General features: G+C 68.5%; 48 protein-coding genes and 3 pseudogenes (1 of these 51 cut by a window edge). 30 read left to right on the forward strand and 21 right to left on the reverse strand.

What is annotated here, in order from left to right:
• Window positions 1–662 carry the 5' portion of a right-handed parallel beta-helix repeat-containing protein gene (locus GA0115254_RS27170; protein ID WP_256102800.1) on the reverse strand. It extends 409 nt beyond the left edge of the window, so the window shows 662 of its 1,071 coding nt (coding positions 1–662); the start codon lies at window positions 660–662; its stop codon lies beyond the left edge, outside the window.
• Window positions 663–897: 235 nt separating this feature from the next.
• Window positions 898–2,526, reverse strand: coding sequence for an acyl-CoA synthetase (locus GA0115254_RS27175; RefSeq protein ID WP_093897919.1), 1,629 nt, complete (start codon window positions 2,524–2,526; stop codon window positions 898–900).
• A 167-nt stretch (window positions 2,527–2,693) separates the two neighbouring features.
• On the opposite strand from GA0115254_RS27175, the gene GA0115254_RS27180 reads away from it, so the two are divergent.
• The 10 genes from GA0115254_RS27180 (at window position 2,694) to GA0115254_RS47795 (ending at window position 9,811) form a co-directional block, all read left to right on the forward strand.
• Window positions 2,694–3,494 carry a crotonase/enoyl-CoA hydratase family protein gene (locus GA0115254_RS27180; RefSeq protein WP_093897920.1) on the forward strand — a complete coding sequence of 267 codons (801 nt, stop codon included), beginning with the start codon at window positions 2,694–2,696 and terminating at the stop codon, window positions 3,492–3,494.
• Window positions 3,495–3,509: 15 nt separating this feature from the next.
• On the forward strand, window positions 3,510–4,454 hold the full coding sequence (locus GA0115254_RS27185) for a Zn-ribbon domain-containing OB-fold protein (protein ID WP_093897921.1): 945 nt from the start codon (window positions 3,510–3,512) through the stop codon (window positions 4,452–4,454).
• Window positions 4,455–5,507, forward strand: a complete 1,053-nt coding sequence (locus tag GA0115254_RS27190) for a thiolase domain-containing protein (RefSeq protein ID WP_093897922.1) — start codon at window positions 4,455–4,457, stop codon at window positions 5,505–5,507.
• A complete protein-coding gene (locus tag GA0115254_RS27195) occupies window positions 5,500–6,666 on the forward strand; it encodes a thiolase domain-containing protein (protein ID WP_093897923.1) in 1,167 nt (388 codons plus the stop codon). The genes GA0115254_RS27190 and GA0115254_RS27195 overlap by 8 nt, the downstream gene beginning before the upstream one ends.
• A gap of 102 nt (window positions 6,667–6,768) precedes the next feature.
• Window positions 6,769–7,011, forward strand: a complete 243-nt coding sequence (locus GA0115254_RS27200; protein ID WP_093897924.1) for a DUF397 domain-containing protein — start codon at window positions 6,769–6,771, stop codon at window positions 7,009–7,011.
• 121 nt (window positions 7,012–7,132) lie between these two features.
• A complete protein-coding gene (locus GA0115254_RS47790) occupies window positions 7,133–7,921 on the forward strand; it encodes a CGNR zinc finger domain-containing protein (protein ID WP_370740947.1) in 789 nt (262 codons plus the stop codon).
• A gap of 10 nt (window positions 7,922–7,931) precedes the next feature.
• A complete protein-coding gene (locus GA0115254_RS27215; protein WP_093897972.1) occupies window positions 7,932–8,333 on the forward strand; it encodes an ACT domain-containing protein in 402 nt (133 codons plus the stop codon).
• Between the two features lie 151 nt (window positions 8,334–8,484).
• Window positions 8,485–8,985, forward strand: coding sequence for a hypothetical protein (locus tag GA0115254_RS27220; protein ID WP_018550733.1), 501 nt, complete (start codon window positions 8,485–8,487; stop codon window positions 8,983–8,985).
• A 276-nt stretch (window positions 8,986–9,261) separates the two neighbouring features.
• A complete protein-coding gene (locus GA0115254_RS27225; protein WP_370740948.1) occupies window positions 9,262–9,714 on the forward strand; it encodes a glycoside hydrolase N-terminal domain-containing protein in 453 nt (150 codons plus the stop codon).
• The gene (locus tag GA0115254_RS47795) at window positions 9,623–9,811 is read left to right on the forward strand and encodes a glycoside hydrolase family 95-like protein (protein WP_370740949.1); all 189 of its coding nucleotides are present in this window, start codon (window positions 9,623–9,625) and stop codon (window positions 9,809–9,811) included. Before GA0115254_RS27225 ends, GA0115254_RS47795 begins: the two co-directional genes overlap by 92 nt.
• On the opposite strand, the gene GA0115254_RS27230 is transcribed toward GA0115254_RS47795, so the two are convergent.
• Window positions 9,787–12,000: a terpene synthase family protein gene (locus GA0115254_RS27230; RefSeq protein WP_093897926.1), complete on the reverse strand. Its 2,214-nt coding sequence runs from the start codon at window positions 11,998–12,000 to the stop codon at window positions 9,787–9,789. The genes GA0115254_RS47795 and GA0115254_RS27230 overlap by 25 nt on opposite strands.
• Before the next feature lie 385 nt (window positions 12,001–12,385).
• On the opposite strand from GA0115254_RS27230, the gene GA0115254_RS27235 reads away from it, so the two are divergent.
• The gene (locus GA0115254_RS27235; protein ID WP_093897927.1) at window positions 12,386–13,717 is read left to right on the forward strand and encodes an N-acetylmuramoyl-L-alanine amidase; all 1,332 of its coding nucleotides are present in this window, start codon (window positions 12,386–12,388) and stop codon (window positions 13,715–13,717) included.
• A 335-nt stretch (window positions 13,718–14,052) separates the two neighbouring features.
• Here GA0115254_RS27235 and GA0115254_RS27240 read toward each other — a convergent pair whose 3' ends face one another.
• Entirely contained in the window at window positions 14,053–15,240 is a 1,188-nt protein-coding gene (locus GA0115254_RS27240) for an ROK family transcriptional regulator (protein ID WP_093897928.1), read from the reverse strand.
• A 165-nt stretch (window positions 15,241–15,405) separates the two neighbouring features.
• Here GA0115254_RS27240 and GA0115254_RS27245 point away from each other — a divergent pair, with 165 nt between their 5' ends.
• The 6 genes from GA0115254_RS27245 to GA0115254_RS27270 all read left to right on the forward strand — a co-directional run bounded on the left by GA0115254_RS27245 (window position 15,406) and on the right by GA0115254_RS27270 (window position 24,158).
• The gene (locus tag GA0115254_RS27245; protein WP_093897929.1) at window positions 15,406–16,893 is read left to right on the forward strand and encodes a sugar ABC transporter ATP-binding protein; all 1,488 of its coding nucleotides are present in this window, start codon (window positions 15,406–15,408) and stop codon (window positions 16,891–16,893) included.
• Entirely contained in the window at window positions 16,890–17,906 is a 1,017-nt protein-coding gene (locus GA0115254_RS27250; protein WP_093897930.1) for an ABC transporter permease, read from the forward strand. Before GA0115254_RS27245 ends, GA0115254_RS27250 begins: the two co-directional genes overlap by 4 nt.
• Window positions 17,903–18,907, forward strand: coding sequence for an ABC transporter permease (locus tag GA0115254_RS27255; protein WP_093897931.1), 1,005 nt, complete (start codon window positions 17,903–17,905; stop codon window positions 18,905–18,907). Before GA0115254_RS27250 ends, GA0115254_RS27255 begins: the two co-directional genes overlap by 4 nt.
• 2 nt (window positions 18,908–18,909) lie before the next feature.
• The gene (locus GA0115254_RS27260; RefSeq protein ID WP_093897932.1) at window positions 18,910–20,118 is read left to right on the forward strand and encodes an ABC transporter substrate-binding protein; all 1,209 of its coding nucleotides are present in this window, start codon (window positions 18,910–18,912) and stop codon (window positions 20,116–20,118) included.
• Complete coding sequence (locus GA0115254_RS27265; RefSeq protein WP_093897933.1) at window positions 20,115–20,990, forward strand: sugar phosphate isomerase/epimerase family protein; 876 nt, start codon at window positions 20,115–20,117, stop codon at window positions 20,988–20,990. Before GA0115254_RS27260 ends, GA0115254_RS27265 begins: the two co-directional genes overlap by 4 nt.
• Window positions 20,991–21,086: 96 nt before the next feature.
• Window positions 21,087–24,158, forward strand: coding sequence for a ThuA domain-containing protein (locus GA0115254_RS27270; RefSeq protein ID WP_256102801.1), 3,072 nt, complete (start codon window positions 21,087–21,089; stop codon window positions 24,156–24,158).
• 93 nt (window positions 24,159–24,251) lie between these two features.
• On the opposite strand, the gene GA0115254_RS27275 is transcribed toward GA0115254_RS27270, so the two are convergent.
• Window positions 24,252–25,388 carry an aminoglycoside phosphotransferase family protein gene (locus GA0115254_RS27275; protein ID WP_093897935.1) on the reverse strand — a complete coding sequence of 379 codons (1,137 nt, stop codon included), beginning with the start codon at window positions 25,386–25,388 and terminating at the stop codon, window positions 24,252–24,254.
• Between the two features lie 231 nt (window positions 25,389–25,619).
• On the opposite strand from GA0115254_RS27275, the gene GA0115254_RS27280 reads away from it, so the two are divergent.
• Window positions 25,620–27,119 (forward strand): DNA-binding protein NsdB, encoded by a 1,500-nt coding sequence (locus tag GA0115254_RS27280; RefSeq protein WP_093897936.1) that lies wholly within the window; start codon window positions 25,620–25,622, stop codon window positions 27,117–27,119.
• A 163-nt stretch (window positions 27,120–27,282) separates the two neighbouring features.
• Here GA0115254_RS27280 and GA0115254_RS27285 read toward each other — a convergent pair whose 3' ends face one another.
• Window positions 27,283–28,728, reverse strand: a complete 1,446-nt coding sequence (locus tag GA0115254_RS27285) for a PP2C family protein-serine/threonine phosphatase (protein WP_093897937.1) — start codon at window positions 28,726–28,728, stop codon at window positions 27,283–27,285.
• A 413-nt stretch (window positions 28,729–29,141) separates the two neighbouring features.
• Between GA0115254_RS27285 and rpmG the strand changes: the two genes are divergently transcribed.
• Together rpmG and GA0115254_RS27295 are read left to right on the forward strand one after the other, a co-directional pair.
• The gene (gene rpmG / locus GA0115254_RS27290; protein WP_093897938.1) at window positions 29,142–29,306 is read left to right on the forward strand and encodes a 50S ribosomal protein L33; all 165 of its coding nucleotides are present in this window, start codon (window positions 29,142–29,144) and stop codon (window positions 29,304–29,306) included.
• A gap of 61 nt (window positions 29,307–29,367) precedes the next feature.
• Window positions 29,368–29,628, forward strand: a complete 261-nt coding sequence (locus tag GA0115254_RS27295) for a type B 50S ribosomal protein L31 (protein WP_093897939.1) — start codon at window positions 29,368–29,370, stop codon at window positions 29,626–29,628.
• Window positions 29,629–29,815: 187 nt separating this feature from the next.
• Here GA0115254_RS27295 and GA0115254_RS27300 read toward each other — a convergent pair whose 3' ends face one another.
• Complete coding sequence (locus GA0115254_RS27300; protein ID WP_256102802.1) at window positions 29,816–30,472, reverse strand: YoaK family protein; 657 nt, start codon at window positions 30,470–30,472, stop codon at window positions 29,816–29,818.
• Window positions 30,473–30,600: 128 nt separating this feature from the next.
• Here GA0115254_RS27300 and GA0115254_RS27305 point away from each other — a divergent pair, with 128 nt between their 5' ends.
• A complete protein-coding gene (locus GA0115254_RS27305; RefSeq protein WP_093897940.1) occupies window positions 30,601–31,380 on the forward strand; it encodes a tyrosine-protein phosphatase in 780 nt (259 codons plus the stop codon).
• A gap of 385 nt (window positions 31,381–31,765) precedes the next feature.
• The gene (locus GA0115254_RS27310; protein WP_093897941.1) at window positions 31,766–32,281 is read left to right on the forward strand and encodes a DinB family protein; all 516 of its coding nucleotides are present in this window, start codon (window positions 31,766–31,768) and stop codon (window positions 32,279–32,281) included.
• Between the two features lie 297 nt (window positions 32,282–32,578).
• On the opposite strand, the gene GA0115254_RS27315 is transcribed toward GA0115254_RS27310, so the two are convergent.
• A complete protein-coding gene (locus tag GA0115254_RS27315; RefSeq protein WP_093897942.1) occupies window positions 32,579–33,157 on the reverse strand; it encodes a PadR family transcriptional regulator in 579 nt (192 codons plus the stop codon).
• Window positions 33,158–33,240: 83 nt separating this feature from the next.
• On the opposite strand from GA0115254_RS27315, the gene GA0115254_RS27320 reads away from it, so the two are divergent.
• Window positions 33,241–33,681 (forward strand): nuclear transport factor 2 family protein, encoded by a 441-nt coding sequence (locus tag GA0115254_RS27320; protein ID WP_093897943.1) that lies wholly within the window; start codon window positions 33,241–33,243, stop codon window positions 33,679–33,681.
• 128 nt (window positions 33,682–33,809) lie between these two features.
• Here the strand turns inward: GA0115254_RS27320 and GA0115254_RS27325 are convergent, their stop codons facing one another.
• The gene (locus GA0115254_RS27325; protein ID WP_093897944.1) at window positions 33,810–34,277 is read right to left on the reverse strand and encodes a nuclear transport factor 2 family protein; all 468 of its coding nucleotides are present in this window, start codon (window positions 34,275–34,277) and stop codon (window positions 33,810–33,812) included.
• A gap of 316 nt (window positions 34,278–34,593) precedes the next feature.
• Between GA0115254_RS27325 and GA0115254_RS27330 the strand changes: the two are divergent.
• A pseudogene (locus GA0115254_RS27330) lies at window positions 34,594–34,949 on the forward strand (lytic polysaccharide monooxygenase); the annotation flags it as partial.
• 14 nt (window positions 34,950–34,963) lie between these two features.
• Window positions 34,964–35,500, forward strand: a pseudogene (locus tag GA0115254_RS47800) (dienelactone hydrolase family protein).
• A 117-nt stretch (window positions 35,501–35,617) separates the two neighbouring features.
• On the opposite strand, the gene GA0115254_RS27345 reads toward GA0115254_RS47800, so the two are convergent.
• A complete protein-coding gene (locus tag GA0115254_RS27345; RefSeq protein WP_093897947.1) occupies window positions 35,618–37,153 on the reverse strand; it encodes an MFS transporter in 1,536 nt (511 codons plus the stop codon).
• A 438-nt stretch (window positions 37,154–37,591) separates the two neighbouring features.
• Here GA0115254_RS27345 and GA0115254_RS46540 point away from each other — a divergent pair.
• From GA0115254_RS46540 to GA0115254_RS27360, 3 genes and pseudogenes are all read left to right on the forward strand, one after another.
• Window positions 37,592–37,792: pseudogene (locus GA0115254_RS46540) on the forward strand (SAM-dependent methyltransferase); the annotation flags it as partial.
• Window positions 37,793–38,376: 584 nt separating this feature from the next.
• Window positions 38,377–38,595, forward strand: coding sequence for a hypothetical protein (locus GA0115254_RS27355; protein WP_141720915.1), 219 nt, complete (start codon window positions 38,377–38,379; stop codon window positions 38,593–38,595).
• A 551-nt stretch (window positions 38,596–39,146) separates the two neighbouring features.
• Window positions 39,147–39,740: a hypothetical protein gene (locus GA0115254_RS27360; protein ID WP_093897949.1), complete on the forward strand. Its 594-nt coding sequence runs from the start codon at window positions 39,147–39,149 to the stop codon at window positions 39,738–39,740.
• 523 nt (window positions 39,741–40,263) lie between these two features.
• Here the strand turns inward: GA0115254_RS27360 and GA0115254_RS27365 are convergent.
• Window positions 40,264–40,872 carry a GOLPH3/VPS74 family protein gene (locus tag GA0115254_RS27365; protein ID WP_093897950.1) on the reverse strand — a complete coding sequence of 203 codons (609 nt, stop codon included), beginning with the start codon at window positions 40,870–40,872 and terminating at the stop codon, window positions 40,264–40,266.
• A gap of 428 nt (window positions 40,873–41,300) precedes the next feature.
• Here GA0115254_RS27365 and GA0115254_RS27370 point away from each other — a divergent pair, with 428 nt between their 5' ends.
• Window positions 41,301–42,239, forward strand: a complete 939-nt coding sequence (locus tag GA0115254_RS27370; RefSeq protein WP_093897951.1) for a phosphotransferase family protein — start codon at window positions 41,301–41,303, stop codon at window positions 42,237–42,239.
• Window positions 42,240–42,319: 80 nt separating this feature from the next.
• Here the strand turns inward: GA0115254_RS27370 and GA0115254_RS27375 are convergent, their stop codons facing one another.
• Genes GA0115254_RS27375 through GA0115254_RS27400 form a run of 6 tightly spaced genes read right to left on the reverse strand, consistent with a single transcriptional unit; the run spans window position 42,320 to window position 48,788 of the window.
• Window positions 42,320–43,147 (reverse strand): ABC transporter ATP-binding protein, encoded by an 828-nt coding sequence (locus GA0115254_RS27375; RefSeq protein ID WP_093897952.1) that lies wholly within the window; start codon window positions 43,145–43,147, stop codon window positions 42,320–42,322.
• Window positions 43,144–44,127: an ABC transporter ATP-binding protein gene (locus GA0115254_RS27380; RefSeq protein WP_093897953.1), complete on the reverse strand. Its 984-nt coding sequence runs from the start codon at window positions 44,125–44,127 to the stop codon at window positions 43,144–43,146. The genes GA0115254_RS27375 and GA0115254_RS27380 overlap by 4 nt, the downstream gene beginning before the upstream one ends.
• Before the next feature lie 5 nt (window positions 44,128–44,132).
• Window positions 44,133–44,984, reverse strand: coding sequence for an ABC transporter permease (locus GA0115254_RS27385; RefSeq protein WP_093897954.1), 852 nt, complete (start codon window positions 44,982–44,984; stop codon window positions 44,133–44,135).
• On the reverse strand, window positions 44,981–45,928 hold the full coding sequence (locus tag GA0115254_RS27390) for an ABC transporter permease (RefSeq protein ID WP_093897955.1): 948 nt from the start codon (window positions 45,926–45,928) through the stop codon (window positions 44,981–44,983). Before GA0115254_RS27390 ends, GA0115254_RS27385 begins: the two co-directional genes overlap by 4 nt.
• A 6-nt stretch (window positions 45,929–45,934) precedes the next feature.
• Entirely contained in the window at window positions 45,935–47,590 is a 1,656-nt protein-coding gene (locus tag GA0115254_RS27395; protein WP_093897956.1) for an ABC transporter substrate-binding protein, read from the reverse strand.
• 13 nt (window positions 47,591–47,603) lie between these two features.
• Window positions 47,604–48,788, reverse strand: a complete 1,185-nt coding sequence (locus GA0115254_RS27400; RefSeq protein ID WP_093897957.1) for a C45 family autoproteolytic acyltransferase/hydolase — start codon at window positions 48,786–48,788, stop codon at window positions 47,604–47,606.
• A gap of 140 nt (window positions 48,789–48,928) precedes the next feature.
• Between GA0115254_RS27400 and GA0115254_RS27405 the strand changes: the two genes are divergently transcribed.
• Window positions 48,929–49,819 (forward strand): MurR/RpiR family transcriptional regulator, encoded by an 891-nt coding sequence (locus tag GA0115254_RS27405; RefSeq protein ID WP_093897958.1) that lies wholly within the window; start codon window positions 48,929–48,931, stop codon window positions 49,817–49,819.
• Between the two features lie 591 nt (window positions 49,820–50,410).
• Here the strand turns inward: GA0115254_RS27405 and GA0115254_RS27410 are convergent.
• From GA0115254_RS27410 to GA0115254_RS45300, 4 genes are all read right to left on the reverse strand, one after another.
• The gene (locus GA0115254_RS27410; protein ID WP_093897959.1) at window positions 50,411–51,328 is read right to left on the reverse strand and encodes an NmrA family NAD(P)-binding protein; all 918 of its coding nucleotides are present in this window, start codon (window positions 51,326–51,328) and stop codon (window positions 50,411–50,413) included.
• A 614-nt stretch (window positions 51,329–51,942) separates the two neighbouring features.
• The gene (locus GA0115254_RS27420; RefSeq protein WP_370740950.1) at window positions 51,943–52,530 is read right to left on the reverse strand and encodes a peptidoglycan recognition protein family protein; all 588 of its coding nucleotides are present in this window, start codon (window positions 52,528–52,530) and stop codon (window positions 51,943–51,945) included.
• A gap of 1,099 nt (window positions 52,531–53,629) precedes the next feature.
• On the reverse strand, window positions 53,630–53,836 hold the full coding sequence (locus GA0115254_RS27425) for a DUF5988 family protein (RefSeq protein ID WP_093897961.1): 207 nt from the start codon (window positions 53,834–53,836) through the stop codon (window positions 53,630–53,632).
• A 250-nt stretch (window positions 53,837–54,086) separates the two neighbouring features.
• Window positions 54,087–54,342: hypothetical protein (locus GA0115254_RS45300; RefSeq protein ID WP_218105586.1), on the reverse strand; the 256-nt coding region annotated here is incomplete at its 5' end.

The raw sequence follows: 54,342 nt of genomic DNA on the forward strand, positions 1-54,342 counted from the left end.
TGGACCGACAGGTTTCTCACGCGCCTGGCGGTGAAACCGATCCGGTTGTCCGCCAGCGTGTTGTCCTGGATCTCGGTGCCGCGGGTGTCGGTGGCGCCGCCCTCCTCGTCCACAGTGTTCGCGACGAAGAGACCCGCGTCGCCGTTGGCGTGGGCGGTGTTGCCCGTGAACCGGCCGCGGGTGGAGCGCTCCTGGGCGATGCCCCAGACGCCGTTGTGCTCGGAGGTCACGCGCCGGACGGTCAGCTGGTCCGTCCAGGAGGCCCAGACGCCGTTCTTCTTGAATCCGGAGACAGTGAGCGAATCGATGCTCACGCCGTCGACGGTACGCCCCTTCTTGCCCAGGACGCAGATGCCGCTGCCGGCCTTCGCGCAGGCGTCGGTGGACTGCGTCTTTCCCGTGGGGGGCTTGATGACGGTTCGGCCGCCGAGGCCGCGCAGGGTCAGGCCCTTCTTGTCGATCAGGACGGTCTCGTGGTACGTGCCGGGCATGACGACGACCGTGTCGCCCGGTTTGGCGGCGTTCACGGCCTTCTGGATCGACCCGCCGGGGTGCACCACACGCGGGCTCGCGACGGTGCTGGACGGAACCGCCGCCCCGAATACCGCGGCCGAGACGACGAGTCCCGCGGCCGAGACGACCGAGACAGAGACAAGGCTCATGATGTGTCGTTTCCTCATGAGCCGACGCTATGGGCGATTTCCCCCCATTGCCACATAGGGTGAGCGGTCGGGTACACAGCGTCCCCGAATGGCTCAGTCCGTGGCCGCCGCCCGGTGTGCGGAGCCGACGCGCGACGGCGCACTCGGGTGATCCTGGCCGGAGCCCGTCCGGGTGGTCCTCGGGTGCACCGGGCCGGGCGCCATCCGGGTGACTTTCGACCCCCGCTTCCCGGTCTCAGTCCTCGGGTCCGCGCCGGGGGGCCACGACCGAGCGGGCCCACCGGTAGTCGGCCTTGCCGCTCGGTGAGCGCTGGATCCGCGGGGTGATCACCAGTCGGCGGGGGATCTTGTAGCCGGCCAGGCGGGTCCTGCAGTGCGCCTGGACGTCGTCGAGCGAGGGCTCGACCGCCCCTTCGCGCAGTTGCACCACCGCCGCGACATGATTTCCCCACCGTTCGTCGGGCACCCCGGCGACCAGCGCGTCGTACACATCCGGATGGGCCTTCAGTGCCTGCTCGACCTCTTCGGGATACACCTTCTCGCCCCCGGTGTTGATGCACTGCGAACCCCGGCCGAGGACCGTGACGATGCCGTCCGCGTCGACGGTCGCCATGTCACCGAGCAGGACCCAGCGCTCGTCACCCCTGCGGAAGAACGTCTCCGCGGTCTTCTGCGGGTCGTTGTAGTACCCGAGCGGCACATGGCCGCGCTGGGCGATCCGCCCCGGCTCGCCCGGAACAACCGGCTCGTACGTCGCCGGATCGACCACCGCCGTACGGGAGTTGACCTGGAGCCGGAACCCCTTCTCCGGGCCGGAGTCGGCCGTCGCCGTACCGTTGAACCCGGACTCCGACGAGCCGAAGTTGTTCAGCAGCATCACCGTCGGCACCAGTGCCTGGAACTCCGCACGCACCGAGTCCGACATGATCGCGCCCGAGCTGGAGATGGAGAACATCGACGAACAGTCGGTGCCCTTCAGCGGGCCCTTCAGTGCGTCGATCAACGGCCGCAGCATCGCATCGCCCACCAGGGACACGCTGGTGACCTTCTCCTTCTCGATCGTACGGAGCACCTCCTGGGGCACGAACTTGCGGTGGATCACGACCCGCTGCCCGAAGTTGAAACCGATGAACGCGGTGAGCGTCGAGGTGCCGTGCATCAGCGGGGGGGTGGGGAAGAAGGTGATCCCGTCACCGCCCGCGGCCACCCGCTCGGCGAGCTCCTGCGGGGTCTTCACCGGCTCACCGGTCGGTGCACCGCCGCCGAGGCCGGAGAAGAAGAGGTCCTCCTGGCGCCACATCACACCCTTGGGCATTCCGGTCGTGCCCCCGGTGTAGATGATGAACTGGTCGTCGGCCGACCGCGGTGCGAAGCCGCGTTCCGGGTTCCCGGCCGCCTCGGCGTCCGTGAACGCCACGGCGTCCGGCCCGCGGACGCCTGAAACCGGTGCTCCCACCCGGATCAGGTGACGGAGGTCCGGGGCCTTCGGTGCCGCGGCCGAGACCCGTTCGTCGAACTCGGCGTCGAAGACCAGCGCCGCCAGATCCGCATCACGGTAGAGGTAGACCAACTCCTCTTCTACATAACGGTAGTTGACATTGACGGGGACGATACGGGCCTTGAGGCAGGCCAGTACCGTCTGGAGGTATTCGACTCCGTTGTAGAGGTGCAGCCCCAGATGCTCGCCGGGAGTGATGCCCGCCTCGATCAGATGGTGGGCGATGCGGTTGGCGGCCGCGTCCAGTTCCGCGTACGTCAGGCGGCGCTCCGCACCCGTACCGGGGTGATCGAGGTAGACGAGCGCCTCGCGTTCCGGGACCGCGTCGACGACCGACTCGAACAGGTCGGCAAGGTTGTACTCCACCGTTCCTCCTGACCCCGGATGCTGAATGGCTCGGCGGTCATTAGAGCGCTGGGAGGCACAAGTGTGAAGGGGTGCCGTCGAAGAAATCTGACTGACTGTCAGAAAAGTATTGAACTGGATGCCCACCTACTGCAACCTGTTCTAGGTCTTGAGACGGGAGGCAGGCAATGGGTGGTACGGAACACCTCACCGTGCAACGCGAGGGCGCCACACTGGTGCTCACCTTGAACAGGCCGGAGGCGAAGAACGCACTCTCGCTGCCGATGCTGGTCGGGCTGTACGACGGCTGGCTGGCGGCGGACGAGGACGACACCGTTCGCTCGGTGGTCCTCACCGGCGCGGGCGGCTGCTTCTGCGCCGGCATGGACCTCAAAGCCCTGGCGGGCAAGGGGATGGACGGCGAGCAGTACCGCGACCGGATGACCGCCGACCCCGATCTGCACTGGAAGGCGATGCTGCGCCATCATCGCCCCCGCAAGCCGGTCATCGCCGCCGTCGAGGGCCACTGCGTGGCGGGCGGAACCGAGATCCTGCAGGGCACCGATATCCGTATCGCCGGTGCGAGCGCCACCTTCGGACTCTTCGAGGTCAAGCGCGGACTGTTCCCCATCGGCGGCTCGACGGTACGGCTGCCCCGCCAGATCGCCCGCACCCACGCTCTCGAAATGCTTCTCACCGGACGCCCGTACAGCGCCGACGAAGCGGCCCGCATCGGGTTGATCGGCCGAGTCGTCCCCGACGGCACCGCACTGGAACAGGCCCTCGACGTCGCCGAGCGGATCAACGCCTGCGGCCCGCTCGCCGTCGAGGCCGTCAAGGCCTCCGTGTACGAGACCGCCGAAATGACCGAGACCGATGGGCTCGCCGCCGAACTGAAGCGCGGCTGGCCGGTCTTCGCGACCGCCGACGCCAAGGAAGGCGCCCGCGCCTTCGCCGAGAAGCGCCCGCCCGTCTACCGGCGCGCCTGAGCCAAGGAGACAACCGTGCCCGACGTCCTCAGCGCACCACTGGTGGTCGAGTTCCCCTTCACCCGCTCTCTCGGCCCGGTCCAGAGCGCCTTCCTGACCGGGCTGCGCGAACGGACCGTGCTCGGCGTGCGGACCGGTGACGGAAAGGTCCTGGTCCCGCCCGTCGAGTACGACCCCGTCACCGCCGAGGAACTGCGCGAACTGACCGAGGTCGCCACCACCGGCACCGTCACCACCTGGGCGTGGAACCCGGCCCCGCGCCGCGACCAGCCCCTGGCCGCCCCGTTCGCCTGGGTGCTGGTCAAGCTGGACGGGGCCGACACAGCCCTGCTGCATGTCCTCGACGCGCCGGGACCCGAAGCCGTGAACACCGGTATGCGGGTCCGGATCCGCTGGGCTCCGCAGCGCACCGGTGCCATCACGGACATCGCCTGCTTCGAACCGTACGAGGGCGAGGCGACGGCCGAAAGCATGCCGCACAGCGGCGAGTTCGCCGACCCTGTCACCGGCATCGTCACCCCGGCCCGCCTCGACTACACATACGCTCCCGGCCGCGCCCAGAGCGCGTACCTCAACGCCCTCTCCGAGCAGCGCACCGTCGGCGAGCGCTGCCCGTCCTGCCGCAAGGTGTACGTCCCGCCCCGCGGCGCCTGCCCCACCTGCGGGGTCGCCACCGCCGAACAGGTCGAGGTCGGCCCGCGCGGCACCGTCACCACGTACTGCATCGTCAACATCAAGGCGAAGAACCTCGACATCGAGGTCCCGTACGTCTACGCCCACATCGCCCTCGACGGCGCCGACCTCGCCCTGCACGGACGGATCGGCGGCATCCCGTACGACCAGGTGCGGATGGGCCTGCGGGTCGAGCCCGTCTGGACCGAGGACGGCCGCCACCCCGACCACTACCGGCCCACCGGAGAGCCGGACGCCGACTACGACGCGTACAAGGAGCTGCTGTAGATGCGAGACGTAGCGATCGTCGCCTTCGCGCAGACGGATCATCTGCGGCGAACCGACGAACTCTCCGAGGTCGAAATGCTCATGCCGGTCCTGCACGAGGTCCTCGACGCGACCGGCCTCAGGGCGCGTGACATCGGCTTCACCTGCTCGGGATCCAGCGACTACCTCGCCGGCCGCGCCTTCTCCTTCACCATGGCCCTCGACGGTGTCGGCGCCCACCCGCCGATCTCCGAGTCCCATGTGGAGATGGACGGCGCCTGGGCACTGTACGAGGCATGGGTGAAGATCCAGACGGGGGAGGCCGACACCGCGCTCGTCTACTCCTACGGGAAGTCCTCGCCCGGCGAGGTGCGCGACGTCCTCACCCGCCAGCTCGACCCGTACTACGTCGGCCCGCTCTGGCCCGACTCCGTCGCACTCGCCGCACTCCAGGCCCAGGCGCTGATCGACTCGGGCGAAACCGATGGGGCCGCCCTCGCCGCGATCGCCGCCCGTAACCGCACCGCCGCCGCGGACAACCCGCACGCCCGGATCGCCGGCCCGGTCCCGGCCGGCGAGTATGTCGTACAGCCGCTGCGGACCGGTGACTGCCCGCCGGTAGGAGACGGTGCGGCTGCTGTGATCCTCGCCGCCGACGACACGGCGCGGGCCCTGTGCCCCCGCCCCGCCTGGATCCGCGGTATCGACCACCGTATCGAGCCCCACAGTCTCGGGGTCCGGGAGCTGACCGAATCGCCGTCCACCCGGCTCGCAGCCGAACACGCCGGGGTCTTCGAACGGCCGGTGGACACCGCCGAGTTGCACGCCCCGTTCACCTCCCAGGAGGTGGTGCTGCGCAAGGCGCTCGGGCTCGACGGCAGCGTCACCGTCAACCCGTCCGGCGGTGCGCTCGCCGCCAACCCCGTCATGGCCGCCGGGCTGATCCGCCTCGGCGAGGCCGCGGCCCGCATCCATCGCGGCGAGTCCGACCGGGCACTCGCCCATGCCACCTCCGGGCCGTGCCTGCAACAGAACCTGGTCGCCGTCCTCGAAGGGGAGAGTGCTCATGCCTAAGGAGCCCGTGGCCGTCGTCGGCATCGGCCAGACCAAGCACGTCTCCGCCCGCCGGGACGTCTCCATCGCCGGACTCGTCCGCGAGGCCGCCGTCCGTGCGCTGGAGGACGCGGGGCTGACCTGGGCGGACATCGACGCCGTCGTCATCGGCAAGGCACCCGACTTCTTCGAGGGCCTGATGATGCCGGAGCTCTATCTCGCCGACGCCCTCGGCGCGGTCGGCAAGCCGATGCTCAGGGTGCACACCGCGGGCTCGGTCGGCGGCTCCACCGCACTCGTCGCCGCCAATCTGATCTCCGCGAGGGTGCACCGTACTGTCCTCACGCTCGCCTTCGAGAAACAGTCGGAGTCCAACGCCATGTGGGGCCTCTCGCTGCCCATCCCGTTCCAGCAGCCGCTGCTGGCGGGCGCGGGCGGCTTCTTCGCCCCGCACGTCCGTGCCTACATGCGCCGCACCGGAGCGCCGGAAACGGTCGGCTCCCTCGTCGCGTACAAGGACCGTCGCAACGCGCTCAAGAATCCGTACGCGCACATCCATGACCCGGACATCACCCTGGAGAAGGTCCAGTCCGCACCGATGCTCTGGGACCCGATCCGCTACTCGGAGACCTGCCCGTCCTCCGATGGGGCCTGCGCGATGATCCTCACCGACCGTGCCGGTGCGGACCGTTCGCCGTCTCCGCCCGCCTGGGTGCACGGCGGCGCGATGCGCAGTGAACCGACGCTCTTCGCCGGCAAGGACTTCGTCTCGCCGCAGGCGGGCAAGGACTGCGCTGCCGATGTGTACCGGCAGGCGGGGATCGGCGACCCCCGAAGGGAGATCGATGCCGTCGAGATGTACGTGCCGTTCTCCTGGTACGAACCGATGTGGCTGGAGAACCTCGGCTTCGCCGATGAGGGCGAGGGCTGGAAGCTCACCGAGTCCGGCGTCACCGAACTCGACGGCGATCTGCCCGTGAATCCCTCGGGCGGAGTGCTCTCCACCAATCCCATCGGCGCCTCCGGCATGATCCGTTTCGCCGAAGCCGCTTTGCAGGTACGGGGACAGGCGGGCGAGCACCAGGTGGCGGGGGCGCGAAAGGCGCTCGGCCATGCGTACGGCGGAGGGGCGCAGTTCTTCTCCATGTGGTTGGTCGGAGCCGAGCCTCCCACCCGCTGACCGCGGTCTGTCCCGGACCGGTGGAAGCCCGGCCCGCGGCCTGTCCCAGGCCGCCGCCGGTGGCTAGGCTTTGGCCCGGGACGACAAGCGGGAGGAGCCGACGTGACGGAGAGCGCCACCAGCCGGCAGCCCTTTGCGGGCTGGGACAAGCCGGACCTCGATCTCAGCGACGCGGACTGGCAGTCGGGCAGTCAGGGCGCCGGCGACGTCCAGATCGCCTTCGTCGAAGGATTCATCGCGATGCGCAACGCCGGAAAACCCGGCAGCCCGTCGCTGATCTTCACCCCGGCCGAATGGCGCGCCTTCGTGGTGAACGCCCGCGACGGCGAGTTCGACCTCACCTGAGCATCGAACGCCCGAAGCCGCTCTTCAGGGCCACAACAGCTCGCGCACCCATAGTTGAGCCGTGTGTGCCTGCGTTGCTTGTCGCCCTGCCAGAACTCCACCCTCTGCGGAAGCGCACCGTGTGCAGCGTCCAGCCCCGCGGTACGAGATCCGGCTCCCGCTCCAGGCGTGCCGGCGATTCCCGTACCGCCGCGTCGCGCTCCGCGAGGTCACCGAGCGGACTGCTCTGCCGCCCGGGCAGCGACTCGGCCCTGGCCCCCGCACCCCGGGCCAGGAAGTCTGCCGCGCTCTGCTCGGCACTCTCCGTGACCACGGGCCCGGGCACCCGGACCTGCCGGGCCGGGGGAGACCACGAGAAGGTGAGCGCGGCACAGGGGCGTTCCATGAGGTCGCGGCCCTTCACCCCACCCGCGTCCGAGGCGAACTGCCAGCCCTGCTCGGCGATGCGTCGGCCGGCGAAACCTGGGCGGCCGACGAGCAGGGCCTCGAAGCCGTGCGGTTGCTGCGCGACGCCGTTCGGGCGCTCTTCGCGTATGCCGTCCGCCCCGGCGAGCCGAGCCCCGCCGACGCCGGACGGCTGCTGCCCGTCGAAGAGGCGCTCCGCCGGCTCGACGCCGCCGCTGCCGCAGCCCCGACCGTGCCACGCCTCGACTGGGCGCAGGACCGCGATCCTGTCGCCCATGACCACCCGACCGACGGAACGCCGGAAGGGGACGTCCTGCCCGCCGCCCTTGCCCGTGTGGCCATCGGCTTCCTCGCCGGACCGGACCGCACGGCCCTGCGTGCCTGCCATGCCCCACGCCGCGTGCGCCACTTCATCAAGGAGCATCCCCGCCAGGAGTGGTGCAAGCCGTCCTGCGGAAACCGCGCCCGGGTCGCACGTCACCACGAGCGCCACCGCACCACGTAGCGTGGTGGTCGTGACAGGTGAGAGCGATCTTCGAACCCTGCTGAGCGGCTTGCGGCCGGAGCTGAACCCGGGGCGCCATGTCTTCGCCACCGCGCCCGACGGTGTGATGCCCGAAGGCGTCAATCCGGTCGTCACGGTCACCGAGCCCGAAGGGCTCACCCTGGTACTGCCGGAGACGGAAGCCGTATCCGCAGGGCTGCGATACGACTACGTGGCGGGCTGGATCACTCTGCGGGTCCACTCCGCGCTGGACGCGGTAGGGCTCACCGCCGCAGTGTCCCTGGCGCTCACCGATGCCGGGCTGAGCTGCAATGTGGTGGCCGGCTTCCATCACGACCACCTGTTCGTTCCCTACGACCGGGCTGCCGAGGCCGTCGACGTGCTGAAGGCGCTGGCCGCGGAATCCGGCTAGGGGCAGGGCCGGGGAGCCGTGGGAGCGCGGGCCGCCGAACCGCCGGAGTGCGGCCACCGGGCCCGCCGGAGCCCGCGCCGTGGACCCGGCTTTGCTTCGGCCGACGCAGACCCGGCTCCGCAACGTGAGCCCGGACACGTAACATGTCTGCATGTCCTTCCTCCGCCGCCGTAGTGCCGCCACACCCGCGGGCCCCGACTTCGACGTCCTGGCCATGGACCCGGGGGACTGGCCCGGAAACCTCGGCGCCGGTCTGCTGCCCGCGCCCGACGGGAGCTGCCAGGGCGTTTTTCTGCGCTACGACCTGTTCGGCGGCCGCGGCCCCGCGATGATCATCGGTAATCTCCCGGAGGGCTCGCCCGCCCGCGAGACCGAGGAGGGTCAGGTCCCGTTCGAGGTCGCCCAGCTGCTGCTCGCGCTCGAGAACGACGAGCCGGTCGAGGTCACCGGCACCGAGGACATGCCCGTGATGCAGGGCGACAACCTGCTGATCGTCCGTCGCGTCAAGCTCTCCGAGAGCCGGATCTCCTGCGTCCAGTTCGACCGCAGCGATGGCGTGCTCGTCACCATCGCCAGCTGGGACCGGCCGATCACCGACGATCTGTACACCCTGCTGAAGCCTCTGCCCGCCGAGCTGTTCCAGCAGGGCTGACACCGTCCCCTCGCCGGTCGCCCGTACGCATCGGGCGGCTTCGGGCGCATGCCTGACCCATCTGTCCAAGTGTTGGCGGCCTCTGTCCAAGGGGCCGCTTTGTCATGTGCCTTGCCGAGGCGATCATCGGACCTTTACCGTCGGCCGCATGACATTCGGACGACGCGACGCACCACAGTGAAGACAGCTATTGGCGCAATCGGCGTTCTGGCGCTGGGAATCCCTGCGCTTTCCGGCACGGCGGCAGCCGCCATTACCTCCGATGAATCGACGGAGGTGAAAGGCTCCGCGTACTCGAAGGAATCGGCGGAACCGACGCTCCGGTACGACACCCCGGCCGCGAGCTGGGAGCGTGAGTCGCTGCCCATCGGCGGCGGTGCGCTCGGCGCGAGCGTGTACGGAACACTGGCCTCCGAGCGGCTCACCTTCAACGAGAAGACGCTGTGGACCGGCGGCCCGGGTTCCGCCGGGGGCTACGACTTCGGCAACTGGACCGCACCCAGGCCCGGCGCCCTTTCCGGCGTACAGCAACGCCTCGACACTCAGGGCGCTCTCGGCCCGGACGCCGTCGCCGCCGAGCTCGGCCAGGCGCGCCGCGGCTACGGCGCCTACCAGGTGCGGCGACGGCGGCACCGGCGTGCGCGGGCTTCGCGCCCGGGGCGGCTTCACCGTCGACATCGAATGGGCCGCGGGGCAGGCCCGCCGTGTGGTGATCACGGCGAGCCGTAGCCGCGAAGTGACCGTCCGCAGCTCGCTGTTCGCGAGCGGCGAGAAGGTCTTCAAGGCGCGTGCGGGCGGGCGCTACACGCTGGTGGCCGAGGGCTGAGCGAACAGCGCCGTCACCCGCGCCGCCGAGACGCCGAGCCCCGTGGGACCGCTGAGGTGCCATGGGGTGCCGGTGCCCCGCCGCAGATCCTGCTCGCGGTAGCGCCGGCAGTCCCGGTGCCAGATCAGGATGCCCGCCATCCAGTGCTTGAGCTCCTGCACGTACCCGGCCAGGATCTCCCTCGCCTCCGCGTCCAGCTCGAAGTCGTCATACAGCAGGGGCAGTTCCTGCTCGGCGACGTGCAGGAACTGCCGCAGCCGCGATTGCATCAGGTCGTGCACGATCGCCACCCCGGTCGGATAGTCCACCCCGAAGAAGTTCTGCACCACCAGGACGCCGTTGTGCACCTCACCCTCGTACTCGATCTCCTTCTGGTACGAGAACAGGTCGTTGAGCAGACACGCATAGTCCGCCGCCGCGTTCTCCAGCGAGCGCAGCGGACCACTGTGGTAGATCTCCGCCGGCACCTTCCTGCCGTGCCCCAGCCGGCACAGACTCATCGTGAGATCCGAACCGAAGGTCTTCCGTCGCATCTCGATGTAGTCCACCGGGTCCGGAATGCGGTTCTGCACCTGGTTCGCCAGCTCCCACACCCAGCTCGCGGTCATGTCCTCGACCGCCGTCCGGAAGGCGCGGCGTCCGCTCGCGTCCATCGGGGCCGAGGTCTTCGCCCAGAGATCGGCGAGCCCCCGCTCCAGAGCGTTGACCGGCTCGGGCGTCCCGGACCCGTCCAGGGGCATGAACAGAGACAGACGCTCATTGGCGAGCCTGGCCCCGGCCAGGTCGTGAGCCCGCCCGTGCACCACCGGGAACCAGTCGTCGCCGTACGTCCCCCACGTCAGCCACTGGGAGGACAGATCCAGCTCCTCCGGTGTCGCATCCGGGTGCAGACCCGCCGCACACAGCGGCAGATCGATCGCGACGAGCCGCTCCTCGTCCCAGATGTGTGAACCCGGCACCCCCGGTTGTGCCTCCAGAATCCCCATACGGGTCGCCCAGTCGACGATGCGGACCCGCGCCCCGTCCAGATGCGGGCTGAGCGTCGTACCGAACGGCAGCTCGAAATCGGGCAGCAGGGACGGGCCGACATGCTGGTACGGCACATGGGAGTGGCTGCGCAGCCGGGCCGTCTCCGAGCGGGGGGTGAAACGGATCGACGCCGCGGCCATACCGAAGCCGAGCGCTTCCTCACGGGCACCGCCGTCGTTCATGTAGCGGCTGGAGCGCATGTGCCACTCATGACCGCCCGACTGCCAGTCCTGCAGCCCCTTGACGTACGCCAGAACCGCCGCTGTGTCCGTCGGGTCCAGCCCCTTCTCCACGCAGAGCGGACCGAGTTCGGTGAGCACCGTGTTCTCGAACTGCTGCAGCCGCGATGTCAGCAGATCGTTCACCGCATCGGCGGCTTCCTGCGTGGAGCAGCCGAGGAAGTGCTCAAGGACCAGCACGCCATTGCTGTTCTCACCCTCGTCCTCGACCTCCCGCTGGTACGAGAAGAGGTCATTGCGCAGATGTACGCCGTCGGAGAAGGCGTCCCGCAGCACCTGAAGCGCACGTTCGCCGGCCACCGAACCGGGGACCTCCGCGCCTGCCGCGTACTCCACGAGACCCGCCGACCAAGGGGCACCGCCCACCTTGCGGCGCATCTCGATGTACTCGACAGGGTTCGCGATACGCCCCTCGTTGATGTTGGCGAGCTCCCACAGCGACTCATTGAGCAGGTTCGTCGTCGACTCGGCGAACCGGACCCGCCAGGCGTCGGACATGACCGGCACCGTCCGCGCCCACAGATCTGCCAGCCCCGCCTCGACCGGATTCGTCGGCTCCGGCATCTCGGCCCCACGGTCCATCGGCATGAACGCCGGCAACCTGTCCAGATACCGCTTGCCGCTCTCACGGTCGGGGGTGCGCTTGAACAGCTCCAGGAAATGGTCGTCGAAGAAGAAGACCCACACGTACCAGTCGGTGACCAGCGAGAGGGCCTCGGACGAGCAGTCGGGGTGGGTGTACGCACATAGCAACGCGTAGTCGTGGGAGTCGAGGTCCTTCTCCTCCCAGATACCCGAACCCTCCAGCATCCCTATGCTGCGCGCCCACTTCTTGGTGTGCTGTCGTGCCTCCTCGACATGGACGTTGAGCCGCGCCGGATACGGAACGTAGAAGTCCGGCAGGGTGAAGGGCTGAGCCATGTGCGTCCGGCCTTTCCGATGTCTCCGTGCGTACGTCGCACGGACCGGTCGTGTCCGCGCGAGCACTACCCTTCGTCCGTTCGGGGCACGCACATCCGGGATTAGTCACATAAAAAGTGCGCCCGTTCGTGGTGTGCGAGAGCGTAGGTCGCCGGTCGGCCGGCCGCTCCGTAAAACCCAGGTAACGAGGCGCCGTCAGCAACCGGTCGATTCTTTCCGACCGCAGGTCAGACACCCTGTCAGTGGTCTGGTCCACTGGCTCGACCTGCAAGCACCACTGAACCCTTGACGCGCTATCACCTCAGGTCAGAGAGTGTGCGCGCAACAGAACAGTGAGATCGGATCACGCACGGCTCCATCACGCACGGCTCCAAGAAGGGTTGTCATGACGTCCAAGCAGAGGACCGGACTCGCACTCGCGTTGACCACGGTCGGCGCACTGAGCATGGCGCTGCTCAGTCCCGCGGCGCAGGCCGGCGCGGACGGGGTGCGGCCGGAATGCCCGCGCGGCCTCGAATGCGACTGGGTACCGGCGGCCTACCAGCAGACGGGTGACCCGGCCGACAAGGAGACGTACGGGAACTACGACACCTCGGACCGGCCGCACACCAACAAGATCAGATTCATTGTTCTGCATGACACCGAGGAAGACTTCGACACCACCCTGAAGATCTTCCAGAACCCGCTGAAGCAGACCTCCGCCCACTACGTGGTGCGCTCGGGCGACGGTCATGTCACCCAGATGGTCAAGGGCAAGGACGTCGCCTGGCAGGCGGGCAACTGGTACGTCAACAGCCACTCCATCGGCATCGAGCAGGAGGGCGTCGCAGTCGAGGGCGCCAAGTGGTACACCCCCGAGATGTACCGCTCGACCGCCAAGCTGGTGCGCTACCTCGCAGCCAAGTACGACATCCCGCTCGACCGCCAGCACATCATCGGCCACGACGGTGTGCCGCCGACCAGCGCGTCCGGCACCAAGAACATGCACTGGGACCCGGGCACGTACTGGGACTGGAACCACTTCATGGCGCTGCTCGGCAAGCCGACGGTGCCGAGCGCCCCCAAGAGCAGTGAACTCATCACCGTCAACCCGGACTTCAAGAAGAACAAGCAGGCGTTCCGCGACTGCGAAAAGGGAGTCGACCTGCCGGTCCAGGGCTCCAGCGCCGTCCCGCTCCACACCGCACCGTCCACCGACGCACCGCTCTTCTCCGACCCCGGCCTGCACACCGACGGCTCGCCCGGCACGAACTGCGCCGCCGACTGGGGCAGCAAGATCAGCGCCACCCAGCAGGCCGTCGTCGCGGACCACGCCCCCGGCTGGACGGCGATCTGGTGGTACGGACAGAAGGCGTGGTTCCAGACCCCGGCCCGCACCCGGACCACCACGCCCACCTCCGGCTACGTGGTCAAGCCGAAGGCGGGCCGTACGGAGGTGCCGGTGTACGGGGTGGCGTACCCGGAGAAGTCCGAGTACCCCGCGGACTTCGCGGACCAGCGGGTGGGCTCGCCGCTGCAGTACACCATCAAGGCCGGTCAGTCCTATCCCGGCGGCGGTGAGGCACCCACGGGCTTCTTCTACGCCCCGACGATCGACGCCTCGTACCCGCTCGACCACTCGTACTTCCGCGGCAAGGAGAAGTACGTGACGGTGCAGATCGGCCACCGGGTCGCCTTCGTGAAGGCATCCGACGTGGACATCGTGCGGACGCGCTGAGACCGCAGGGGGCGTCGCCGGAGCAGCACCAGGGATCGCGCGCATCCGAACAACGAGGAGGAGGCCTTGATGCACAAGCTGACCAGGCCGGCTCGTACGGGACCCAGCAGGAGTGCGTTGCGGCCGAGGACGCGGGCGTCAGCGACGGGAGCTGGGCGGAGTACCGGTGCGCGTTGTCCGAGGCCCGGTGGGACCTGATGATTCCGGCGTGACCGCGTGACCGCGTGACCGCGTGACCGCGTGACCGCGTGACTCGCGCCCCTCCGTGCACGGTATCCGTACACGGAGGGGCACTTGAGGCCGTTCGGTCACGAACCCGGCTGCCTCGGCCTCTGTCAGCCCGCGACCTGGCGGTTCACCTGGGCGGGAGACAGCGCGTGCTCGATCGCGAGAATGCCCGCCCCCACCGCGGCCGCATTCTCACCCGTACGGCTCGGCTCGATCCGCAGCAATTGCGTGGCCAGCGGATGCGAGCGCCGATAGACCGCCTCGCGTACCCCCGCGAGCAACTGGTCGTGGACGGCGGCCAGTGCGCCCCCCACCACCACTGTGTCCGGGTTGAAGAAGTTCACCAGAGCGGCGAGTACCTCGCCGACCGCCCTCCCCGCCTCGCGCACCATCCTTACGGCGTCACGGTTCCCGGACTGCACCAGTCGCACCACATCGCTGCCCGATGTCGCGTCCAGTCCCAGACCGACCAGTTTCGCCGCCAGTGACGCACCGCCCGCGACGGCCTCCAGGCAGCCCGAATTGCCGCACCGACACGGATCGTCGAGGTCCGCGACCCGGATATGTCCGATGTCGCCGGCACAGCCCTGTGCACCCCGGTGCAGTTGGCCGTCGGCGACGATCCCGCAACCGATCCCCGTGCCGACCTTGATGTACAACAGGTAGCGGCATTCCGGGAAGGCGCGGCGCTGCTCGGCCAGTGCCATCACGTTCACATCGTTGTCGACGAGTGCCCGCACCCCGAACCGCGCGGCGAAGAACTCCGGGATCGGGTACTGGTGCCAGCCCGGCATGATCGGCGGATCGACCGGACGGCCGGTGGAGAACTCCACAGGGCCCGGTACCCCGACGCCGATGGACCGCAGCGTTTCAGGCTTCCGGTGGGCCTCGTCGAGCAGGGCGCGCACGGTCCGCTCCACATGCCGCAGCACGGAGTCCGGTCCGTCACCGATCGACAGCGGTTCCTCCTGTACCGCCAGAGTGGCGCCGCCGATGTCCATCAGGGCCACCCTGCAGTGCGAGGCTCCCAGATCCACCCCGGCCACCGCGTGTTCACGGGTGCGCAGCGCCAGTCGGCGCGGCGGGCGGCCGCCGGTGGAACCACCGTCGGCGTCCTCGTCCACCAGGCCGTGCGCGATGAGCGCGTCCACCCGCTGGGAGACGGTCGAACGGGCCATTCCGGTGACCCGGGCGATATCGGCACGGGTCGCCACCGCCCCTGAACTGATCAGCGCGAGCACCTCGCCCGGCGAGTGCGAGGCGGCAGCGGATATGCGATCCGACGGCGAAGACATGACAGTCACCCTAAGGACGACTTTCGCTGCTCACAAGGCGTTCTCTGTTCGTCGCTCGGCATAAGTCTGCGCCAAGTAGGTTGAAATCAAAGGCACTTGAGCTCTTGACAGTCCTAAGGCATGTCACGACTCTGCTCTGCAGACCGCTGAGCGAGGAGCCATTCGATGCTGACGATGCACGGTGTGTCCAAGAGCTTCCTTGGGGTGCGTGTGCTCCAAGGGGTTGGGCTCGATCTCGAAGCCGGAGAAGTACATGCGCTGGTGGGGGAGAACGGCGCGGGAAAGTCAACACTGATGAAGATCCTCGCGGGCGAGCACTTACCCGACGAGGGAACCCTCACGATCGATGGAACCGCGTACTCCTTCAGCCATCCGGCGCAGGCCCAAGCTGCCGGGATCGGCATCATCCACCAGGAGTTTGCGCTGCTCCCGCACCGCACCGTCGCCGAGAACGTCTTCCTCGGCCGTGAACCGACCCGGTACGGACTCGCCGACCGCCGTGCCATGGAGCGGTGCACCGCCGAACTCCTCGCCGAAATGGACGAGACCGGCATCACCCCGCGGACCCCCGTTCGCGAACTGTCCGTCGCACGCCGGCAGACCGTCGAGATCGTCAAGGCCCTCGCCTCCGACGTCCGGATCCTGGTGATGGACGAACCCACCGCCGCGCTCGCCGATCACGAGGTCGAACAACTCGCCTCACTGGTACGCCGACTGGCCGCCCGTGGGCTCGGCATCCTCTACATCTCGCACCGGCTCCGCGAGGTCTTCGATCTCTCGCAGCGCATCACGGTGCTCAAGGACGGCCGCCACATCGCCACGCTCAACACCCGCGACACCGACTCCGACGCGGTCGTACGCGCCATGGTCGGGCGGGAACTCGGCGCCTACTACCCACCCCGCGCCCGCCCGGGTGAGGCGGGCGCGGAGAGGCTCACCGTCAGCGGCGGCGGCAACGCCCGGATCTCCGGTATCGATCTGACTCTGCGGGCCGGTGAGGTGGTCGGCGTCGCCGGTCTCCAGGGCTCCGGTCGCACCTCTCTCGCCCGTGCCCTCTTCGGCGTCGCCCCCTTCACCACGGGCACCATGACCGTCGACGGAAAGCCACGGCGCCTGTCCCGCCCCCGGGACGCCGTCCGGGCCGGAATCGCCCTGGTCACCGAGGATCGCAAGGCCGAAGGCCTCGCCCTGCGCCAGTCCGTGACCGACAACACGCTGCTCGTGACCCGGGCCGTGCCCGCCCGCGGCAGACCGCCCGCGGGCGGCGAGGTGACCGCGCTGCTGGAACGCGTACGCCTGCAGGCCCACGGCGAGGACCAGCAGGTCCAGTATCTGTCCGGCGGCAATCAGCAGAAGGTCGTCATCGCCAAATGGCTCGCTGCACGTCCCCGCGTGCTCCTCTTCGACGAACCGACCCGCGGCGTCGACGTCGGCGCCAAGGCAGCCATCCACACCCTCGTACGGGAACTGGCACGCGAGGGCCTCGCCGTACTGATCATCTCCTCCGAACTGCCCGAGCTGATCGGCATGAGTGACCGCATCCTCGTCATGTCGGAAGGCCGCCTCGCCGGTGAACTTCCCGCCGGCGCCACGGAAGAGGCCATCATGCGCGTCGCCACCGGTGGCGACCGCGTGAGGGAGGGAGCTGCATGACCGTACTCCGGCCCGACCTGAAGACCCGGCCCCGCACCGGCCCGGGGCGGACAGCCGAGCTGCGCCTCACCGGCCCCGTAGCCGGAGTCTGGCTCGCTGCCCTCGCTGTCACCGTTCTCGGCTGGATCGTCGTCGCCGCCCGCGGCGGGGACTTCCTCACTGTCACCAACGTGGTGACGATCCTGCAGAACTGCGTCGCCCTCGGTCTCGTCGCCGTCGGCCAGTCCGCCGTCATTCTCACCGGATCACTCGACCTGTCCGTCGCCTACCTCATCAGTCTGGGCACCCTCGTCGCCGCGGAGACGATGGAGAGCGGCAGCGTTCCCGTGGCGATCCTTGCCGTACTCGCCCTCTGCGCCGCCGTCGGCCTGGCCAATGGACTGATCGTCACCGGTCTCAAGGTCAACGCGTTCATAGCCACCCTCGGCACCGCCTTCATACTGCGCGGCTGGATCGAGGACAATTACACCGGCCCGGCGGGCAGGGTCCCCGCCGCCTTCCAGCACCTCGGCTACGACCGGATCGGACCGGTCCCCGTCTCCCTCCTCCTGCTTCTCGCGGTCGCGGCCGTCCTCTGGCTCGTCACCCGCCGCAGCCGGCTCGGCCACCACATGTACGCAACCGGCGGTGACGAGCACGCGGCTAGGCTCTCCGGGGTCCGCACCCGACGCACCGTCATCATCGCCCATGTCCTGTGTTCACTCTGTGTCGGCGCCGCGGCGCTCTTCCTCGCCGCCCGGCTCGGTGCCGGAGCGCCCTGGGCCGGCACGGAGGCCCGCTACGACCTGGAGTCCATAGCCGCCGTCGTTCTCGGCGGCACCGCGCTCGCCGGAGGCCGCGGGGGAGTGGCGGGCACCCTCGGCGGAGTCCTTGTCCTCGCCGTGCTCGACAGCGTCTTCAATCAGCTCGCCGTCGATCCGTTCTTCAAGAACGTCGTCCGCGGCGTAGTCATCATCGCGGCGGTCGCCCTGTACGCACGAGGCCGCCGCACCGCGCAGGAGAGGACCGCATGACCAGTGCACAGGCACCCGCCGGCCGCCGCGTCCTGAGAGCCCTCACCACCGGCACACCCGTCTACATCCTGCTCGCCGCTCTCCTCGTCGCGCTGGCCCTCACCGACCCGGGCTTCTACGAACCCGACCGCTTCCTCTCCTTCATCAAGCGCGCCGCACCTCTCGTCATCCTCGCCGCAGGTCAGTATCTGGTCATCGTGTGCGGCGAGTTCGACCTGTCCGTCGGAGCGATCGTCACTGCCGGGGTGGTCGCCGCCGCCGAACTGTACGGCTCGTTCCCGGACGCACCCTGGCTGCTCGTCACCGTGGTCCTGTTGCTGGCCGGAGCCCTTGCCGGTCTCGTCAGCGGACTGATCACCACCCTGCTGCGTGTGCCCTCGTTCATCACCACGCTCGGCATGATGCTGATCCTCGAAGGTGCCGTCTTCTTCTGGACCGGTGGTTCGCCGCACGGCGCGCTGCCCGCGGCATTCCGGGGGCTCGGGCGCGGCACCGCGTTCGGCCGGCTGCCCTGGGCCGTTCTCGTGTGCGTCGTGGCGGGTCTCCTCGCCGTACGCCTGATGCGTTCCGACTTCGGCCGCACGCTTCTCGCCACCGGCGACAGCGAACGCGCCGCGAGCCTGGCCGGAGTCCGGGTCGCGCGCGCCCGCACGATTGCCTTCATCCTCTCCGGCGTCGCCGCCGCACTCGCCGCCGTCCTCGTCGGCGGCTTCTCCGGAGTCTCGGCGCAGGCCGGCCGGGGCTACGAGTTCGAAGCGATCACCGCCGTCGTCCTGGGCGGCGTGGTGCTCGGTGGCGGGCGCGGCTCCGTCGTCGCGGCGATGGCCGGAGCCTTCTCGCTCCAGGCGCTGTTCACCCTGCTCAATCTCCAGGGCGTCTCAGGCGCGCTGGAATCGACCGTGCAAGGCGTCATTGTCATCGCAGCCGTCGCCCTCGGCGCAGCCGACTGGTCCCGGTTGCGCCGCCGCGGCACCGAGCCCTCGGGAGCGAAATCCTCATGAGCATGCGAACGATCCGACACGCCCTCGTTCCCCTCGCCACTCTGCTCGGCGCGGCCCTGCTCGCCGGCTGCACGAGCGACGCACCGCCCGACGCGCCTGCCGGAGCAGCGAGCGGTACCGCGGGCGCCCCGGGTACCGGTCGGCAGTCGAAGTTCTTCGACCGGGCCGAATACGACCGCCAGCTCGCCCTCGCCAAGCAGTCCCCGCAGGGCCCCGCAGGCAAGCCGTGGGAGCAGATGCTCCAGCCGCAGCTCGTCGACACCGCGCAGTACAAGAAGAAGGGCCCCGGCGGAATCCACCTCTGTCTGTCCAACGCCGGAGTCTTCAACCCCTGGCGCCAGGTCGGCCTGAAGAACATGCAGGCCGAAGTCGGACTCCACAAAGAGATCACCGACTTCACCGTGCTCGACGCGCAGGGCAAGGACGACAAGCAGATTTCCGACATCCAGGAGCTCGCCGGTCAGGGCTGTGACGTCCTGATCGTCTCTCCGAACACCACGGCCACCCTCACCCCTGCCGTCGAGCAGGCCTGCGGAAAGGTGCCTGTGATCGTCTTCGACCGGGGCGTCGAGACGGACTGTGCCGTCACTTTCATCAACCCGATCGGTGGTTACGGTTACGGGGCGGTCGCCGCCGACTTCCTCGTCGAGAAGGTGAAGCCCAAGGGGAAGATTCTCGCCCTGCGGATCTCCCCCGGCGTCGATGTGCTGGAGACCCGCTGGTCGGCGGCGAAGGTTGCGCTCGACAAGAGCGGACTCGACGTCGTGGACGTGAAATTCACCGACGGCGACCCGGCCAAGACCAAGGCGATCGTCACCGATGCGATCACCCGCAACGGCGACATCGACGGCGTCTGGATGGACTCCGGCGCGACCTCCGTCGCCGCTGTCGAAGCCTTCGAGGACGCCGGCAAGGACGTACCCCCGATCACCGGCGAGGACCAGCAGGACTTCCTCCAGGTATGGAAGGAGAAGAAGCTCACCGCGATCGCCCCGTCGTACCCCACGTTCCAGTGGCGTACGCCCGTCATCGCCGCGCTGAAGATCCTCAAGGGTGAACAGGTCCCGAAGGAGTGGAAACTTCCGCAGCCCACCGTCACCCAGGACACCCTCGACCAGTACCTCAAGCCAGGCATGCCGCCACTGCACTACGCGATGTGCGGCTGCGAGAACCTCCCCGGCTTCCCGGAGAAGTGGGGAGGCAAGAAGTGAGTGCCGCCGCGTTCCCGCTCGGCGCGAATCCGTGGATCTGGCACTCGCCGGTGACGTACGAAGCGCTCGGTGACGCTCTGCCGCGCCTGTCCGCGTGGGGCTTCGACTGCGTCGAGATCCCGCTGGAGAACGAACGGGACTGGGCACCCGCATCAGTCGGCCGACTCCTCGACGCATCCGGTCTCGTGGTCGCCGCGGTGATCGCCGTCATGCCGCCCGGCCGCAACCTCGTCCGCACCGATCCGCAGACCGTCCGGGTCACCCAGGACTACTTGCATCGCTGCATCGACGCAGCCCAGGCTGTGAACGCTCCCACCGTCGCCGGGCCCGTGTACACGGCGGTCGGCCGCACCTGGCGAATGGGCCGCGCCGAACGCACCGCGGCGTACGAGGAGTTACGGGAGAACCTCGCTCCGGTCGTCGAACATGCACGCGCCGCAGGTGTGCGCATCGCCGTGGAACCCCTCAACCGGTACGAGACGAGCCTGCTCAACACCGTCGACCAGACCCTCGCGGCACTGGCCGGGCTGCCCGAGGACAGCATCGGCATCGCGCTGGACGTGTACCACCAGAACATCGAGGAACGCTCCCTGCCCGACGCCGTACGCCGTGCTGCCGGCCGCATCGTCCATGTCCAGGTGTGCGCCAACGACCGGGGCACCCCCGGCGCCGACTCCCTCGACTGGCCCGGCTTCCTGACCGCTCTCACCTCGAGCGGCTACCGCGGCCCGCTCTGCATCGAGTCGTTCACCGCGCACAACGACGCCATCGCGGTCGCCGCTTCCGTCTGGCGACCGCTGGCCGACACCCAGGACACCATCGCCACCGACGGCCTGGCGTTTCTGCGCCGTGCCCTCGAAACCATCACCTGAACCCGCTCGTCCACGACCCGCAGAGAGGACCCGCCCGTGAGTCGTCAACGATGGCACTGTCATGCTCGTGACATACGGCATACGTTCATCGCTTTAGTGAGCGCACTGCTCCTCGCGCTGACCGTACTGCCCGCGACCGCAGCCACCACCGGTAAGGCCCCCGCTTTCCGTGCCCTGCTCTTCACCCGCGCCGTCGGCTATGTGCACGCCTCCATTCCCGCGGGCATCCAGATGTTCAAGGAAGAGGCGGCCGCCGGCAACTTCGAACTCGTCGAGACCGCCGACCCCGCGGTCTTCGACGACGCGTTGCTCAAGGACTTCGACGTCATCGTCATGCTGCAGAACTCCGGCATGGTCTGGGACACCGACGCCCAGCGGGAAGCGATGCAGACGTACGTACGCAACGGCGGCGGCGTCGTCGCCATTCACAACACCCTCGACATGGGGATCGAGGACTCCTTCCCCTGGTGGGACGAGGCCATCAACGGCGGCGTCCACATGCCCGCCCACTCACCCGGAGTCCTTCAGGGCACCGCCAAGGTCGCCGACCGCGTCCACCCCTCCACCGCAGGACTCCCGGAGCGCTGGCAGCGCCCCGAGGAGTGGTACAACTTCGACAAGAACCCCCGCGGTGACGTCCACGTCCTGGTGACCGCCGACGAAACCACGTACAACCCCGGCGGATCCGCCATGGGTGCCGACCACCCCATCTCCTGGTGCCGCAACACCGAGGGCGGCAGGGTCTGGGCAACCGCCATGGGCCACGACACAGCCTCGTACAGCGAAGCCGCCTTCCGCACCCATGTCATCGGCGGTGTCAAGTGGGCCGCGGGCAACAAGCCCGGCGACTGTGGCGGCACCGTCTGGAGCGGTTACGAGAAGGTGACCCTCGACGACAACACCGCCGACCCGATGGAGCTCGATGTCGCCAAGGACGGCCGTGTCTTCTACATCCAGCGCAGCGGCGAGGTGAACATCTACGACCCGGCGACCCACGCCACCACCACCGCCGGGAAGCTGGATGTCTACACCGGCGGCGAGGACGGCCTGGTCGGCATGGAACTCGACCCGGACTTCAAGAAGAACCACTGGATCTACCTCTACTACGCCCCCGCAGGCGCCACCGAGGACGTCAACCGGCTTGCCCGCTTCACGGTCAAGGGCAACGCTCTCGACCTCGCCAGCGAGAAGAAGCTCATCGACATCCCCGCCTACCGCGACCGCACGTTCCCGGAGCCCGGACACACCGGTGGCGCTGTCGAGTTCGGCCCCGACCGCACGCTCTACCTCGGCGTCGGCGACGACACTCCGCCCAACCTCGACCCGAACTGGCAGGGTTACGCCCCGCTCGACTGGCGCGAGGGCAAGCAGATGCTGGACGCCGCCCGCACCGCGGGCAATACCAACGACCTGCGCGGCAAGATCCTGCGCATCAAGCCGAAGGACTCCGGCGGCTACACCATTCCCAGGGGCAATCTCTTCGCCCCGGGAACGGCCAAGACCCGCCCCGAGATCTATGCGATGGGTTTCCGCAATCCGTTCCGCTTCACCGTCGACCCCAAGACCGGCTACGTCCACGCCTCCGACTACGGCCCCGACCGCGGACTGCCCACCACCGACCGTGGGCCCGAAGGTCTCGTCGAGTACAACGTCATCAAGAAGGCCGGCAACTTCGGCTGGCCGTTCTGCCACGGCAACAACCAGGCCTATGCCCCCTACAACCCGGACACCAAGGAAGTCGGCCCCAAGTTCGACTGCGCCAACCCGGTCAACCCCTCGCCCAACAACACCGGTCTGACCGAACTCCCGCCGATCCAGCAGCCGGAGATCTGGTACGGCTACGGCGAATCCAAGGAATTTCCCGAGGTCGGCAGCGGCGGCTCGGCCCCGATGAGCGGTCCCGTCTACCACTACGACCAGAAGAACCCGTCCACCACGAAGTTCCCCGCCTACTTCGAGGGCGCCAGCTTCTTCTACGAGTGGTCGCGCAACTTCGTCAAGGAAGTCCGTTTCGACAAGGACCGGAAAGTCCTGAAGATCAATGACTTCCTGTCCTCCCAGAAGTTCAACAAGCCGATGGACATGACGTTCGGCCCCGACGGCTCGCTCTACGTCCTCGAATGGGGCAGCTCCTTCGGCGGCGGCAACAACGACTCCGGGCTCTACCGCATCGACTACGCACAGGGACAGCGTGCGCCGGTCGCCAAGGCCGCCGCCTCCGCCACCGACGGCCCCGTGCCGCTGAAGGTCGACTTCACCAGCGAGGGCAGCAACGACCCCGACGGCGACACGCTCAGTTACGCCTGGGACTTCGACGGCGACGGTACCTACGACTCCACCGATGCGAACCCCAGCCACACCTACACGGTCAAGGGCGACTTCGCGGCCCAGCTCAAAGTCACCGACTCCACCGGCAAGTCCGGCTACGCCAACATCCCTGTCACCGCCGGGAATACCGCACCCAAGGTGACCATCGACTTCCCGGTCAGCGGCAAACTGATCGAGTTCGGCGACAAGATCCCGTACAAGGTCACGGTCACCGATCCCGAGGACGGCCCGGTCGACTGTTCCAAGGTCACCGTCAACCCAGCACTCGGACACGACGACCATGAGCACCCCACCACCGACATCCCCGGCTGTGAAGGCACCGTGGACACCGGGGACCTGGGCGGCCACCCCGAAGGCGCGGACCTCACCTATGTACTCAACGCCAAGTACACGGACAAGGGCGGCGACGGTATCTCCGCCCTCACCGGCTACGGTCGCGCCGTCCTCCAGCCGAAGCACAAGCAGGCGGAGTACTACGACGCCCAGTCCGGTACCCGGATCGTCGCCCAGGAAGGCGCCGAGAACGGCAAACGGATCGGAGACGTCTCCAATGGCGACTGGGTCGCCTTCGATCCGATGAGCGTCGAAGGCATCGGATCGGTCGGCTACCAGCTTTCCTCACCGTACGGGGTCGGTGCGATCGAACTGCGCGCGGACGCCCCCGACGGTCCTCTGCTCGCCACCACCCCGGTCCCCAACACAGGTGGCTGGGACAACTACCAGGCAACCCCGGCCGTGCCGGTCCAGGAACTGAAGGGCACCCACAAGCTGTATCTCGTCTTCACGTCTCCGCAGGACAATTCGTTCGACGTGGACGCAGTCGAATTCAAGAGCCCCTGACCGACCGCGCTCCGGCCGGAGGGAACAACACAACAGCGCGCTGCAGGCCCGGTGTGTCGGCACCGGACCCGCAGCGCGTCCCCCGGGGCAGGGTCAGCGAGTGCCGACCGCGGCTCGCACGGCCCGGCGAGCCATAGCGCAGTCGTCATGCAGCCGGCGCAGCAGCAGCCGCTGCTCCTCGCTCGACGAGAGCACACCCGGCCGGTCCTGACCGGCTGCCGCGGGCGTCGGCTCCCGCATGGCCCGCTGGACAGCCGTCTCGTACGTACGGATCTCCCGAGTCAGCACCAGCATCAGGTTCACCAGGAACGCATCCCGCGCCGCAGGCCCCGCAGCCTGCGCCAGCTGGCTGATCTGACGCCGAGCGGCCGGTGCGTCTCCCAGGACCGCCCAGAGCGTCGCCAGGTCGTAGCCCGGCAGGTACCAGCCCGCGTGTTCCCAGTCCACCAGCACCGGACCCGTGGGCGACAGCAGGATGTTGGAGAGCAGCGCGTCTCCGTGACAGAACTGCCCCATGCCCTGGCGGCCGCCCGCATGCGCCAGACCGTGCAGCAGCTTCTGCAGATCGCCCAGATCGCGGTCGGTGAACAGCCCCAGCTCGTGATAGTGGGCGATTCGCGAGGCGTAGTCCAGCGGGGCGTCGAAGAGCCCCGGAGCCGGCCGCCAGGCATTGACCCGGCTGATCGCGCCGAGCACGGCTCGTACATCCGCACGGGGTGGCGATTCCGACGGGTGCCGGGTCAGTGCAGCCACCCGGCCGGGCATCCGCTCGATCACCAGAGTGCAGTTCTCCGGGTCGGCCGCGATGAGCCGAGGCACCCGCACCGGCGGGCGGTGCCGGACGAACGCACGATATGCAGCTATTTCGTGACGGAACCGCTCCGACCATGCGGGTGAGTGGTCCAGTAAACACTTGGCGACCGCAGTGGTGCGACCGGTGGAGCCGACCAGGAGCACCGAGCGGCCGCTCCGGCGCAGCACCTGGACCGGATTGAACTCCGGACAGATCCGGTGCACCGAGGCGATCACCATCCTCAGCTGAGCGCCCTGTGGGCCGGACAGGTCCAGCCGCCCGCTGAGCGGCGGGCCGCCCAGCCCCGCCGGCCGCCGCGGCCGGACCGTGCCGGGTACCGGCGGAGCGGCATGCGGTGCGAGGTACGGCCCGCCGCCCGCCCCCAGGGGACGAAGCGGCCGGGGCGGGGCGGTCACGGAGGACGATGCTGTGTACATGGGCGAGACAGATCCCTTCGTGCGCCGACAAGTTGCGTGCACCGCCCCGGCCGGCGGCCGTTCGGCACCCTGGGGAGTACCTAGGGCTGCCGGGCGGGGTGGCGCTTTCCTACCTGACACCGGACCGCGGGTAGCAGACCATCTGGCGCACCCTGGCGAACCCTGGCGAATAGTCGCAAGGCATCTGACAGGGGGTTACTGTCAACACAGCCGAGAACCTGGGGGCTTGAAGTGACCGGAGAACCCAACACCCGCCTGTCCGACCTGTTCGGCCTTGCCGGCTGGTCCAAGGGCGAACTCGCGAGAATGGTGAACCGGCAGGCGGCGGCCATGGGCCATCCGCAGCTGGCCACCGACACCTCGCGGGTGAGGCGTTGGATCGATATGGGGGAGTCCCCCCGCGATCCCGTGCCCAAAGTGCTGGCTGCCCTGTTCACCGAGCGGCTCGGTCGTGTCGTGACCATCGAGGACCTCGGGTTCGGCCGACGCGGGCGTGCGGGGAAACAGCGGGAGGTCGGGGAGCAGCACAATCCCGACGGACTGCCGTGGGCGCCCGAGCGGACGGCAGCGGTCCTCACCGAATTCACGGGAATGGACCTCATGCTCAACCGACGCGGCTTGGTGAGCGCGGGCGCCGCGCTCGCCGCAGGATCGACCATCACCGGCCCCATGCACGATTGGCTGCACACCGACCCTGTGCTGGCGGCCGATGCTCCAAGGATCGACGACCCTCTGTACGCGGACCCAGCCGGTTTCGACCGGTACGAGGCCGCGCCCATCGGGTCGGAGGAGATCGAGGCGCTGGAACGGTCCGTCGAGGTGTTCCGCGCCTGGGACGCGTCCCGGGGCGGGGGACTCCAGCGCAAGGCCGTGGTGGGCCAGCTCAACGAGGTGGGCGGCATGCTCGCCTTCCGTCACCCCGAACATCTGCAGCGTCGCCTCTGGGGCGTCGCGGCCAATCTCGCCGTACTCGCGGGATGGATGTCCCACGACATCGGTCTCGAACCGACCGCTCAGAAGTACTTCGTCATCGCCGCACACGCGGCGCGCGAGGGCGGCGACCGCCCACGCGCGGGCGAGGCGCTCTCCAGGGCGGCCCGTCAGATGGTCCACCTGGGCCGTCCCGACGACGCCCTGGACCTGATGAAGCTCGCCAAGTCCGGCTCCGGAGACATGGTGCTGCCGCGAACCCAGGCCATGCTGCACACCATCGAGGCCTGGGCGCAGGCGTCCATGGGTCGCGGACAGGCCATGCGCCGGACCCTCGGCAAGGCCGAGGAGCTCTTCGTATCGGACAAGAGCGATGTGCCGCCACCCAGTTGGATGCAGTTGTTCGACGAGGCGGATCTGCACGGCATGCAGGCTCTGGCGTTCCGTACGCTCGCCGAACACGACCCGTCGGTGGCGATCGTGGCTCAGCGCCACGCCAAGCAGGCACTGGAGCTTCGGGCCAACGGGCGCCAGCGGTCCAAGATCTTCGACTACATCTCACTGGCCTCGGCGTGCTTCATCGCCGACGATCCGGAGCAGGCCGACCGCTACGCGCGGCTCGCCCTGGTGACGATGGGGGAGACCTCCTCGCACCGTACCTGGGACCGGCTGCGCGAGATGTACCGGCTGACGGGCCGGTTCGCGGGCTACGCGAAGATCGAGGACCTGCGCGAGGAGATCAAGCTGGCCCTGCCGCAGAGCTCCATCATCAAGCAGCCAAGGCGCTCGTCGGAGATCTGACATGCGGGTGCCGCAGTAAGGAAACCCGGCTATCGACTGTCCGACCGACCACCGTCCGGCCATCGGCTGTCCGAGCACCGCACCCGTAGGCGGTTCGCCTTTCTGTGTACCGTGCCGTGTCCGGCGATCCACGAGTCCGTGTCTCCGCGCGCGTCCCCGTGCCCTACGCCCCGATGCGGGCGATCAGCACGCAGGCGTCGTCCAGGCGCTCGGTGCCACCGAACTCCGCGACGACCGTCCGTACGCACTCCTGTGCCGTACGGGCCTGCGCGAAGTGCGGTGCGAGGGCAAGCAGCGCGTCCGGGCCCGCACCCCGGTCGCTGTGACGGTTCAGCCCGTCGGTGTGCAGTATCAGCACATCACCGGGCAGCAGGTGTACTTCGTCCTGCTCGTACGCGATCCCGGCAGCCGCGCCGAGCAGGACGCCGTCCGGTGGCGGCAGTGGGCGCCCCTCTCCGTTGCGGAACAGCAGCGGTGCGGGGTGCCCCGCCTGTGACCAGGCGAGGGTGCCGGTGGTCGGGTCGAAACGGCAGCACACCGCACTGCCGAGAGCGGGCTGGACGGAGGATTCCAGTAACTGATTGAGATGCCCCATGAGGGCCCCGGGCTCGATGCCGGCCACGGCCATCCCGCGCAGCGCGCCCAGCAGCATCGCCATGGCCGACGTGGCCTGGATGCCGTGGCCGGTCAGATCGCCGACCGTGAGGACGGTCCTGCCGTCCGGCAGTTCCAGCGCGTCGTACCAGTCACCGCCGATCAGGGCAGTCGACTCCGACGGAAGGTAGTGCGCCGCAATGTCCAGCGCGCCCGCTCCCTGCGAAGGAAGCCGCAGCGAGCCCCGCCACGGGGGAAGCACGGCCTCCTGAAGCTCGACCGCCATCCGGTGCTCGGTCCGCGCCATGTGCTGCCGACGGCGTAGCGAGTCATGGGTCGTGCGCACCACTTGCTGGCTGCGGCGAAGTTCGCTGACATCACGCAGAACCGCCCACATGGAGGCCGTGCACCCGTCCGCGTCGAGGACGGGCTCGCCCATCATGTGGAGCGTGCGCATCCGGCCGTCGGTCCGCAGGATGCGGAATTCGCCGTCTATCGGCTTTCCGTCGACCAGACAGTCGGTAACCAGCGCGGTGAGCAGTGGCTGGTCCTCGGAAAGAAGCATGGACGGGAGGTCGTCCAGCGAGAGAGGTCCCGCATCGGGAGACCTGCCGAAGATCTGGAACAGCTCCTCGGACCAGGCGACCTCGTCGGTCAGCAGATTCCACTCGGCGCTGCCCACCCGGCCGACCAGCGAACCGGGCCGCGGCTCGTCGAAGGTCTCCTCCGCGGCGTCCTGCGTCGACGTCCCCGTGGGCTGTTCCGGGGTCCCCGGCGCAAGGCCTTCCCGGAGCTGTCCCAGCTGCGCGCCGAGATCGTCGAGGTGGTGTACCGCCAGATCACAGAGTGCGCGTTGCCAGCGCATCTCATGGTCTTCCTCGTCGATCAGCACCGCGTCCCGCCGCACGGCATCCACGTCGCCACGCAACCGACGGGTCCGGTTGATCAGCGCATCGACGGCATCGCGCTCGGGTGGCTGTGGGGCGGGGCGGTCCGCGGACAGATGGGACGGCATCTCGTACTCCGATACAGGCGCGGCACGACCAGGTCTGAAAGGTGGACCGTAGACGACTGTCGCACAGGCCGCGGGACCCCGTAAGGGATTTGGCAACACTCGATGGGTTGTTGCTTCTGGCATATGTCACAGGCTGCGCCGGGCGTTGCCCCGTCGAACAGTGGTGCTGTAGACGGAAGTTGACGCAAGTCGTCCGGCGCGCGCGGATGGTTGTGCTCCCGCGCTCGCCGTTCCGCGGGCGGCGCGCTCAACCGGAACGGGGCATATGCGAAGGGGCTCGCCGTGGCGGGGGTTTCCACGCGATTTGTGGGCGGGAATGTGGCTGGACCCTCACGCGTTCCACCATCAGAACGAAAACGATACCCATTCCCATACGGTAGGAATGGGGTCGACGCAAGAGAGTGGAGGCGTCCATGGCGCGCAGTGAGACCCGTCCCGTCGTGACGCTCCGGTCGACGGCCGGAACGGGACAGAGCTACGTGACGCGCAAGAATCGCCGGAACAATCCCGACCGGCTGGTCCTGCGCAAGTTCGACCCCGTCGTGGGGCAGCACGTCCTCTTCCGCGAGGAACGCTGACCGCCGCACCCGCGTCGGACACCTGATCCCGCCCCCCTGTAGTGGCAAGGAAGGAACGCCCATGAAGTCACGTATTCACCCCGTTTCCCGTCCGGTGGTCTTCCGTGACCGCGCGGCGGGGGTCGCCTTCCTGACCCGTTCGACCGCGGACGCGGATGAGCGGGTGACGTGGGAGGACGGCCGGAGCTATCCCGTCATCGACGTGGAGACCTCGTCGGCGAGTCACCCGTTCTACACCGGGGCCAAGCAGGTACTGGATACGGCCGGCCGCATCGAACAGTTCGACCGCCGCTATGGCGGTCAGGCACCTGCCGGCAGCTGATCCGTACCCGGAAGGCCCGATTCCGTGCCGTGAATCACAGTCCGTGGTGCGGATTCTCGGGAACAGGGTGCGATGGTTTATCGTTCACCTATATGTGGATGGCGTGCATCGCACCCACACGTGAGCCGCCCCGGCTGGATTCCCCCGATCCGGCCGGGGCTTTCCTTTACCCCGTGGGTGGGCGCGGTCAGCCACGGGAGAGCCTCCTGCGCACCGACTCGATCAGCAGCGCACCCGCTGCGGGGGCCACGGCCACCGTCGCTGCGGCACCCGGCCAGAACCGTACCGCCAGCGCGGTCACTGCCGCCCCTGCCACGACCGCGAGCAGCCGGCCGGCCACCCAGCCGTCGTCCTGGTTGCGCGACCGCAGCGTCACGCGGCTGACGAGGGACGTGAGCGTGCCTGTGAAGTAATTGGTGGGCGTCGCGCGGATACGGCCCTGAATCCCCATGGCCGCAGCAATGAGGACCAGCAGCCCCAGCCGGTCCCCGCCGGAGGTGATCAGGTCCAGCGCCCACAGCACAGCCGCCGCCGCCAGCAGTGCCACCTCGATCAGCAGCATCACCGGCAGAGGCCACCGCAGCCGCTCGCTCATCCACGCACCACACATGACCCCGAAGCCGTACGAAACGAGTGCAGTGATCACGCGCAGGGCCACCCCGTGCTCCCCGACACCGGCGGCGGAAGCGCCCAGCAGCACCAGATTCCCGGTCATCACACCGGCGAAGACCTGACCGACACAGATGAAGACGAACGCGTCGGCAGCCCCGGAAGCGGCCGACAGGAGCAGCAGGGCCCATTGGCCCCGTGGATCGCATCCGGTGAGGAGGGTAGGAGTAGACACGCCTGCATTCTCGGCTCAGTCCCTCCGAAGGCGCCTGCTCGCAGCCGGTACGGCGCGGCGGGCCGGTCGAGGCCGAGCACCGGCATCGCGCTGTCGTGCACGGTGACGTGACCTTAAGGTTCTGCATTGTGAACAGACATATAGCGTTCGAACGACTGCACAACTTCCGTGATGTGGGCGGATATCAGGGGGACGGCGGCCGCCCGGTGCGCTGGGGGAGGCTTTACCGGTCCGACTCGCTGGGCAAGCTCCGGGGCGAGGACTGGGACCGTTTCCTGACCCTCGGCGTCCGCACGGTCATCGACCTGCGTTACGACTGGGAGATCACAGCCAAAGGGCGAGTGCCCGACGCACCGGGAATGCGCTACCACCACCTCAGCATCGAGCACCGGCCCTACGACCAGGCGGCACTGGGCCCGGATGTGGAGACCGGACGCTTCCTGGCGGACCGGTACGCGGAGGTCGCCCACGACGGAGTTACCGAGCTTCGCCGCGCCCTGGACGTAATCGCGGCCGAGGACAGCGGACCCGTCGTCTTCCATTGCGCCTCGGGCAAGGACCGCACCGGGCTGCTCGCCGCACTCGTTCTGTCCCTGCTCGGTGTGGCCGAGGACGACATCGTCGCCGACTTCACCCTCACCGGGCTCGCCACCGAACGGCTCCTGGCCGACTGGCGGGCGGACCACGCCGACCAGGACCCGGTCTGGCCCGGTTACGGCCGGGCACCCGCCGACGTCATGCGGTTCTTCCTGGCGGATCTCGCCGCGACCCACGGCTCCGTCCGCAACTACACCGCCGAACTCCTGGGTGTTGACGAGGAATTGGTGGCTGCGCTGCGCAGAAACCTCCTCGAACCCGCGAGGGAGGGCCGGTCGGCCGCACGCGGCACGACTGTCGGGAGCGCCTGAGCCTGCGCGTGCGGGTCAGTGGAAGCGATTCTCGTGGGATCTGCTCACCGGCCTGCTCGCGTGTCTGCCCTCCAACAGGACAGCCGGCCCGGGTTACGAGCTGCCCTCCACAGGAGCTCCTGGACCTGGGCCGGGACACCCGATCGGCCCGCGGCCGGTTGCAGGCCGCTCCCCTCCGGCCCGACGTGAGGTGACGCAGTATGCGTCGACGGCGTACGGATCACTCGCCGACGAGCGGGGCGGGGAAGGGGCTGCTCGTTCTGTTCCTGGGCTCGGAGTGGCCGTCGGCATCACCACATCAACCGCGACCAGCTGGTCGACGGAGCCCACGGGCGGCAGGTGAAAACCCTGTCCCGATCCGGCGCGCACAAGGCAAGATCATGGGATGACATGGACAGCACCTGATGTGAAACGCATACCTGGTTCACTCGTGGCCGGTGAGCGGGAGATGCTCACGGGCTATCTCGCCTGGTTCCGCAGCACCCTGTTGCACAAGTGCGCCGGCCTGAACGGGGCGCAGCTCGCCGAACAGACGGTATCGCCGTCGCATCTCACGCTTCTCGGACTGATCCGCCATATGGCGAAGGTTGAACGTGTCTGGTTCCGGGAGCGGTTCGCCGGCCAGATACTCGACCCCATGTACGACCCCGAGAAGGGCAAGGACGCGGACTTCGAGGACCTGGACCCGGCCCGCGCCGCCGAGGACTACGCGCGCCTCGTCGAGGAATGCCGACTGGCGGACGAGATCGTTGCCGATGCCTCGTTGGACGACACCTTCACCCATGCCGACGAGGTGTACTCACTGCGCCTGGTCCACGTCCACATGATCTCGGAATACGCGCGCCACATCGGCCACGCCGACCTGTTGCGCGAACGGATCGACGGTGTGACGGGGGGCTGATGCGCCACTGAGAGAGGCCCGGCCCGGTAGCTGCCCAGACGCCGGGGCAGTCCGGCCCGGGGCCGGCGGTACACGGTCCCGGTGCCGGGTCGAGCAGCGCGATGTCCGCCGCGAGGGCGGCGAAACGATCCGTACCGGCTCCGGCCGCCGCAACGCGACGACGCAGGGCGAGCCGCGGGACGAACATGGATCGCCATTTTTTTCAGGCGCCGTGATTCCGGCACGCGAGGCCGGAGGGTGCGCCGTCCACCGACGTAACAACGGACACGCGGTGGGATGGGAGCGATCTGGTACCGGCTAGGCATCGTCGTCCTCCACTGCAACAGCCTGCCGTCGGCGCAGGAGAGCCGCGATCCGGAGGCACCAGTCCCTGTTCTCCTCCTCGAAGGCGAGGCCGCGCAGACAGGTCAGGTACGGTCCGACTCGCTCGCCCCTGAGCAGAAACTCGTCCTCGTCCATCTCGCCGCGCAGTTGCCGCAGCAGGTTGCCGAAGAGCTCGACCTTGGCCGAGGCGGCGGCCGCCCGCTCGTCCAGCTGAGCGATGACCGGACCGCTTCCGACGTGATCGGCGGCCTGGACCTTGACGACCAGGTCATCGCGGATGAATCCAGGCTTCGCGCTGGCCGCGGCGAATTGCTCCAGCTCGGCCATCCCGGCGTCGGTGACATGGAACAGCCGCTTGTTGGGCCGGGTCTCCTGCACCACTTGCCGGCCCGCGACCAGTCCGTCCTTCTCCAGCCTGGCCAGTTCGGCGTACAGCTGCTGTGGCAGCGCGTGCCAGAAGTTCGCCACGCCGACATCGAACGCCTTGGCCAGCTGATACCCGCTGTACTCCCCGTCCAGCAGTGCCGCCAGCACCGCATGCCGCAGGGCCATGGCCCGACCCCCTTCCCTTTCGCTTTCTGCCTCTTCATGATACTCATAAAAGTGATTAGTCAGATTCTTGAGTATGGAGGCTGATGATGTCTGCCGAGACCGCGGACCGTTTCCGCGCCGCCGTCGAGAAGCGCGATCTCGCCGCACTGGACGACCTGTTCACCGAGGACGTTCGCCTCTACAGCCCGGTGAAGTTCACTCCGTTCGAGGGGCGGCCCATGGTGCTTGGGCTGTTCGGGGTCCTGCTGCGTACGTTCGAGGAATTCCGCTACGTCGGCCACTTCGATGGATCGGCGGAGACCAGCACGGACGCGGCGCAGGCTCCGTCCGAGATTCTGCTCTTCCGGGCGAATGTGAACGGCAAACAGATTCATGGCATCGACCTGCTGCAGTTCGACGAGGCGGGCTTGATCAAGGAGTTCACGGTGATGGTTCGCCCGCAGTCCGCGGTGCAGGCCCTGGGTGCGGCGGTCCTGGAGGGTCTGGTCAGGGACGGCCTCGTCCCGGCTCCGGACGCGGGCTGAATCGCGCCACAACGGTGGGAAGGGGCGCCCGATGGAGAGTGCGCGCATATCCCGAAAGACCCGCCCCTGCCAGCTGCTTGTGGCCTTTCCTGCCGTCCGTGGCCGACTGTCCCCGCCTGGTCGGCTCGTCAGAGGGCGAGGTCGCTCAGTCCGGGGTGGCCGTCCGGTCGGCGGCCCAGCGGCCAGTGGTACTTCCTGTCGGATTCCCGGATCGGTACGTCGTTGATGGACGCGTGCCGGGCGCTCATGAGCCCGTTCGCGTCGAACTCCCAGTTCTCGTTGCCGTATGAGCGGTACCAGTTGCCCGAGTCGTCATGGCACTCGTACGCGAACCGCACCGCGATCCGGTTGCCGTCGAAGGCCCAGAGCTCCTTGATGAGCCGGTAGTCGAGCTCCCTGGCCCATTTCCGGGCCAGGAAGGCGACGATTTCGTCGCGTCCGATAACCCATTCGCCGCGATTTCGCCACTGGGAGTCCTCGGTGTAGGCGAGTGCCACCTTCTCGGGCGTCCGGGAATTCCAGGCGTCCTCGGCCAGCCTGACCTTCTCGATCGCAGACTCGCGTGTGAACGGCGGAACCGGGGGATGCGCGGTCATGATCTCTCCTGTGGCATGTGATCTCGGGGTGAACCCCGAGGGTATGGCCAGTTGGGCCCGGTGAGGGCTGACCGAAAGTCGCCTGTGTCGCCGACTCCGGCCGAAGTCGGTGCTCTTGATGTGAACGCGTCGATGGGTATGGTCCAGTCCAAGTGCAAGGTTGTCTTCCGGACGCCTGCAACTTCAGGGCAGACGTGGTGATGGGTCTTGCCGCGCCCTTCGCGCCTCTTGGCCCCCACACTGGAGAGGCCGGCCTGCCACTGCTGGGCCCCCACGGCCCGACCGCGTGCAGTGACGCCTCATGTGAAGGAGAAGCATGCACACGAAAAGGAAGACGGCCGCGGCTATCGGTGCCCTACTCGCACCCGTACTGGCCGTGAGCCTTCCGGCCGGTTCCGCCGACGCCCACGGATACATCTCGTCACCTCCGAGCCGTCAGGCTCAGTGTGCCGCCGGACTGTGAGCTGTGGTGACATCAAGTACGAGCCGCAGAGCGTGGAAGGTCCCAAAGGGCTGACCAACTGCAGCGGTGGCAACAGCCGGTTCGCCGAACTCGACGACGACTCCAAGGGGTGAAAGGTCACCCCCGTGAGACGGACCACTTCCTTCCCATGGGTCCTGACAGCCCGGCACGCCACAAGCACATGGCAGTACTTCGCCGACGGCCGGAAGACAAGGAGTTCGTCATGGATCCCTTCGGAAAGGGCGTCAGCGGCTCCTCGCGACAGGAATTCGACGCGCTGATGAGGCCGTTCCTGGAGGACCGTGACATGCTCGCGGACCGGTTGTCCGCCGTGGTCGCCACCGGCGCGGGGCTGTCCGAGGTGGACGCCTCCCGCATCGCGGCCATCGGGTTCTGCTTCGGCGGACTGTGCGTGCTCGATATGGCCCGGACAGGTGCACCCGTCACGGGGTATCCGCCGTCCACGGCATGCTGACCCCGCCGCCAGGACTGACTCCGCGGAAGACCGGCTGCAGGGTTGCGGTGTACCACGGTTGGGACGACCCATTCGCGCGACCGGAAGATGTTGTCGCACTGGCGGGAACTCGCCGATGCCGGGGCCGACTGGCAGTTCCACGCATTCGGCCGGACCATGCACTCCTTCATGGCGGAAGGCGCCGACCGGCCCGAGCTGGGGATCGCGTACAACGCTCGATCCGCCGAGCGGGCCTGGTCGGGGCTGCGAGGATTCCTGGCGGAGTGCCTCGACCCGAGCGACTGACCTCCCAGGAGGATCAGGCGCATCTGCGGCCTGACTGCTCCCGCGACTGTGCTCCGATCATACGGAGCGCCCCTTGACAGCCCGGCATCGCAGGGCGTCGCGACCAGCACCGGACGTTCATCGAGAACCGTCTCCGTCCGTGAAGTACGACGCGAGAGCCCGGCCTCGTCGTCCGGTCGTCGTGGTCTGCGTCGACGGCAGCAAGGACGATAACCACGACCGGGCCGTCGCGGACGGCCGGATGTGCTTCCTGGAGCGGTTGCTGCGACAGGGCAGCGATCTGCGGGCGGACTGCATCACGCCGGCGTCAGCCGACCCGGCCGCCGGCCCGCACGGGGCGATGACGTGCAACCCGATGCCGCGCTCGCGCAGCACGGCGCCGAGGGGCACCAAGTGCAGCCCGGAGCGGGAGAGTAACAGCATGGCGGCCGCCAGCAGGGCGCCGCCAGTGATAGCCACCGCCGCGGTGCCGAACGCTGCGGCGAGGACCGGGGCGGACAGCTGGCCAACGGGGACCGACGCGAACGAGCCGAAGTCGTCGTAGGCACCGACCCGGGAGATCAGTCGTTCCGGGACGTGGATGTGCCAGACCGTCGACCACACGACGGTGAAGAAGTCGGCGGCCACCCCGGCGGCGAATGCCGCCGCGGCCAGCCAGAAGGTGTTCGCGCCGGTGCCGAGGAGGATCAGCGGGACGGCGGTCAGGGTCATCGAGGACAGGGCCGGCACCATTGGCCGCCGTACCGTCAGCTTCACCATCACCATGCTGGCGAGCAGCGCCCCGGCGGCGCGGGCGCTCAGCACCAGGCCCCAGCCCTCGGCGCCGATCGTGTCGTCGGCGATCACCGGGCCGAGGATCTGCCAGACGCCCATGTTGACGGCGTTGAAGACGGCGAAGGCCAGCGTCACCGACCAGATCCACGGCTTGGCGCTGAAGTAGCCCCAGCCCTGCCGCAGTTCCTCGAGCATCGTCGGGCCGCCCTTGGCGCGGGATGGCAGGTCGGGGAGTGAGATCCGGGCGAAGCAGACGGCCGCCAGGAGGAAGGACGCGGCGTCCGCGGCGATCGCCCAGCCGCCTCCGACGGAAACCGTCAGCAGGCCGGCAGCGGTCGGGCCGACTATCCGGGTGGTGTTCCTGGCTGAGGCCAGCAGGGAGTTGGCCTGCTGTATGCCGCGTCCGATCGCCAGCTGCGGGACGATGCCGCGCATCGCCGGGGTGGTCAGTGCCTGGAAGATGCCGTTGAGGGCGGACAGCGGCAACAGGAGCGCGGGGTGCTGGTGGGTGAGGAGGAGGATCGCCACGCCGGCCTGGCTGATGCCGGCGCCCAGGCTGGTGAGGCGGAGCACGGTGTCGCGGCGGTAGCGGTCGGCGATGCCCCCGCCGATGATCAACGTCGCGATCATCGGGACCATGGAGGCGGTGATGACCGCGGACAGCCAGACGGCGCTGTCGGTGACCTCCAGTACGCCGAAGGCCAGCGCGACGGGCGACATGGCGCTGCCGGCCTTTGAGATCGACCAACCGGTGAAGAACCACCGGAAGGCGGAAGAGCGGAGCGGCCGCCCGGACGCGAGACTTGTGCTGGATGCCAGTAGCGCATCGGTTCTGGGTGGTTCGCGATCCCGATTTTCAGGCGCATCTGTTTCAGGCACAAGGGGTGATGCTGCCAGCGCGTGCAGGATTCATCAAGTGATTTCCGGAGTGGGTGATCGCCGCCGGGCGCCTGCCCGGAACAGGCACGACAGATGCCGCAAGGCGGATCGCGGGGCAATGACGTGCGGGCTCACCGACGGGCGTCGCTCGGGTGCCAACTGGCTTAGACCGACCAGCAAATGGGGGGCGGCGTCGCGGGGCTGGGCACGCGCATCTGCCGCGTTGTCGTCAATCACCATGGCTCCTTCCCCAAGCTCTCGGCTGCGCTCGAGCAGGGGAGACCCCATCTGTCTCAATCCTCCGCCTTGCAGCTGCACGCACCCAGCCCCGCTCCTTCTCCCACCCCCCATTTGCCGGTCGGTCTTATTCGCACTCCTCTGTTCAGCCGTGGAATCATCGGCCGCCGGATAGGGAGGCATCCCTGTGAAGGGCGGTGCATGTGGTTGCCGGCCGGGAGTTGGGACAACACGTTGTTCTCGGGCACGGCTGCCTCCTATGCGCGTGGGAGGGTTCCTTATGCCCCGGGCCTGGGGGACACGCTCGCCGAAGCACTGAAACTTGACGGGCGGGGACGCCTTCTCGACGTGGGATGCGGGCCGGGCACGCTCGCCCTGAGTCTGGCGCACTTGTTCGGCGAGCGGACCTGCTGTTGTGGTGCCCACCGGGCGATGTCTCCTCGATCAGGCGGTACTGGGTTCGGGCGCAGCCTGAACTCGGCGCCCTGCGCGTGCCGTTCGCAGAGCATGCCGCCGTACCACAGGGTTGGATCTGTGACTTCGAGTCGTTCGCCGAGTTCCTCATGGGGTGGGGCGAAGTCGTTGTGGAAGCCGACCGCCGTGGCTGGGGCATCGTCGGACTTCGCTGCTGATCCCCGGAGCGCTGAGTGCCCGACAGCTGAGGACGTTCAAGCGCACGCGGCTGAGGAGCCAAAGCCAACTACGCGCTCTCGACAACCCGCACGTGTACGTACGCCGCGCAGCCGCCCGACAAACGAAACCGCCTGCGAGGGCGCTGGTCCGGCTGATGCGGGACACCGGCACCGCACAGACGGCGCGGCACCCCATGAGAGGAACGACCGGCTGCCTGCCGGCCTGTAGGTGGCCTCCGGCAGCGAACCGCCGGCGGAGATGGCCCGGCTGCTGGAGGCGTTCGAGGGGCGTCGCGTCGTATCTCCGAGCCGGTTCAGCCTGTGCGGCGGCCCGGCCGTATCTCGGGCAAGGCGATGGAGGACGCCCTGCAGCGCGCCCGGCAGGCCTGCACCCCGGACGTGGTTGAGCTCGACGATGACGAGCAGGGGCGTGCGGGGCCGGCGCCCATCAGCCGTCACGCGGCCTTGCCCAGCAGGTCATTGCTCGCCTGGGGCAACGATGTCCTTGCGCTCCCCGTGGAGCCGGCTGCGCCCGGCGTCGTCGAGGATCCGGTGCTCACCGTGCCGGACTGACGCAGCCGGCTGCGCGTGCAGTGTGCTCTTGGCTTCGTTGGCCTTGCGCAGTCTCTGCGCGGACCACAGCTGGGCTTGGGTGCCGTCGTACCCCAGGATGGTGAGAGCACGATCGTGGGTGCATCCGAGGGGCGCGGAGCCGGGCGGCAGGACATCCCTCCGCTTCGACCGGCTGCACGCCGGGGCCGACAACGGCTCCACGGACGGTTACTGCAGGTCAGGGCGAGCGGGACCGCGGATGACGGGCATTCAGGGCGGTGGCATCTACCTCCAGCCCGGGTTGTGTCAACAGAGACACGCTGTCACTAAAGGGTGAGCGGGCATCAGCAAGTCGCCCGGACAGGCTAACGGCACATCAACTAAGCCATTTTTAAAGGTGATTGATGTTTTGTCAGATTAAATGGAAATAGCATATGGGTGTCTCGTGTACCCCGTTTGGCGCCCCGGCTCCAACCTTTCCAACGTGTCCGATATGACAGCTATCGGGGCCGTTAGTACGTTCAATCACGGGCCAGCTGCTCAGCCGGCCTCTCTGAGACAGGAGAAGTGACATGGTTACGCGTTCCACTGTCGTTACCGCCGCTCTTGCGGCTGCCGCGGCCCTGGCCGCCACCGGCATCACCTACGCCTCGGCCGCCTCCTCCGAGCCGGCCCAGGCAGCCCCGGTAGTCCAGCAGGCCGCCGCCCCCGTGTCGGCCCTCGACGGCGGCGACGCCGGCAAGGGTGGCGAGGGCAAGGGCAACGAGGGCCGGGGTGGGGGCTACGAGAACAAGGGTGGTGGCAACGAGAACAGGGGTCACCGGGAACACTTCAGGGGCCGGATCCAGATCAACGAGCGCACCTACACCGCCGAGGGCGGCGGCTGCATCACGGTGGTCAGCGGTCTCGGTTCCAAGACCCTCAACATCCGCAACGAGAGCCGCCGGACCGTCGAGGTCTTCCGTGGTGCGACCTGCGACAACGGCGCCCCGCTGGCGACCGTCGGCCCCTGGAGCTCCAGTGACGGCGTCCACCCGGGTCGCGTCAAGGGCGGCGTGAAGGTCCGCAACGGAGTTGTGGCCAGCTTCCGAGTGATCGAGCGCCACCACGGCGGCGGCAAGGGCGGCGACTTCGGCGAGGGCGACGACTTCGGCGACGACTACTGAGACCGGTGATCGAGCACCCTCACGGTGGTCGGTAACCGAGCACCAGTACAAAGGCCGGTGATTGATTCACCCGCCTGACATAGAACCCCGGCCCGCCGGAATCGGGCCGGGGTTCCAGTCTGGATTCTTCTGCCATGCCATTCTAGAGCCGGACGGTGAGTTGCTGCCAGCCCAGCCGGAACAGCCGCGCGCCGTACACGGCCTTCCCCTGTCGCAAGGACCATGCGACCGGGTGGCACAACGTGGCACCAGCGCTGCGGACGCCGCCCACGTCCCGGGCGTGCAGGAACCCGCCCAAGCGGTACGGACAGGGCCCTGATCGCCCTTTCCCGCCCCCGTGGTCGCATGCGGACCGCACTTGTGCCTCGTTGCAGGTCGTGAGTGCCCCGGGCCGGATGGACGTAACCGCCGGGGGAAGCAGCTGCTGGTGCCGGATGGGCCGGGCCGGCCGGTGGTGCCGCCGACCGACGCGAAATGTCCGGGCGCCGTCTCCACACAGCCTGCGACATCGCGTATGCCTTCGTTATTCGCCTCGCCAGACGTTGTCGAAGGCCGCCTCGTCGAGGGCTCGCCGTTGCCGTTGGAACTCCAGATCCCTCAGCGCGTCATCAACGGCGGCGAGCACCGTCGCCACAGCATCGTCGGCCACGCACGGGGATTCGCCAATCGGCTTGTCACGGATTCCGACGGCCGCTGCAAGGGCGGCGAGTACGGGCTCATCCGATGTCCAGCGCTCGGCCGCCTCGCGGCGAGCGGGTGAATCGACCAACACCAGCTTACTGGCTACGGAGGGCATCCAGCGGGGGCGGCGTTGCCGAGTGAGCTGCCCTTCCGCCTCAAGGGCGTCCAGATAGGCCGTGGACAGGCCGCGGCCTCTGCGCCACAGCCAGTCTTCGAGCGACTCGTACGGTGCCTGTCGGACGAGCGACGATGCGGCCTCATCCAACAGGCGATCAGCCATGGCCGGCGGGTGGCTCGGCACGATCTGATCGCCGTCCAGTCTGACGGCCTGGGCGCTCAGGAGGTCGATCACCTCGGCTCCCGCGAGCGCAAGCGACAGATCGCCTCGCGCCACAGGGCGACTGGCCGCCATGTCCATGGCGGCGATCAACAGGTCCCGCGGTGTGGTCATGAATGGCTCCGTGTCAGGGGCATCAGTAGCGTTGCGTCGTTGAGCAGCCGGTCCGGCGCCCGGCGTGACGCCGAGCGCCGAGGTCAGATGTAGATGCAGATGTCGATGGCCGCCGTGATCGCTTCGCGGACCTGCTGCGTGTAGTGGGCAGGGGTGAAGTCCGTCCGCCCCGACGCCGTCCACCAGCTTACGGAGCACGGACGGCGGCTGCATCCCGCGCTGATGGCCCCGGCCCGCTGGGAGAGCGCATATCCCGGCAGAGGCCGGTGTCGGCACGAGGTCCGACGCTCAGGTTCTTGTCGAAAGTCGCCTCGTACGGAACGCGGCGAGATCCACGAAGCCTTCCGCGGCCTCGCCACCCTGCCTCATCACCCACCGACCCATCCAATGCCTTTGCCGGGCCCTTCTGCGCGCGCCACACTCGTCCGATGACCACGCCTCCGCACTTCGCGTCGACACGTGACTACGTACTGCATCTTGAGGATCTCGGCTTCTGGCAGCCGTACATCGCCGAGATCTTGAAACGCCACGGTCTGTCCGTCCCGGGCGAGGAAGCGGTGTCCGGCACCGGCGGAACGTTTCCCACTTACATCTACGGCGATATCGTGGTGAAGCTGTTCGGTCGCCTGCCCTCGTGGCGCGGGGGCCACGTCGCTGAGCGCGCGGCACAGAATCTGCTGGCCACAGACTCGGCCATCGCCGCACCCAGGCTGCTCGGTGAAGGTCGGCTGTTCGACGATCCGGCTGATCCGTGGCCGTATTTGATTACCACGCGGATGCCCGGGGTCTCTCTGGAGAGCACCACTGAGGTGACGGCGGAACAACGGCTGGAGATCGCTCGGGAACTGGGACGTCAGGTCCGGCGGGTGCATGATCTCAGCCCTTCCGGCATCGTCAGCGATCTCGACCTGCCGGCGCTCGACGTGACAGCGGCCTGCGCGCGGAGTTCGCTACCGGCGCACCTGGTGGCGCAGGTCGAGACCTATCTCCATGAACTCCGGCCTTTCGACCGTGTGGTCGTGCACGGTGATCTGACAGCGCGTCATACCTTCCTTGACGGCGGCCGATTCGCCGGAATCATCGACTGGGGCGACACCATGGTGACCGACCGGCACTACGAACTCTGTCAGGTGCACCGCGACGTCTTCCGCTGCGACAAGACATTGCTGCGGGCCTTCCTGGATGCCGGCGAATGGCCGGTGGAGAAGGACTTCGCGCGCCAAGCGATGGGTCTCGCCCTGCATCGCCAGGCGCGCGGCGTCGCCCAGCATCACACTATGGACGTCTTTGAGCCGGTAGCGGCGCTTCTCCCGCTGCAAGACATCGCGACACTGGGCGACTTGGCTGCGGAACTCTTCGGAGTCTGAGTCGATCTCTATCGTGCGCGGACCGGGCGCAGGGTGGCGAGTGACGAGTCCTGCGTCACCCGTTGCCCTCGGTCAGCGGCTCAGGCCATGGCGGCCCGGGCATTGACCGCATCCGCCGGATTCCAGCCGGCTCGTGGCACCGAGGCCAGCAGCAGCCGGGTGTACGGGTCCTGCGGACCGGCCAGCACCTCGGCCGTCGGTCCTTGCTCCACCACCGTTCCGCGGCGCATCACCAAGACCTCGTCCGTGATGTGGTGGACGACCGCCAGGTCGTGGCTGACGAAGACGAGAGCCACCCCGGTGTCCCGTCGGATCTCGCTCAGGAGCTGAAGGATCTGCGCCTGGATGGAGACGTCCAGCGCGGCCACTGCCTCGTCGAGGACCAATACCTTCGGGTCGACCGCCAGCGCCCGTGCGATGGCCAGCCGCTGCCGCTGGCCGCCGGAAAGACCGTGTGGCCTGGCTTCCGCCTCCCGGGTGCCGAGTCCCACCTGGTCGAGCAGCTCGTCGGCCACGGTCTTCTCCCGGCCGTGCAGACGCAGAGCCGTGGTGAGGCACTGGCGGGCGGTGAGGCGGGGGTCCAGGGAGACATACGGATCCTGGAAGACCATCTGGATCTCCCGGGCCCGTGCCAGCCGCGCATCCCGGCCGCGCGGGGTGCGCAAGGCGCGGGGTTGTCCGGAGACGGAGACGCTGCCCGCATCCGGACGTACGAGACCTACCAGCATCCGGGCCACGGTTGTCTTGCCGGACCCGGACTCGCCGACGATTCCGAGTGAGCCGCCCGGCGGGACGGTGAAGGTGATGCCGTGGGCAGCGGTGAGGCGGCCTCCGCCGGGCAGCCCGTATGTCTTGCGCAGTCCGGCCACGGCCAGCAGTGGCGCGGCCTCCGGCGTTGCGGTGGTCATCGGTCACTCCTCTTCTCAGTGTCCGGACCCGTCAGCACGGGCAGGCGGCGGCAGGTCGCGGTGCCCTCGCCGTCCAGCTGCACCGGCTCGGGCCGCCAGGCCGAACACTCCGGTTCGGCATGTGGGCAGCGGTCGGTGAACTCGCAGCCGCCGAACGCGTCCGCGAGCGACGGCGGGCGCCCCGGGATCGGGAGGATATTCCGTTGCCCCTCGCCAAGCGTCGGAGAGCAGGCCAGCAGTCCCTTCGTATACGGGTGACGGGGCCGGTCGAAGAGGATGCCGGCGGGCTGCTCCTCGACGACCCGGCCCGCGTACATCACGTACACCCGGTCGCAGTACGCAGCGGCCAGTTGGAGATCGTGTGTGATGAACAGAAGCCCCAGGTTCCGATCGGCCCGCAGGGTGCGCAGGAGTGCGAGGATCTCGGCCTGGGTGGTGACGTCCAGGGCGCTGGTCGCCTCGTCGGCGAGGAGCAGCCTGGGCTCGGCGGCCAGCGCACCCGCGATGACGACGCGCTGGAGCATGCCGCCTGAGAGCTCGTGCGGGCGTTGACGGAACCGGCGCTCCGGGTCGGAGAGGCCGACCTTGCCGAGGAGTTCGACAGCTCGGGTGCGGGCTGCCTTCTTGTCGAGTCCGGTCCCCGTCAGCCGTTCGACCAGGAAGTCGCCGATGCGGCGGACCGGGTTGAGAGCGGAGCGCGGATCCTGGTGGACCATCGCGACCGTACGGGCCCGGTGCCGGCGCAGGGCGTCCCCGGCCAGCGCGAGAACGTCCGTGCCGTCGACACGTACCGAACCGGAGACGGCCGTGCGGTCGGGCAGCGTACGCAGGGCTGCCTTGGCGGTCGTCGACTTGCCCGAGCCGGACTCGCCGACCAGGCCGACCACTTCGCCGCTTGCCACCCGCAGGGAGACATTGTTGAGGACGGGCCGGGCGGTGCCGGGGAGTTCCAGAGTGAGGTTTGCGATGTCGAGGAGCATGCGGCTTACCTCCTGCTGCCGAGTCGGTCGGCGGCCCAGACCCCGACGACGTTGAAGGACACCACGACGAGGGCGATGGCGAAACCGGGCACCAGGGCCGGCAGCAGCGCGCCCTGGACGACGGCTGCCTGCCCCTCCTGCACCATCAGACCCCAGTCGGAGCTGGGCGGCTGGGCGCCGAAGCCCAGATAGGAGAGCGTGGCCAGGGACATCAGGGCCTCGCCGAACAGCACGACCAGATAGCCGGTGATCGAACGGCCGAGGTTGGGGACGAGGTAGCGGACGCAGATCCGGGCTCCGCCCATGCCCTGGACACCATAGGCGTCGATGTAGGGCTTGCGGCGTTCGGAGAGTGCCACCGAGCGGGTGTACTTGGCGACGGTCGGTGTGTAGGCGAGACCGAGCGCGAGCACGGAGGTCGTCATTCCGGTGCCGAAGACGGCGATGATCAGAACGGTGAACAGCAACCCTGGAAAGGCGTACATGACGTCGGTGAGGCGGGAGACCACCGTGTCGACCCAGCCGCCGCGCCATGCGGCGAGTGTGCCGAGGGTGACGCCGAGGACGGCGGCGATGGCCAGCAGGAGGATCGGGGCGACAAGGCTGGTGCGGGCCCCGTACAGCACCCGCGAGAGGAGGTCCTGTCCGGAGGAGTCGGTGCCGAGCAGATGTTCCGGGCCGGTGCCGACCAGGGATGCGGAGAGGTCGATGGCATCGGGGGCGTACGGAGCGAGAAGCGGTGCGAGGAGCGCCGCCAGGACGACCACGACGAGCGTCCCGCCGGCGATCACCACACCCACCGGGCGCCGGTCCTTCCCGGTCTTCGGCCTGACGCGATCAAGGGTGAGTGCGCTCATGCGGAGGCCTCCTTCACCCGCGGGTCGAGCAGCGGATGCACCAGGTCGACGAGGGTGGTCACGACGATGTATCCGGTGACCATGAGCAGGAGTACCGCCTGCGCGACGGGGAAGTCGTGCGTGTTGATCGCGCCGACGAGCAGCGAGCCGATGCCGCTGATTCCGAAAGCGGTCTCCACGACGACCGTGCCGGCCAGCATCCCCGCCATGACCAGGCCGCACATGGTGACGATCGGGCCGAGCGCGTTGCGCAGCACGTGCCGGACCACGATCTCCCTCTCGCGGATGCCGGACGCGCGGGCGACCTCGACATGGTCGGCCGCGCCCGCATCGACCATCGACTGCCTGGTCACACGGCTGATCAGGGCGAGCGCGCCGAGTGCCAGGGACAGGGCGGGCAGTGTCAGATGGTGCACGGTGCCCGCGAACCCCTCGCCGCTGCCGGTCACCGGGAACCAGCCGAGCTGTACACCGAAGACCGCGACCAGGGCGATGGCGGAGACGAAGGACGGCACGGAGGCAGCCAGGGTCGTCCCGCCGACGACCGTCGAGTCGATCCAGGTGCCGCGGCGGACGGCGGCGAGCACGCCGGCGCCGACCCCGAGGACGACGAAGAGCACGGTCGCGTACGCCACGAGGGTGAGCGTCGTCGGGAAGCGGGCGGCCAGGAGATCGGCGACCTGGTCGCTGTACTTGAAGGAGCGGCCGAGGTCGAGTTGGAGGCAGTCGCCGAGCCAGCGCCCGTACTGCACGACGAGGGGCTCGTCGAGGTGGTACTGGGCCCTGACCAGTTCCAGCTTTTCCGGGGAGAGCTTGTCGCGACCACCGGCAAGGAAGACGGCGGGGTCGCCGGGCGCCGCGTACACGGCGGCGAAGATGACGAAGGAGGCGGCGAGGAGTGTGGCCAGCAGTCCGGCCAGCCGCCGGGAGATCCGGGCGAGCATGCGCGTTCAGCCCTTCTTCGAGCCGAGTTCGGCGGCCCACGGGTAGTAGAGGTAGGCCATGGAGGCGGGCGGCCCGGTCAGTTTCTCGTTGAGGACGAGGACGGAAGGCACCTGGGCGACCGAGATCCAGATGGCGGCGTCGGTGAACGTCTTCTGGATGTCGACCGTGAGCTTCGCGCGCTCGGCGTCGTCGAGCGTGGAGAGCGCCTTCTTCACCTTGGCGTCGTACGCGGCGTCCTTGAAGCCCACCCAGTTGTTGGAGGAGTCGGAGAGTGCGTTGTCGTAGAAGCCCATGGGATCGGCCTTGGAGATGTACCAGTCACCGACCAGCACATCGATGTCGGCACGGGCCTGCGCATCGCTGTAGAACTGCTCGAACTGCGAGGTCGGCACCGTCTTGATCTGCCCCTTGAGCCCGATCCGCTGGAGCGCGGCGCGCACGGCATTGGCGACGACGGTACGGCCCTGGCCGGCGTCAGTGCCGATCACTACCGGCTCGGTGGGATCGGCGCCCGCCTCCTTCACCAGGGCCTTGGCTGCGGCGAGATCCTCGGCGGTCGGGGCCGCGGGGGCGTAGGCGACGGCCTTCTGGGCGGCCTCGAAGACGGGCTTCTCATAGCCCCAGGCGCCGGAGCCGACGGGGGTGCCCCAGGGCTGGACCATGCCGCCGTAGCCGGATGCGGCGATGCCCTTGCGGTCCAGCGCGAGCGAGAGCGCCCGGCGGATCTTCGGGTCCTTCAGTCCGCCGCGCTCGGTCGGGATGAGGACGAGGGAGGCGGTGGAGGGACCGTAGTGCTGCTCGACGCCCTCCTTGCCCTGGAGAGCCGCCGCTGTGTTGGGCGATTCGGCGTAGGCACCGTCGGCGGCGCCGGTCGTCAGGGCGTTGACGAGGGCGCTGTCGGCGGCCCAGCGGAAGGTGACCCGCTTCGTCAGAGGCTTCTTGCCCCAGTATGCGTCGTAGCGCTCGATGGTGATCGAGTCGCCGGACTTCCAACTGCTCAGTCTGTACGGGCCGGTGCAGGCGTCGGGTTGTCCCGGCGTACCGAAGTCCTTGCCCGCCTTCTCGACCTGCTCCTTGTTCCAGACGATGCCCGCGTCACCGGCGAGTGCCTTGAAGAACATGGCGTCCGGCGCCTTGAAAGTGATGGTGATCCGGCGGTCGCCGGTCTTCTGCATCGCGGCGATGTTGCCGAACTCGTCGCCCTGCTCCATGTCCGGGTCGGCGTGCCGCTTCAGGCTCCACAGCACGTCGTCGGCGGTCATCGGGGTGCCGTCGTGGAAGGTGACATCGGAGCGCAGGGTCAGTACGAGGGTTTTGTCGTCAGGGGTTTCGGCCTTCTCGGCGAGGAAGGGCTTCGTCGACATGTCCGGCTGGAGCTGGTACAGCCGTTCGCAGACGTTGGTGAGGACGACGCGGCCCGCGCTCGAGCCCTGGGTGTCCAGGTCGAGCGAGTCCGGCTCGTCCTCCAGGAGCCAGTTGGCGTTGGCGAGTTCACCGGTGGCCGGGGTGGTGGTCGGGGTGAGGGCGAGCGTGGCCGCGTCGGCGGTCCGGGAGCCGCCTGCAGTGTTCTGGGTTGCTCCGCTACAGCCTGCGGTTGCGACGATCGTCGCCGCGACGAGGCCCGCGGCCAGGGCCGTCCTTCTTGAGGAGGTGTGGGTCATCACTGAATTCCTGTCAGTCCTGGCCGTACGGGCCGTCGTAGAGGTTCCAGGGAAGGTGCTGGTACTCGCGGTCGCAGGGGGTGCCCGCGGTCACGTGATAGTCACCGGAGGTGAGGTCGGCCAGGGAGGAGACGAGGGTGGTCCACCGCTCGATCTCCGGCCGGCGCGGGTCGGGGTGGGTGCACAGGGATTCGGGGTGGCCGAGGTGATCCGACATCGCCTGACGGATGATCTTGCGCGACTCGTCGGGGCCGGCGGAGCCGCGCAGCGCTTTCAGTCCTTCCGCGGCCCGGGGGACGCGGACCAGGGAATCGGACGACATCGGCCGGTAGCCGGCGGCGGCCAGCGGGGCGGGAATGCCTGCCTGGTAGTGGTTGCCGTGCACCAGCAGGCCATCGGTCGGATACATCCAGCCGTGCCCGGCCGGGGTGGTCTCCAGGTCGATGGCGAAGCCCTCACGACAGGTGAGCAGGGCATTGCTGGCGATATGGGCCCGGGTTCGGCAGAGCACGTCGAGGGCGTCGGTGATGTTGCTCTGGTCCAGGACACTTCGGCGTACGACGGTCTGGGGCAGCCCGATCGCATCGCTGAATCGGCCGCCGAGGCCGTTGGCGTTGAAGGCGAGCCCGGCGGAGTTGGCGCCCTGGCGGCCGATCTGTCCGGCCTCGACCTGCATGATCAGGGTCGGCTTGGGGGGTTGGACAATCCTGATCATGATGACGGTGTCGGCGACGCCGGCCCGCCAGTCCCAGTTCTGCCCGGCGTAGACGTGCCCGTCGCCACTGGCCTCGCCGTGGACGGCGAAGGAGGTGCAGCCCTCGGCAGGTTCTTCCTCGCTTGCTCGCCCGTCGGCTTCCATCTGTGCGAAGGACTTGTCGTAGATGACCTCACCGCGGGCGTTCAGGGCGAGGATGTCCAACAGGCCGACCCCGGCGCCGTCCGCGATGCCCTGCATCTCGTCGACGAGGTGGGGGGCGTAGCTGCGTACTGGCTCCAGCCAGTGGGCGGCCCGGGCGGTAACCCGGTCCCAGAGCAAACCTGCGGACTGCCCGAAGGCCTCCTCGTAGTAGCCGAGCGCGGCATGCAATTGGGGCCGCACGGCCTCGCCGTACTGGCGCCCGCGCTGGAGCGGGCTGCCGGAGATCTCGATGACCGGGAGGACCCGGGCGGGCCCGGGGTCCGTGGGGCGGGGTGCCATGCTTCTCCTCGCTCTGGAATGCACTCCGAACGACGCCGAAGGACCACGACAATCCTGTAACGTCGATTTCAGAATGCGTTCCGTCTGGAACGTTCTGCCCAGGAACAGTAACGTCGGTCACACGGAAGTCAATGGTTGTAATGGAAATTCCAGAGAACGGGACCGGAGTGACTCGGCTGCGCGCTGCGATTCGCGATCAATGGGAGGGTCTGTCTGCATCTGAGCGGGCCGTTGCACAGCACTTGGTCAGCGCCCCTGTCGAGCAGCTGCTCTTCGCCAGCGCTCAGGAGTTGGGGGCCGCCAGCTCCACCAGCAACGCCACCGTCGTACGAGCGCTGCAACGCCTCGGGTACGCGGGACTGCCCGCCCTGAAACGTGAGCTCGCCAACGACTTCACCGCGGCCGTCGCCCCCGAGGAGCGCCTCAAGCAGCGCATCGCGCATGTGGGCCAGGACCTGGAGTCCATCTGGGCCGATGTCTTCGACGAGGCCCAGGACCGCATCGATCACACCAGGCGCCTCACCGAAACGGACGCATTGAAGCGCTCGGTGACCGCCCTCGCCGAGGCGCGCGAGGTGTTCTGTTACGGAATCGCCGCCTCCGAACCGGGCGCCCGCCACCTGGCGTTGGCGCTCGGCCGGATCGGCCGCCGGGCCCGCTTCGTCTCCGAGACGGGTTTCGCCCTCGCGGACCAGTTGCTGGCTCTGGAGCAGGGCGACAGCGTGGTGATCTTCCAGCCGGGCCGCCGGCTGGTGGAGCTGACCGTCATGATGGAGCGGGCTCGTGCGGTCGGCGCCAAGGTCGTACTCGTGACGGACGAACTGGGCGAGGCGTATGCGGATCGTGTGGAGGCGGTCCTGACCGCGCCACACACCCCGACCGGGATCACAGCGGAATCGCTGACGGGGCTGCTCGTAGCGGACGCACTGCTGCTTGCGCTGGCCACGCTCGACGAGACCCGAGCGGTGGAATCCTCGCACCAGCTCACCGCGTTGCGTGAGCAGTTGCTGGATCCCAAGCGGCGACTCTGAGGCGGCCCGAGGGCGCTGTGCTGCTTGACCTCGACGACGGGGGAGGGCCTGCGCCGGGCAACAGTATCTTCCTCTCGCGCGTTCGGCGGCGGTGATTCGGCCACCGCCGGAAGCGGGCCTGTGTGAAGCCGCATCGGCAGCCTCGTGACTCTGCCCACTCACACCGGCTCAGCTCACAACACCTCACACATGCACCGACGAGCGGCGGGCGCAGGGGCGGGCCGAGGATGCCGGGGATGGCGGTGACATCGATCGTGGGGCGACCCGGGGCCGAGAGTCGAGTGGTCGACTCCGGTGCCAGGCAGCGGGCGCTGCCCCGAGCTTGCGGATGCCGGTAGGAGTCGTGAGAACGATGTCCTCGGTCGGCGGCAGGGCGCGTCCGGCGGTGTCCGGGTCGTCGCCGTGATGGTCGTGGCTGAGCAGACAGGTGTCGTGCGGGGTACGTCAGCGGCGGACATGGCGGGACCGGAAGCACGCGTGTCTCTGTCATGGGACCCCATCGTTCTTTTTTGGGGCATTCGTCGAGCTGTCTGTGAGGCGTGTCCGCACGGACGGCGGCTGCGTCGGCTGTTCCTCGGGCCCGGGATCGGCTCAGCCGAGGTAGAAGTCCCGGCGCGCGGCGACGAACGACTCGATCGTCTGTGCTGGTTGACCGGTGATGCGTTCGACTTCGTGGGTCGCGCGGTCGTAACGGTTCTCACGGTGCAACCGGGCCATGGTCTCGATGTGCTGCTCGGCATGCGGCGAAAGGCCTGCCTTTGAGAGCACCGTAGTGATCCACTGGTCCAGTGGGACGTCCGCATAGGACACCGGGCGGCCCAGCGCCCGGGAGAACTCCTCTGCTACGCCGTTCATGTCCAGCGTGCGCGGTCCGGTCAGCTCGTAGACATGACCCAGGTGCTGTGCCGGATCGTGCAGCACGGTCGCGACCACTCGTGCCACGTCGCCCGCCGACACCGGTGACGTGCGGCCGGTGCCGAACGGCAGGGCGAGCGTGCCGTTCTCCCTGATCGAATGCGCGGCGAGCGTGATGAAGAGCGGGTTGTCGAGGAACATCGTGGGCCGCACGTGTACCACCGGCAGGCCCGACCAGTTGAGCACCTGCTCGGAGAGCCAGTGCAGCCGCTGCTGGTGGGACTCGGTGGTACTGGTGGCGGTCATCTGGGACACCGTCATCTGCGACATGTCCACCAAGCAGTCGAGATCGCCGTGCTCGCGTGCGACGGTGGCCACCACGGTCGCCGCCAGCAGGTAGTCCGGCGACACACTCATGCTGAAGTACATCCGGCCGGCACCGTCGAGGGCGTCCGCCACATCGGCGGGCCGGGTGAGGTCGCCGACGACCACCTCGGCGCCGAGTGCGCGCAGTTCATCCGCGCGATGGTCGTTGCGGTGCACCAACGCGCGCACCGACTCTCCTTGGTCCAGGAGCAACTCAAGGACGATACGGCTCACACCGCCTGTGCCGCCACCGGCTCCTGTGACGAGAACAAGGTCGCTGGTAACCATCGGTGTCTCCTTCGGAGTCAAAGTCTTCGCTTCAGGGAACGGCCCTCTTGCGTGGTGTACGCATCGGAGCCATGGGAGAAGCTTGGCTACCCCCAGCGCCGGACCACGGGTGCCACGCGCTTGTGTGGCCACGCGGTGAATGGACATTCCCGGATGGTCCCGGGGCCGCCGGCCTCAGCTCCCGATTCGTTGCTACGGCCTGTTCTGCTCCAGTCATCGCTGCTCGTCGGCAGATCCCGGGGGCAGAGGGAAGAATCCGTCGATCGTCCAGAACTTCACCGGCGTCTCGTGAACGCGGGCGGGATGACCGGGGGAGGGCACCGCGCCTGGGACGGCCCCGGCGACGACGGAGACGAGGAGGTCGCTGTCAGCCGCGCGTTCCTGCAGGCCGATCTCCTGCCCGCCACCCGCTGCACAGCCCGCTTGCCGCTGACGTGCGCCGGCTCGAGCAGCCTCAGCGAAGTGCTGGGAGGCCAGGTCCGGCATCAGACGGGTCTTGGTGGGCCTGACGAGTGGGCGGCGCCCGCGCCGCCGGCCGCGCGCTCGTGGTCCACCTGAGGTGCCTGCGATGCCAGGGGGATGCGCTCCAGGTGTACTTGTCCTGATGGGGGCCGTCAATGACTGGTCTGTTGGAGGCTCCGCAAGCCAGCGGGCAGGGCGGCACCAGAGGGTGCCTCTGTGGACCTGTCGAGGAGGCCGGCAGCAATCCTTCGGATTGCGGGGAGTCGCGCGAACAGTGCATCTCCGGGGCAGTTGGTGGCAAAGCCGTCGCGATGGCCGGAGATGGCGTCGAATTCGGCCGAACTGCCCTTGGTGTAGCGGCTCTTGTCGTTCGTGGACGTGAGCCGCACCTTGCTGGTGGGGTCGATGCCGTTCAAGCCGAGCTTCCAGGCGGCGAGGGCTGCGATCGATTGCTCCATGGCCGCCGGTACGGGAGTGCCTCGTCCGAAGGTGCCGATCGCCGCAATCCCCGTGGTGCCCTGGTTGAACCCGAGTGTGTGAGAGCCGACGACGGGGCGGTCGGTACCGCCGGCGCGGCCTTCGTAGATCGTGCCGCATTTGTCGACGAGGAAATTGTAGCCGAGGTCTCCCCATCCCTGGTCACGGATCTGGCCCGTATACAGATTGCGCAGAGTACGCGGGACGTCGGCGCAGTCGTATCCGTTGGGCGTATCGGTGTGATGGATGAAGATCGCAGTCACCCTTTGCGAGTAATGGGCATGTGGGTCGCGCTTGGTCTCGTCGGCCCGCCATTGCGTACGCAACACGATGGCGGGCCGAGGCGCCGCACGGGGGAATGTCACTGACCTCGCTCCGAGCGCCGGGAACGGCAGCGCGGAATCGGCAGTCGACTCCGGAACTGTGTCGGCCCGCCATACGGCGAGGGGGCCCTCCGGCGTCGTATCGCCGACGGCACGGGCCGTCGTCACTGCGGGCGGTGCCGCCATGAGGGGAACAGCCACAGGGGCCGTGACCCACAGTGCTATCCGGTACAGACGCACGGGAAATCCTTCTTCGTCTTTCGCCGAGGGGGCGGCGGGAACGCGTATGCCCACAGCTTCGCGGTGGGATGTTCGCTGCGCGCCCCGGGTTAGTGCAGACAGGCGAGCGTGCCGCTGGGCGCCGAGGTGAGGGTTGTGCCGAAGGGTGCCTGCACCGTTGCCTGGAGGAGTGCACCCGGGGTTGCACCTTAGACACGATTATGTGTGCAAAACCGCTTTTTCATGATCCTGGGCGTTTTGCCTGGTCAGCCCCATGGGCACGCCCTTTCGCATGATGGCAGCCCGCAGCCCGCAGCCCGCAGCCCAGCACCGTGTCGAACAGCCCGTGGGGCGTCGGCGGGACGGGTGTGCGGGAATCCGGCGCTGCGTGGAGATGCTCGTGCCCTGCCGCGAACGCGGTTGCCTTCGCGTGTCGCGTGTCGCGTGATGACGGGCTGGAGGTCAGAGGACTGGGGGAGGAACAGGCAGCTCGGTCCACGACCAGGGCTTCGAGTTCTGTCCGGTCTCCATGACATCTGAGGTAGCTGGTGACGGGGAGGCTTGCCGCGCGTGTCGACGCGGATGTGGTGTGGCGGGCCGGCGCGTACTGTTCCCGCAATTCCGAGTACGTGAGCTACGACATCGTCGGCGACACGCGAGCGCGCGCTCCGCGGCGTGTCGACTCGCCGCCTGAGGGGAGCCGGGCTGCCCGTGAAAGGCCGGGGCCGGCGATGGCATCCCGGCTCGGCAGGGCAGCCGACAACGAGATCGCTCATGCTGTAAGGACGGACGGAACGCCAGGGCAGTTACGGGACAACCCTCACCCTGGGACTTCCGTGCGCTCCCACCATTCGTAGACAGGCAATTGGCCCTCGTCGGTTTCCTGGTGACGTGTCGTCGCCTTGAAATGCTCGTATCCACCACGGAACGGGATTTTGAGGTCGACTCCGGGCGTGGTGACGGAAACGATCCGCTCAGGAAGATCGTCGGGGCCGCCCTCAAGGACTGCTTTCATCGCGTTGGTCATGGCGAAAGTTTCCCCTGACGGTGGTCCGGCTTCCCCATGACGCGCCGAAGTGCTCGCCGCCGTGTGTCCTGCCGTCATCCCGGCAGCACGCCCGTGATTTCCGGCAATCACTCGATGCAGGACACCTGTCCCAGGAGGCGCGGAGACCGGCGGACGCAACCCCGCGGAGTTCGCGAACCTGCGGTACGCGCCTTGTCGGCCAGCCGGGCTACGACGTGGCCGCCTCGCGGTCGCGCCACAGGTCGGCTGGTCATCCGGTCTCCACGTCGACCGGCACGGCCCTGTGGACACGGCTCTTGCGCATCGCGTACTCGTCGGTAGCCACAGGCCCGCGGGCCTGTGGCTGAAGCCCTGGCATCGCGTCGATCAGTTGCGATTCCATGCTGCGGCTGACGGGGACGCCGAACACGCGCAAGGCGGGCGGGTGATGCGCCTGCGGATGGAAGTGTGTAAGACCGACCGGCAAAGTGGGGGCGGCGTCGCGGGGCTGGGCGACGCGGCATCTG

This window comes from Streptomyces sp. Ncost-T10-10d, from assembly GCF_900091955.1.
In the GTDB taxonomy this organism is placed as follows: domain Bacteria; phylum Actinomycetota; class Actinomycetes; order Streptomycetales; family Streptomycetaceae; genus Streptomyces.

Coding starts and splice junctions, on each gene's coding strand:
- GA0115254_RS27380 (WP_093897953.1), bottom strand. CDS start 44,127: ATGCTCCTCGACATCGCAAACCTCACTCTGGAACTCCCCGGCACCGCC.
- GA0115254_RS27195 (WP_093897923.1), top strand. CDS start 5,500: ATGCCTAAGGAGCCCGTGGCCGTCGTCGGCATCGGCCAGACCAAGCAC.
- GA0115254_RS27390 (WP_093897955.1), bottom strand. CDS start 45,928: ATGCTCGCCCGGATCTCCCGGCGGCTGGCCGGACTGCTGGCCACACTC.
- GA0115254_RS27275 (WP_093897935.1), bottom strand. CDS start 25,388: ATGTACACAGCATCGTCCTCCGTGACCGCCCCGCCCCGGCCGCTTCGT.
- GA0115254_RS27235 (WP_093897927.1), top strand. CDS start 12,386: ATGACGTCCAAGCAGAGGACCGGACTCGCACTCGCGTTGACCACGGTC.
- GA0115254_RS27320 (WP_093897943.1), top strand. CDS start 33,241: ATGATGTCTGCCGAGACCGCGGACCGTTTCCGCGCCGCCGTCGAGAAG.
- GA0115254_RS27295 (WP_093897939.1), top strand. CDS start 29,368: ATGAAGTCACGTATTCACCCCGTTTCCCGTCCGGTGGTCTTCCGTGAC.
- GA0115254_RS27360 (WP_093897949.1), top strand. CDS start 39,147: ATGGTTACGCGTTCCACTGTCGTTACCGCCGCTCTTGCGGCTGCCGCG.
- GA0115254_RS27375 (WP_093897952.1), bottom strand. CDS start 43,147: ATGACCACCGCAACGCCGGAGGCCGCGCCACTGCTGGCCGTGGCCGGA.
- GA0115254_RS27245 (WP_093897929.1), top strand. CDS start 15,406: ATGCTGACGATGCACGGTGTGTCCAAGAGCTTCCTTGGGGTGCGTGTG.
- GA0115254_RS27370 (WP_093897951.1), top strand. CDS start 41,301: ATGACCACGCCTCCGCACTTCGCGTCGACACGTGACTACGTACTGCAT.
- GA0115254_RS27255 (WP_093897931.1), top strand. CDS start 17,903: ATGACCAGTGCACAGGCACCCGCCGGCCGCCGCGTCCTGAGAGCCCTC.
- GA0115254_RS27250 (WP_093897930.1), top strand. CDS start 16,890: ATGACCGTACTCCGGCCCGACCTGAAGACCCGGCCCCGCACCGGCCCG.
- GA0115254_RS27385 (WP_093897954.1), bottom strand. CDS start 44,984: ATGAGCGCACTCACCCTTGATCGCGTCAGGCCGAAGACCGGGAAGGAC.
- GA0115254_RS27310 (WP_093897941.1), top strand. CDS start 31,766: ATGACATGGACAGCACCTGATGTGAAACGCATACCTGGTTCACTCGTG.
- GA0115254_RS27410 (WP_093897959.1), bottom strand. CDS start 51,328: ATGGTTACCAGCGACCTTGTTCTCGTCACAGGAGCCGGTGGCGGCACA.
- rpmG (WP_093897938.1), top strand. CDS start 29,142: ATGGCGCGCAGTGAGACCCGTCCCGTCGTGACGCTCCGGTCGACGGCC.
- GA0115254_RS27395 (WP_093897956.1), bottom strand. CDS start 47,590: ATGACCCACACCTCCTCAAGAAGGACGGCCCTGGCCGCGGGCCTCGTC.
- GA0115254_RS27220 (WP_018550733.1), top strand. CDS start 8,485: ATGTCCTTCCTCCGCCGCCGTAGTGCCGCCACACCCGCGGGCCCCGAC.
- GA0115254_RS27425 (WP_093897961.1), bottom strand. CDS start 53,836: ATGACCAACGCGATGAAAGCAGTCCTTGAGGGCGGCCCCGACGATCTT.
- GA0115254_RS27325 (WP_093897944.1), bottom strand. CDS start 34,277: ATGACCGCGCATCCCCCGGTTCCGCCGTTCACACGCGAGTCTGCGATC.
- GA0115254_RS27355 (WP_141720915.1), top strand. CDS start 38,377: ATGGAGGACGCCCTGCAGCGCGCCCGGCAGGCCTGCACCCCGGACGTG.
- GA0115254_RS27230 (WP_093897926.1), bottom strand. CDS start 12,000: ATGGCTCAGCCCTTCACCCTGCCGGACTTCTACGTTCCGTATCCGGCG.
- GA0115254_RS27260 (WP_093897932.1), top strand. CDS start 18,910: ATGCGAACGATCCGACACGCCCTCGTTCCCCTCGCCACTCTGCTCGGC.
- GA0115254_RS27400 (WP_093897957.1), bottom strand. CDS start 48,788: ATGGCACCCCGCCCCACGGACCCCGGGCCCGCCCGGGTCCTCCCGGTC.
- GA0115254_RS27190 (WP_093897922.1), top strand. CDS start 4,455: ATGCGAGACGTAGCGATCGTCGCCTTCGCGCAGACGGATCATCTGCGG.
- GA0115254_RS27405 (WP_093897958.1), top strand. CDS start 48,929: ATGGAAATTCCAGAGAACGGGACCGGAGTGACTCGGCTGCGCGCTGCG.
- GA0115254_RS27285 (WP_093897937.1), bottom strand. CDS start 28,728: ATGCCGTCCCATCTGTCCGCGGACCGCCCCGCCCCACAGCCACCCGAG.
- GA0115254_RS27240 (WP_093897928.1), bottom strand. CDS start 15,240: ATGTCTTCGCCGTCGGATCGCATATCCGCTGCCGCCTCGCACTCGCCG.
- GA0115254_RS27315 (WP_093897942.1), bottom strand. CDS start 33,157: ATGGCCCTGCGGCATGCGGTGCTGGCGGCACTGCTGGACGGGGAGTAC.
- GA0115254_RS27365 (WP_093897950.1), bottom strand. CDS start 40,872: ATGACCACACCGCGGGACCTGTTGATCGCCGCCATGGACATGGCGGCC.
- GA0115254_RS27180 (WP_093897920.1), top strand. CDS start 2,694: ATGGGTGGTACGGAACACCTCACCGTGCAACGCGAGGGCGCCACACTG.